Genomic DNA, 57,671 nt, shown 5'->3' with positions numbered 1-57,671 from the left:
AGCGCCGCCGACACCGCCGAGTACCGCATCGCCCATCTGCGGGACCGGCTGGCGAGCGAGGACATCGCGGAGCTCGGCATTCGGATCGAGCAGCGCGGAACGAGCGTCATGCTGTACGGCACCGTGTCGAGCTCGTCGTGCCGGGAGGAGATCCTGCGCATCGCCAAGGAGGAGCTGGCCGGGCTGCCGCTGCGGGAAGACCTGGTCGTGGTCTGCGCGGACGCCCCCGACCACCCGGAGGAGCTGTCGTGATCCGAGTAGCAGCGGTAGGCGACATCCATCTGGGGCCGACGAGCGCCGGGGCGCTCCGGCCCGCCTTCGAGACCCTCGGCGAGCGCGCGGACGTGCTGCTGCTCGCCGGTGACCTGACCCGGCACGGGACGGTCGAGGAGGCCGAGGTGGTGGCCGGGGAGGTGGCGGGGCTGGGCGTGCCCGTGGTCGCCGTCCTGGGCAACCACGACTACCAGAGCGACCAGGAGGAGGAGGTCGCGGCGGCACTCGACCGGGTGGGCGTGACCGTCCTGGAGAGCGAGGGCACGGTGCTGGACATCGGTGGCGTGCGGGTCGGTGTCGCGGGGACGAAGGGGTTCTGCGGCGGGTTCGCCGGGCGCAGCGGCGGTGAGTTCGGGGAGCCGGAGATGAAGGAGTTCATCCGCTACACCCGGCGCTGCGCGGACGGGCTGCGGTCGTCCCTGGCCATGCTGCGGGAGGCCCACTGCGCGGTGCGGATCGCGCTGACGCACTACGCGCCCGTGCCGGACACGCTCGCGGGCGAGCCGCTGGAAATTTATCCCTTCCTGGGGAGCTATCTGCTCGCCGAGGCGGTGGACGAGGGGGGCGCCGACCTGGCGATCCACGGCCACGCCCACATGGGCACCGAGCACGGCATGACGAGTGAGGGCGTACGGGTCCGCAATGTCGCCCAGCCGGTGCTGGGCCGGGCCTACGCCGTCTACCACCTGCCCGTGCACGCCGGGGCCCCGGCTGCCGGTGACGGCGGGGTGAAGACCGGCGCGGACGCGGAGGGCGAACGTACGGCGGCGTTCCGTTAGGCCGCCCCCATGAGTGACCCCTCACGTGAGGCCCCCTCGCGTGAGGGCCCCTCCCCTGAGGAGCCCTCGCGTGAGGCCCCCTCCCGTGAGAATCCCTTCCGTGACGACCCGGTCGGTTAGGCACGCCCGAACGGCGGGTAACGGAGGATACTGCGACGTATCAGGACGCAGTCAGACAAAAGCAGCAGAGGAGCCGAGGATCGTGACGGACGTTTCGAGCCAGGGTCCCGCACCCGGCGACGACCGGAAGGTACTCACCAACCGGCAGGGCCACCCTGTCTACGACAACCAGAACCAGCGCACCGTCGGCGCCCGTGGCCCGGCGACGCTGGAGAACTACCAGTTCCTGGAGAAGATCAGCCACTTCGACCGGGAGCGCATCCCCGAGCGTGTGGTGCACGCCCGCGGAGTCACCGCCTACGGCTACTTCGAGGCGTACGGCGCCTGGGGTGACGAGCCGATCAGCCGCTACACCCGCGCCAAGCTGTTCCAGGAGCGGGGCAAGCGCACCGACCTGGCCGTGCGGTTCTCGACCGTGATCGGCGGCCGCGACTCCTCCGAGGCGGCCCGTGACCCGCGCGGCTTCGCCGTGAAGTTCTACACCGAGGACGGCAACTGGGACCTCGTGGGCAACAACCTCGGTGTCTTCTTCATCCGGGACGCGATCAAGTTCCCGGACGTGATCCACGCGCTCAAGCCCGACCCGGTCACCTTCGAGCAGCAGCCGCGCCGGATCTTCGACTTCATGTCGCAGACCCCGGAGAGCATGCACATGCTGGTGAACCTCTTCAGCCCGCGCGGCATCCCCTCGGACTACCGCCATATGCAGGGGTTCGGCGTCAACACGTACAAGTGGGTCAACGCCGAGGGCAACACGGTCCTGGTCAAGTACCACTGGATGCCCAAGCAGGGCGTGCGCAGCATGACCGAGGAGGACGCCGCCAACGTCCAGGCCCAGGGTCTGGGCCACGCCACCAAGGACCTGTACGAGGCGGTGGGGCGCGGCGACTACCCGGAGTGGGAGCTGCTGGTCCAGATGATGGAGGACCACGAGCACCCGGAGCTGGACTTCGATCCGCTGGACGACACCAAGACCTGGCCCGAGCAGGACTTCCCGCCGAAGCCGGTCGGCAAGATGGTGCTCAACCGGATGCCGGAGAACTTCTTCGCCGAGAACGAGCAGATCTCCTTCGGTACGGGTGTCCTCGTGGACGGCCTGGACTTCTCCGACGACAAGATGCTGGTCGGCCGGACCTTCTCGTACAGCGACACCCAGCGCTACCGGGTCGGCCCGAACTACCTGCAACTGCCGGTCAACCAGGCGAAGAACGCCGACGTGCGCACCAACCAGCGCGACGGGTTCATGACGTACCACCAGGACGGCCACGGCGAGAACCCCATCGTCAACTACGAGCCGTCGATCCTCGGCGGGCTGCGTGAGGGCCAGTACCCGACGCACGACGAGCAGGGTCCGGAGATCCGGGGCAGGCTCACCCGCAAGCGCATCCCCCGGACGAACGACTACATGCAGGCCGGCCAGCGCTATCTGCTGATGGAGCAGTGGGAACGCGACGACCTGGTGCACAACTTCATCGACCTGCTGAAGCAGTGCGACCGGCCGGTGCAGGAGCGGATGGTCTGGCACTTCCTGCTCGTCGAGAACGACCTCGGCCTGCGGGTCGGCGAGGGTCTCGGGATCAGCCCGCAGGACGTCGCTCACCTGGAACCGCTGGCGAGCCAGGACCTCACCGATGAGGACCGCAAGCGGCTGGCCAATCTCGGGGAGAACCCGCCTCGGGACGTCGAGGGACTGACGATGACGCACTGCGTCCCCAACGAGCGGTACGTGGTGACCCGCTGAGACCCACCTGACGGCTGAAACGGGCCCCGACGAGCCCGGAGGAAAGGGCCCCGCCGACATACGGCGGGGCCCTTTCCGCGCCCGCTCGGACCTCCCGGAGCCCGCCCTGAGCCCGCCCGGAAGCCCGATCAGAGCCCATCCTGAGCCCGCCTTGAGGCCCGACCAGAGCCCGCCGTGAGCCCGCCCTGAGCCCCGATCAGAGCCCGGAGGCCCGATCAGAGCCATCAGAGCCGCAGAGCCCTCGGAGCCCGCTCAGACGCGGCGCCAGTCGTCGCCCTTCAGGTGCGAGCCGGCCTGCGGGCCCATCCGCAGCATGCCGCCGTCCACGACCCACGAGGCTCCGGTGACGTACGAGGACTCCTCACCGGCCAGGAACGCGATGACCGCCGCGACTTCGCGCGCGTCGCCCGGCCGGCCCAGCGGCACGCCCGGCCGGGACTTCTCCGTCACGTCCTCGTCCTCCTGGCCCGTCATGGGCGTGGCGATCTCGCCGGGCGCGACGGCGTTCACGGTGATGCCGTGTTCGGCGAGTTCCAGCGCCATGACTTGCGTGAGCAGTCCCAGTCCGCCCTTGGCGGCGCAGTAGGGCGCGGCGCCGACGCGTGGCTGGTGTTCGTGCACGGACGTCACATTGACGATGCGTCCGCCCCGGCCCTGCTCGATCATGCGGCGTGCGGCCACCTGCCCGCACAGGAACGGCCCGATCAGGTCCACGTCGAGGACGTCCCGCACCGTCTCGTACGGCATGTCGAGGAACGGCGTGGCGGTGCCGGTGCCGGCGTTGTTCACCAGGACGTCCACGCGGCCGAGTTCGCGGGCCAGCCGCTCGACGGCGTCGGCGGCATCGGGCAGCTTGGTGAGGTCCATGTGCGTGACGGCGGCCCGCCGGCCCTGTGCCCGTACCTCTTCGGCGGTCCGCCGCGCGCCCTCCTCGTCGGCGTGCCAGGTGATGCCGATGTCCATGCCGTCGCGGGCGAGGCGGACGGCGGTGGCGCGGCCGATGCCCGAGTCGGAACCGGTGACGACGGCGACCGGGGTTCCCCGGTTCGCGGGCAGGTTCATCGTGCCTCCTCGGCAAGGGGTCGGGGACTTTGGCGGTACCACGTGACGCGGACCGCAAACGCGGGCGTATGGGCGGTTCGTGAGGCGCAAGTGTGCTGAGTTGCTCATGATCGGGCAGGGGAAAGGGATGCCCGACGTATCAGCACCCGTGATCAAACTGGTGCGGCGGACCACGGAGCCCGTCGCGGCGCAGACACTGCGTTCCACCGCCGCCGCCGTCATCTCCTATGTCGTCGCCCTGATGGTCCTGCCGGACCAGCCCGCTCCCCTGACCGCTCCCCTGACCGCGCTGCTGGTGGTGCAGGTCACCCTGTACGCGACCCTCACCACCGGTATCCGGCGCGTGAACTCGGTCGTCGTGGGTGTCCTCATCGCCATCGGTTTCACCGCGCTGGTCCCGCTGACCTGGTGGAGTCTCGGGCTGACCATCTTCACCTCGCTGATCATCGGCCGCTATGTGCGGGTGAGCGAGTTCGTGCCCGAGGTGGCGATCAGCGCCATGCTGGTCCTGGGCGTGTCCCAGGCGGCGTCGGCGGCCTGGCACCGCGTACTGGAAACCCTCATCGGCGCCGGTGTGGGCCTGCTGTTCAACCTGCTGTTCGCGCCTCCGGTGTGGGTGCAGTCGGCCGGGGCGTCCATCGACGGGCTGGCGCGCGGGATGGGCCGCATGTTCCGCACCATGGGCGACGAGGTGGGCGAGGGGCACATCCCGTTCGCGCACGCGGCGGCCCGGCTGCACGAGGCGCGGCGGCTGGACCACGACATCGTGGAGGTGGACGCCTCGCTGCGGCAGGCGGAGGAGAGCCTGATGCTCAATCCGCGCGTACGGGAGGGGCTGCTGTCCCGGATCGTGCTGCGGACGGGGCTGGACACCCTGGAGATCTGCGCGGTGGTGCTGCGGGTGCTGACCCGCACCCTGACGGACCTCGCGAAGTTCCGTACGGAGGAGTCCCTCTTCCCGCCGGACGTGGCGGCGGCGCTCAAGGAGCTGTTCGAGCAGATGGCCACGGCCATCGAGAGCTTCGCGCGGCTGATCACCACTCAGGTGGCGGCCAGCGCGGAGGACGCCGAGGAACGGCTGACCGCGGCCCTGGCCGCCAGCCGGGCGACCCGTGACCTGGTCGCCGACCTGCTGCTGGAGGACGTGCGGGAACACCCCCGCCAGTGGCAGTTGCACGGGGCGCTGCTCGCCGAGATCGACCGCATCCTCGACGAGCTGGACATCGACAAGCGGACCGAGCGCCTCACCCAGGAACTGGACCGGCACTCGGCCGAGCTGCGGGAGCGTCACCCCCGGCTGGCCGCCCTGCGGCGCCGGCTGAGCGGCAACGGCGGCGAACGTCGGCCGGCCGTCGAGGCGTGAAGGAATCGGGCGCCCGTGGCGTGGAACACGTGCGGGAGCAGAGCCAGTGCTGACGACGCCCCAAGGAGGCCCCCGTGCCGCAAACCCCGGACGCCCAGCAAACCCCGGATGGCCCGGGGACCCCGGATGGCCCGGGGACCCCGGACGCCCCGCGGACCCCGGACGCCCTGGACGCGATTCACGCCCGGATCAGGAAGGAGATCGCCGCTCGCGCCGACCGGTTGTGGGAGGTGAGCCTCGCGCTGCACCGCGCTCCCGAGCAGGCGTACGAGGAACACCAGGCGGCGCGGCTGCTGGCCGGCGAGCTGGAACGGGAGGGTTTCCTGGTCGAGCGCGGGACGGCCGGCCTGCCGACGGCTTTCGTGGGGCGCACCGGCACGGGTGACGGGCCGTGTGTGGCGCTGCTGATGGAGTACGACGCGCTGCCGTCGCTGGGGCACGCGTGCGGGCACAACCTGATCGCGGCGGCCGGTCTCGGCGCGGCGCTCGCGGTGCGCGGCGCGCTCGGGGAGGTGGCGGGGTCGGTGCTGGCGGTGGGTACGCCGGCGGAGGAGCGCGGCGGCGGCAAGGTCACGCTGGTGGAGGCGGGGCTGTTCGACGGGGTGGACGCGGCGCTGATGTTCCACCCGGGCGTCCACAGCTGGTCGTGGGCACCGCTGACGGCGAGCGCGCAGATCCGGGTGGGTTTCCACGGGCGGGCCGCGCATCCGACCGGCAACCCCACGGAGGGCATCGACGCGCTGGGCGCGCTGATCCAGCTGTTCAACACCCTTGGCGTGCTGGGCAGGCGGTTGCCGTCCGGCTCGCACGTCCAGGGCATCGTGACGGACGGCGGCCGGGCGACGAACATCGTCCCGGAGTACGCCGAGGGGCTGTTCGGGCTGCGCGGTGCGACCACGGCGGCGCTGGAGGAGCTGGTGGACGAGGTGCGCTCGTGCGCGGAGGGCGTCGCCCTCGCCACGGGCACGCGGGCGGAGGTCACCCGGGTCGGCGGGCGCTACGAGCACTTCCGCGACAACGACGTGCTCTCCGGGCTGTTCGCCGAGCACCTGGACCGCGCGGGCATCCGCCTCTCGCAGCCGGTTCCCGGCGTGTACCTGGGGTCGTCCGACATCGGCAACGTGAGTACGAGGGTGCCCGCGATCCACCCGTTCGTCGCCATCATGGACCCGGACGGAGCGGACCACACACCGCAGTTCGCCGCCGCGGCGGCCGGCCCGTGCGGGCGGCGGGTGATGCTCGCGGCGGCCGAGGCGCTGGCTTGCACGGCGGCCGATGTCCTGCTGCGCACGGAGGTGCCCGAACGGGCGTGGTCGTGTCTGCGCGCCAAGGCCGCCGCCGGGCTGTAGGGCCGCTGGTGTCGTGACGCGGGGTCAGTCCTCGATGGCCACGCGGACCGTCCTGACCTCCGTGTCGGCGGCGTCGGGGACGACCATGCCGGCGTCGACGCCGCTGCGCAGGTAGTGCAGGACGTCGGCGTTGAGCCTCTCGCCGGGCAGCGCGGCCGGGATGCCGGGCGGGTACGGGGTGAGCATCTCCGCGGTGACGCGGCCGATGGCCTTCTCCCACGGCACCTGCTCGACGCGGCCGAAGAACGCGTCCCGGGGCAGCAGGACCTGCTCCAGCCGCAGTTCGGCCGGGTCGGGGACCCGCACCTCGGTCGCGGGGCGCAGTTCGTCCGCGTGGGCGGCCACGTCGCGCAGGGCGGCCAGCAGGGCGTCGGCGCTGCGTTCGTCGTCGGCGTGGGTGAGCTGGGCGCTGGTGCGGCGGTGGTCGGACAGGTGGAGGTTGACGCGGTGGTGGTCGCGGATCCAGTCGGCGATCCGGTAGCCGGTCGTGCCCAGGCCGGTGATGTCGACGATGACCTGGAGCGGGTCCAGGTCGAAGGCGCGGCCGGGGCCGCAGAAGTCGTCGCGCCCGTGGACGTGCATGCCGTCGATCTCGGCGATCTGCGCCCGTACGGTCTTGGCGAGGGCGAGGGCGTCGTCGTAGAGGGCGTGGCCGTGCTGGACCATCTGGCGGCGCCAGCCGTCCAGGGCCGCGTAGACCAGGACGGAGGGGCTGGTGGTGCCGAGGAGGTCCTCGCGGCTTTCGAGGACCTCCGGCTGGATCAGGTCGCCCTGGAGGTGGAAGACGGAGCCCTGTTCGAGGCCGGAGCCCATCTTGTGGACGGAGGTGACGCAGACGTCGGCTCCGGCGTCCATGGCCCAGGTCGGCAGCTGCGGGTGGAACGGCAGGTGGGCGCCCCACGCCTCGTCGACGATGAGCGGCACGCCGTGGTCGTGGCAGGCCTCGGCGATGCCGGCCAGGTCGGAGCACGTGCCGTACGGCGTGGGCGTCGTCACCAGGGCGCCCCGGGCGTCGGGGTGCTCGGCGAACGCGGCGCGGAAGGCGTCGGCGGACGGCGGGTGGGCCAGATGGCGGTCGGCGTCCCACTGGGGGTCGACCCAGACGGGGACGATCCCGGCGAGCACCAGGCCGGACACCACGGACTTGTGGGCGTCACGGCCCACCAGCAGCTTCTCGTGCGGCCCCGCGACGGACAGCATGGCGGCCTTGATGGACAGGGAGCTGCCGCACGTCGAGAAGAAGGTGTGCTCGGCCCCGACGGCGTCGGCCATCAGCTCCTGGGCCTTGGCGATGACGCCGTGTGAGGAGGTTCGGTCGTCCAGGCCGCTGGTGGCGAGCACGTCCGACCGGAAGACCGCGTCCCCGAGGACCTCTCGGACGCGCGGGTCGGCGCCGCGGCCCTGTTTGTGGCCGGGCGGGGTGAAGGGGGTCTGGTTGTCGGCGTGGTACGCGGCCAGCGCGTCGAGCACGGGTGCCTGTGAATGGTCCATAGCACCCAAGTGCCCCGCGTACCAGGACAAAAACGGAAGTGATCACGGACGGGGGTTCGTACGCTGCCACGGTGGCCGTGCGTCAGGGCCCCGGCGGCCCGCGACGGACGCGCAGCGCGGGCAGACGCGCTGGACGCGGTCGGCGGCGCCGCCGGATTCGGGGAGGATGTCCTGCCAGACGACGTGGGAGAAGCGCCCGAGCCGTGACCGGCTGAGGGAGAGTCCGCAGATGGTCTGGTTCGTGCCGGGCTCCCACGCGTGGACCTCACCGGCGGGCAGCCGCCGGCGGCCGTCCTCCTCGTCCGTCCACTGGCCGGAGGCGGCGACCGCGTAACGGCGGCGGGGTGGCATGGGCGGTCAGCCGGCGGCGTTGTCGACGCGCATCCGTACCTGGCTCTCCAGACGCTCCAGGCTCCGGTCGAGGGCGTCGCCGACGGCCTGCTCGCCGGGGTCGTGGCTCTCGTCGAAGAACGACAGGTGCACGGTCACCTCGCTGGCCCCGCTGCCGATGCCGGCGACCTGGAGCCATCCGGTGTAACTGCCCTGGTCCCTGGTGCCCCACTCCAGGCGCATCTGGTCCTTCTGGGCGCGCAGCAGCGCGGAGGTGTCCTCGTCGGTGCGGTCCTCGTGCACGGTGACGGCGGGCAGGTCATCGGGCCGCACGTGCAGGGCCTCGGGGAGCCAGGTGTCGAGCTGGTCGACGTTGGCGGCCTGGTCGAAGACGTGCTCGGGCTGGGCGGGCATCGTGCGTGAACGCTCGTACTCGGTCATCGCTCCACCGTTCCTCGTTCGTCGGCTGGAGATCTTCCGACGAACGGGTGCCCGGCCTGCGGCGCCTGAAGCGGGTGGGAAAGGGAAAGCCCCGGCTGGACGGGGGAACCAGCCGGGGCAGCGTGTGGTGGTGGTGGAGAGTCCTTCACCACCAGCTTGATGAACGATAAACCATCTCCCGCTGTGCGAGCCAATCGCTGTGTCACAGCGCCGGCGGCGGGGCCGTGCGCGAGACCGGGGCGGGGCTCGCGGCGGCGGCCGCGGCCGTCGCCGCCTGCGCCGCCTGCGCGGACAGCGGGGTCGCGATGTCCTCCAGCGACTTCTGCTCGGCGGCGACGGCGAAGAACAGCGCCACCAGACCGCCCGCCACCATCAGCGCGGCGCCGATGCAGAAGGCGAGGGCGGTGTCCGCGACGACGCCGCTCTCCGTGAGGCCGGCGAAGATCAGCGGACCGGAGATACCGCCGGCGGCCGTGCCGATGGCGTAGAAGAACGCGATGGCCATCGCGCGGGTCTCCATGGGGAAGATCTCGCTGACGGTGAGGTACGCGGAGCTGGCGCCGGCGGACGCGAAGAACAGGACCACGCACCAGCTGATCGTCATGGTGGTGGCGGTGAGCCAGCCGTTGGCGAACATCCAGGCCGTGACGAACAGCAGGGCGCCGGACAGCAGGTACGTCCCGGCGATCATCGGCCGGCGGCCCCAGGTGTCGAACAGGCGGCCGAGCAGCAGCGGGCCCATGAAGTTGCCGAACGCGATGACGGCGAAGAAGTAGCCGGTCGAGCCGCTGGGGACGTCGAAGAACTTCACCAGGATCGACCCGAAGCCGAAGGTGATGGCGTTGTAGAGGAACGCCTGGCCGATGAAGAGCGCCATGCCCAGCACCGCCCGCCGGGGGTAGACGCGGAAGAGCGTACGGGCGATCTGTACGAAGCCGACGCTGTGCCGCTGCTTGATGGTGATCGCCCCGGCCGGCTCGGGCAGCGGCTTGCCGGTCTCCTGCCGTACCTGCCGCTCGACGTCCGCCACGAGCTGTTCGGCCCCTTCCTCACGGCCGTGGATGAACATCCAGCGGGGGCTTTCGGGCACATGGCGGCGTACGAGGAGGATGACCAGGCCGAGGACGACGCCGAGGCCGAAGGAGATCCGCCAGCCGAGGTCCTTGGGGAGGATGTCGGTGTCGAGGGCGAGGACGGACAGCAGGGCGCCGCCCATGGCGCCGAGCCAGAAGCTGCCGTTGATGATCAGGTCGACCCGGCCGCGGTACTTGCTGGGGATCAGTTCGTCGATGGCCGAGTTGATGGCGGCGTACTCGCCTCCGATGCCGAAGCCGGTCAGGAAGCGGAAGAGGAAGAACCACCACGAGGAGAAGGACAGCGCGGTCAGTGCCGTCGCCCCGAGATAGACCGCGAGGGTGATGAGGAAGAGCTTCTTGCGGCCGAAGCGGTCGGTGAGCCAGCCGAAGAACAGGGCGCCGGAGCAGGCGCCCGCGACGTACAGCGCGGCGGCGACGCCGGTGACCTGGGCGCTGCTGATGGCGAGCCCGCTGCCCTCCTCGGAGAGCCGGCTGGCCATGCTTCCCACGATGGTCACTTCGAGCCCGTCGAGGATCCAGACGGTGCCCAGACCGATGACGATCATCCAGTGCCACCGTGACCACGGCAGCCGGTCCAGCCGGGCCGGCACTTTCGTGGTCACGGTTCCATTCGACGCTTGGCCCAGCTCCAGCTCACTCATGGGGGTCACCTCCGAGGCGGCGAAAAGACGGCGGGCGGGTACCCCATGATCAATCCGGTGAAACGGTGCCGCCACAGGGGTACCCGGTCGGGATGAACGCCGTGAGACCACTGGCGGTGGTGACCGGTGCCTCCAGCGGCATCGGCCTCGCACTCGCCAGGCAGTTCGCCGACAAGGGATTCGACCTGGTCGTCTGCGCGGAGGACCGGGGACTGGCGGCCGCCGCGCAGGAGCTGCGCGGCCACGGCGCGGACGTCGTCGCCGTACGGGCCGACCTCGCCACCTACGACGGTGTCGAGCAGCTGTACGCCGCCGTCCTCTCCGCCCGCCGGCCGGTCGCCGCCGCCGCGCTGAACGCGGGCGTGGGGCGGGGCGGGGCGTTCCTCGGCGTGGACCTCGCCGACCACGCCCGGATCATCGACCTCAACATCAACGCGACGGTGCACCTCACGCACCGGCTGCTGCGCGGCATGGTCGAGGAGGACGACGGCCGGCTGCTGATCACCTCGTCGGTCGCGGCGATGGCGCCGGGCCCGTACCAGACCGTGTACAGCGCCTCGAAGTCGTTCCTCCAGTCCTTCGCCCAGGGACTCCAGGGCGAGCTGAGGGACACCGGGGTGAGCGTCACGTCGCTGATGCCGGGCGCCACGGAGACGGCCTTCTTCCACCGCGCCGGCATGGACGACACACGCCTCGGGCGCATGGACAAGGACGATCCGGCCCGGGTCGCCGAGGACGCGTTCGAGGCCCTGATGCGCGGCCGGGACAAGGTGGTCGCCGGGTCGGTGCGGACCAAGGTCCTGGGCGCGGCCGCCAAGGTGCTGCCCGACCGCCTGAAGGCCGCCGGCCAGCGGTACGTGTCCCGGCCGCGCCCCCGGCGTCAGTGACCGGGCACCTGCGGGTTGGCGCAGTGGGCCAGGGGTTCACCGCGCAGGAAGCGGGCCGCCTCGCCCGCCACGATCCGGGCCGCCTTGTGGGCCACTTCCTGGCTGGCGCCCGCGATGTGCGGGGTCAGGACGACGCCCGGGGTCGACAGCAGACGGGCACCGGCCGGTACCGGCTCGACGGGGAACACATCGAAGCCGGCGCCCGCGAGCCGCCCCGAGTCAAGGGCGTCGCACACCGCCTCGTAGTCCACCAGCGCGCCGCGCGCGCAGTTGACGAGGACCGAACCCCGGGGCATGGCCGCGATCTGGGCGGGGCCGATCATGCCCGTGGTCTCCTCCGTCACGCGCGCGTGGAGGGAGACGATCCGGGAGCGGCTCAGCAGGTCGTCCAGCGGGACGAGTGCGGCGATGCCCTCCACCGCCTCGGGCTTCACATACGGGTCGTGCACCAGGACCGTGGCGCCCATCGCGACCAGGACCCGCGCCACGCGCGAGCCGATCGCGCCGAAGCCGACCAGGCCGACGACCGAGCCGTCGATCTCGAAGCCGCAGTTGGCGTAGTCGTAGTAGTCGCCGCGCCAGACGGCGTGCTGGAGGTCGGTGTGGACCTCGCCGATGCGGCGGGCGGCGGCGAGGATGAGGGCGAGGGTGTGCTCGGCGGTGGCGACGGCGTTGCGGCCGGGGGCGTAGCAGACGGCGACGCCGTGGCGGGTCGCGGCCTGGAGGTTGGCGTTGACGGGGCCGCCCCGGCTGACGCAGAACAGTTCCAGGTCCGGGCAGGCGGCGAGGATCCGCTCGGTGAGCGGGGCCATCTGGGTGACGCAGATCCGTACGCCGCGCAGTGCCTCGATCAGCTCCTCCTCGGTGCCGGAGGCCTCGTCGACCTCGGCCACCCGGCCGAAAGGGGTGTGCGGCCAGGGCAGTTGGATCTCCCGTACGTCCAGGTCGGCGTCGGGTGCGGCGGCGCGCAGCTCCTCGGTGAGCAGGCGCGGCAGGACGAAGTGGTCGCCGGCGGCGAGGACGGTGGTGGTCACGGTGGTGCTCCCATGGGTCAGTGGGTGATGAGGGCGGGTGCGTTGAGCCGCAGCAGGGACGCCCGTCCCCCGGGCAGCAGCCGCAGTTCGGTGAGGGCGCCGTTCTCCAGGGCGGGGAAGACGCGGCGGTAGTCGGCGAGCGGGATGCCGAGCAGCTTGCACAGCACCAGGCGTACGAGGGTGGAGTGGGCGACGACGAGGACGCGCCCCTCGGGCAGTTCGCGCGCCACCTCCTGAAGGCAGTCGATGGCGCGGTCCGCCGCCGCCGCGGGGTCCTCGCCGCCCGGCAGGTGGTGGGTCACGGGGTCGTCGAGGAAGGCGGCCAGCTCGTCGGGGAACTCCTCGGCCATCTCCCCGCGCGTCAGCCCGTCGCCGCGCCCGAAGTCCACCTCGTACAGCCGTTCGTCCACCCGGGGGGTGAGGCCGAGCGCGGTCGCGGCGGGTTCGGCGGTCAGGCGGGCGCGGGACAGCGGCGAGCACAGCACGGCGTCGAGGCGCTGCCCGGCGGCCCAGGCGCCGAGCGTCGCGGCCTGCTTGTGGCCGAGTTCGGTGAGCGGCACGTCGGTGCGGCCGGCATAGCGGTTGTCCGCGTGCCAGGCGGTCTCGCCATGGCGTACGAGGATGAAGTCGGTCACTGCTCGGCCTTTCTGCGCGCGTGCGCCGCCACGGACCGGTCGAGCCAGCCGCGTCGGGTCAGTTCGTCGACGAAGTCGAGGTATACGGGGAGCAGCCGGGCCGTGCGCGCGGGGTCGGGGGCCCGTTCCTCCCGCAGGCGCACCATGGCGGCCGCGGCCTCCTCCAGCGTGGCGCCGGAGGCGGTCGCGGCGAGCACCGCCATGCCGGTGGCGCTCTCGGCGTGTTCGGGCAGGGTGACGTCTCGGCCCAGGACGTCGGCGCGCAGCTGCGACCAGTAGGAATTGCGGGCGCCGCCGCCGGTGAGGGTCAGCGGGCCGTCGACGGGGGCGCCGATGTGGTCGAGGTAGTCGAAGCAGAGGCGTTCGACGCAGGCCACGCCGAGCAGCAGGGCATGGAACTCCTCGGCGTCACCGGACACGTCCCCCAGCACGAAGGGCGTGGCGTCGGGGGCGCGGAAGGGGAAGCGTTCGCCGCCCGCGCCCGCGAGGGGGTAGGCGACGGCGGTGGAGCCGGTGGCGGCGGCCCCGGCGGTGAGGGCGGCGAGGTCGGCGCCGGGGAAGCGCCGGGCGATGGCTCCGGCGCCGCTGCTGGACGCGCCGCCGGGCAGCCAGGTGCCGCCGGGGCCGCGGTGGCAGTAGACCACTCCCCCGGGGTCGCGTACGAGGTGCGGGCTCACGCCCTTGAAGACGAGGGTGGTGCCGAGCACGGAGTTCCAGGCGCCGGGCGTGAGCGCTCCGGCACCGATCTGGGCCGCGCAGCCGTCGGTCATGCCGGCGACGATCGGGGTGCCGGGCGGGATGCCGGTGGCCGTGGCGGCGGTGCCGCAGACGGTGCCGATGACGGTGCCGGGCCGTACGACGTCGGGCAGCAGGAAGGGCGGGATGCCCAGCGCGGCCAGTTCCCGCTCCGGCCAGCGCTCCTCGATCAGGTGGTAGCCGGTCTTCAGGGCGTGGCTGGCGTCGGTGGCGGTCGGCCTCCCGGCGAGCCGCCAGGTGATCAGGTCGGCCTGGTGCAGCAGCCGGGCGTCGGGGAAGTCGGTGTTGTCCAGCAGCCACAGGAGTTTGGGCAGCGCCCAGGACGGCTGCATGGTGCGGTAGCCGAGCTCCTGCCACACCTTCGCGCCCGCCGTGTTGACGCGGGAGGTGTACGCGCGGGCGCGCCCGTCGTCGTACATGAGTCCGGGTGTCAGGGGGGTGCCCCGCTCGTCGGCCAGCAGGACGGTGCCGGAGGTGGCGTCCACGGCGAGGCCCCGGACGCGCGCCGGGTCGATGCCGGTGAGGGCTTCCCGGGCGGCGCCGGCGAGGGCGGACCACCACTGCTCGGGGTCCTGTTCGTGGCGCGGTCCGTCGCGGTGGCCGGTCAGGGGGCGGGACGCGGCGGCGAGCAGCCGGCCGGTGCCGTCCACGGCGACGGCGCGGGCGCTCTGGGTGCCGAGGTCGAGGCCGAGGTGGACGGCGTCGGCCGTCAGGGCGTCAGACATGCGGGGCTTCCTGTGCGTGCGGTACGTGGGCGGGGGCGGGCGACCAGCCGAGCGAGCGGGCGGCGTCGCGCCAGGTGAGGAAGGACGCGTAGCGCTCGTCGTACAGCGCGCGGCGCCCGGGGTCGGGCTCCCAGCCGGAGCGCATCCGGACGTACTTGGCGGCGGCGGCCCGCATGCTGCTCTCCGCGCCGCTGAGGACGAGGCCGGTCAGGAACGCGCCCTTGGCACCCAGTTCGGTGTCGGCGCTGCGGGCGGTGGGCACGCCGGTGACGTCGGCGATGAGGCGGCACCACTGGTCGCTGGCGGCGCCGCCGCCGCACAGGCGCAGCTCGTGGACCTCGGTGCCGGCCGCCCGGAGGCAGTCGCGGACGACGAGGGAGAGGCCCTCGAAGACGGCGCGGGCGATGTCGGCGCGCGAGTGGTCGAGGGACAGGCCCCAGAGGGAGCCGCGCGCGTGCGGGTCGAGGAAGGGGGCGCGTTCCCCGGCGGGTGAGAGGTAGGGCAGGAACGCCGGGCCGTTGGCGGCCGGTTCCGTGCTGAACGCCAGCTCGCCGAGGGCGGCGGGGCCGTCGACGCCGAGGGTGCGGGACGCCCAGTCGAGGACCTCGGTGCCGGAGAGGGTGGGGAAGGCGCGCAGGATGCGGCTGCGGCCCCGGTAGGCGATGTTGATGCCGCACGGCTCGCCGGAGGTGTCGACCTGGCGGGTGACGATCTCGGTGCACAGGGTCGTGCCGAGGATGGAGCAGGCCTGGCCGGGGCTGACGACGCCCGCGCCCCGGGCGGTGGCGGCGATGTCGTAGGGGGCCATGACGACGGGCAGGCCGGCGGGCAGGCCGAGTTCGCCGGCGGTGTGGTGGGTGATCTCGGCGATCCGCTCGTTCTCGCCGAGCACCTTCGGCAGCAGCCGGCCGGCCCAGCGGAGCCCGAAGAGGTCGATGATCGCCGGGTCGTAGTCGCCGGTGGTGTGGTCGAGGAAGGGCGCGGAGGCGTCGGACTCGTCGATGGCGGCCACCCCCGTGAGCTTCAGGAACAGCCAGCCGGCCGCCGTCAGCGCCGTACGGGAGCGTTCCAGCCGCTCCGGGTCGTGGGCGGCGAGCCAGCTGAGCACCGCGTTGGGCATGCCGCCGCAGGTGAGGGAGCCGTTGCGGCGGTAGGCCTGCTCCAGGACGCCGTCGGCGGCCCAGCGGGTGAGCAGGTCTGCCGCGCGGCCGTCCGACCAGAGGATGGCGGGGCCGGTGGGGCGGCCCTTGTCGTCGACGAGCCAGCAGCCGTCGCCCTGTGCCGTGAAGCTCACCAGCCAGACCGGGTCGTGGCCGGGGCCGAGCTGGGACAGGGCACTGCGCACGGTGAAGACCACGCCGTTCCATACGGCGTCCATGTCCTGCTCCGCCCAGCCGGGCTGGGGGCGCAGCACCTCGGTCCCGATACGGGCGAGCGCTATTTCCCGCCCCTGGTCGTCGAACACGACGGATTTGATGACCGACGTACCGACGTCGATGGTGAGAACCGACATGGAATACCTGCCCCTTCGAACGTGCGGACGTCAGGGAAACGTGTCGCCGGGCGGGGCGTCAATCGGTCCCGGAATTATCCCGTGACCGTCCGCGGCCCGGATGTGAGGTCGCGGCCGTACGCCGGAGGGCCGGGCGACGGCACGCTATCCGCTGTGTTAACTTCACGTGAGGTTCGCATGACTTCGCATGACTCGCATGACACGTTCCCGCCCTGTCACGCGCCTGTCCCCCCCCCCCCCCCCCGCCGGTGGAGTGAACCGGAAAGGACCCCCGCGCCATGACCCGGATGGACGCCCAGGAAGAACGGCGGCGCAAGTTGCGCGATCTGGTGACCGACAAGGGGTTCGCTCGCACCTCGGACCTGGCCGAGGAGTTCGGTGTGAGTGTGATGACCATCCACCGGGATCTGGACGCGCTCCAGTCTCAGGGATGGCTGCGGAAGGTGCGGGGCGGGGCGAGCTGCCTGCCGTCGACGCAGTTCCACGGCAGCGTCAGCGAACGTATGACGACGATGGCGCGGACCAAGCACCGGCTGGCGCGGGCCGCCGCCGAACTGCTGGCGCCCGGGCAGATCGTGATGCTGGACGACTCCACCACATGCCTGAGCCTGGCCCGGCAGATGGCCGACCACACCCCGCTCACGGTCATCACCAACTCGCTGCCCGCCATCTCGGCGCTCGCCAAGGAGCCGGGTGTCTCACTGATCGCCCTCGGCGGCACGTACTTCCCGGCGTACGACGCCTTCATGGGGCTGCACACGGCGCACAGTGTGGAGTCGTTCCGCGCCGATGTGCTCTTCATGTCGACAACGGCGGTGACCGGGGGCCGCTGCTACCACATGTCCCCCGAGACGGTGCAGGTCAAGCGGGCGATGATGGCGTCCGCCGGGCGCCGGGTGCTGCTGGTGGACCACACGAAGTTCGCCAACCAGGGGCTGTACGCGCTGGCACCGCTGACCGACTTCGACCTGGTGCTCGTGGACGAGGCGGCGCCGGCCGCGGAGGTGCGGCGGCTGCGGGACATAGGCGTCGACGTACGCACGGTCGACACCTCGCGCTGAACGCCACGTGAACGTCACACCGACTTAACCCGCCCTTCGCCACCCCGCGATGGTGGAGCCGCGCCTGTGACCTGGCCTGACGACGCTCGCGCGGTGGCCGCTCACGACGCCTGTCCGTCGATTTCACGCCAGGGCCTGGCCGAGTCACGGGGTTTTTCTCCCGGTCATTGACCCGTGTCACACGGCCGTTTCATCGTGACGCCTCAGCGCACCGCTCACGCCGCTTCCCCGGCGCTTCCCGCGCTCTCCCGGCGCTCCTCCCGCGCCCTCCCCGAATTTCCGAAAAAGGTGGTTCTCGTGGCCGTCGTTGTGGACCCGTCCTCTTCCGCCGAAGAGACACCCGAGAGGCATTGGCTCGACAGGATCGGTATTCCCCGAGCGCTCGCCTGGGGCTTTCTGGGCCTCCTCATCTTCATGATCGGGGACGGCGTCGAGTCCGGTTATCTCTCGCCGTATCTGCGGGACGAGGGCATGTCCGGGGAGCGGGTGGCGCTGCTGTTCAGCGTCTACGGCGCCACCGCCAGCGTCGCCGCCTGGTTCTCCGGCGCGCTGTCGGACCTGTGGGGGCCTCGCCGGGTGATGCTGCTCGGCCTCGGCATCTGGGTGGCGTTCCAGGTGGTGTTCCTGGTCTTCGCCGTGCCGACGGTGAACTTCTGGCTGCTGATGCTCAGCTACGGGCTGCGCGGGTTCGGCTATCCGCTCTTCGCGTACGGCTTCCTCATCTGGGTCACGGCGGTGACGCCGAAGCGCCGGCTCGGCTCGGCGGTGGGCTGGTTCTGGTTCGCGTTCACCGGCGGGCTGCCGACGCTGGGCTCGCTGGTCGCCAGCTTCGCGGTGCCGTGGATCGGCGCGTACGCCACGCTGTGGCTCTCGCTCGCCCTGGTGACGGCGGGCGGCCTGATCGCCCTGCTCCTGGTGCGCGAGCCCACCGGCAGAAACCGGCTCGCCCCCGCCGGTGAGCGCCCGGTCGCCACCCTGATCGGCTCGCTCTCCATCATCTGGCGCAACCCGAAAATCGGTACCGGGGCGGTCGTGCGGGCCATCAACACGGCGCCGCAGTTCGGCTTCCTGGTCTTCCTGCCGGTCTTCTTCACCGACACGCTGGGCTTCTCGCTCAGTGAGTGGCTCCAGCTGCTCTCCGCGATGTTCGCCACGAACATCTTCTTCAACCTGATCTTCGGGGTCGTCGGCGACCGCGTCGGCTGGCAGCGCACCGTCGCGTGGTTCGGCGGCGTGGGCTGCGCGGTGACCACGCTGCTGCTCTACTACGGCACGGTGGCGGCGGGTGACCACTACGCGCTCGCGATGGTCCTGGTCAGCCTGTTCGGCGCGACGCTCGCCGGGTACGTGCCGCTCTCCGCGCTCATGCCGTCGCTGGACCCGGCGCACAAGGGCCAGGCGATGTCGGCCCTGAACCTGGGCGCCGGGGCGAGCACCTTCATCGGTCCGGCCCTGGTGGGCCTCTTCCTGGGGCCGCTGGGCGTCCAGGGCATGATGTGGATCTTCGCCATGCTGTATCTGGCGAGCGCCGTGATGGCGCTGTTCCTGAAGCTGCCGGACCCGGTAGCACCGGGCGCGGCGGGGTACCCGTCCGGCCCCGGCCCGGTAGCGCGGGCCGGGGCGCGAAACGAGACGGACGATTCGCCGGAGGCGTAGCCATGAGTGATCCGTGGGGCTACCCGACACCCTCGCAGGCGGAGGGCGAACGGGAGCCGGACGTCGACGAACACCCCGACGTGGCCCGTTCGACCCCGTCCCAGGCGGAGGGCGAGCGCGCCGCCGAGGAGGAGACGGTCGACACCGACACCGAGTCCGGCGGCGAGAGCAGGAAAGGGACATAAGTGGCGGACGAGGCGGAGAGCGAGCGTCAGGCCCCCCGGGTAAGGCTGCCGGGACTGCGCTGCCACTGGCTGAACCAGTGCTTCGTCCACTGGCCTTACCCTCCCGATGACGTCCAGGGTCTGCTGCCGGAAGGGCTGACCGTGGACACATACGAAGGGGCCGCGTGGGTGAGCCTCACCCCGTTCGTGATGGCGGACGTGCGGCCCCACCCCCTGCCCGTGCTGCCCGGGACACCCGACTTCCCGGAGACGAACCTGCGGACGTACGTGCGGGGGCCGGACGGCCGGGACGGACTGTGGTTCCTCTCCCTCGACGTCACCAATCCGCTGATGCTGGGCGCCCTCGCCGTGGGGGCGCCGTATCGGCTGGCCCGGCTGCGGGTGGAGAAGGAGGACGAAAGGCTGGTGTACACCGGTTCGCGGTACGGCTCCGGCGTCTCGTACCGCCTGGTGATCCGGCCGGGCGAGAGGCTGACGCCGCCGTCCGAGCAGGCCGACTGGCTGACCTCACGGTGGCGGGCGTACACCCGCCGCCTGGGCGTGGTGTGGGAGGTCCCGGTCGAGCACGAGCCGTGGCGGCCGGCCGCCGCCGAGATCGAGTCGCTGGAGGAGAACCTGCGCGAGGCGGCGGGCCTCCCGCCCTGCGGCGAGCCGCCCGTGGCGCACTTCTCGCCGGGCGTGCGCGACGTACGGATCGGGATCGCGCGGCCGGTCGGCACAGGTGGCGGGGAGGCCCGTGACGCGTAGCCGTGGATTGTTCCGCGATCAACGGGGAACCCGCCGGTACGGAGCGGGCGGCCGAGCACCGCCGACATCAACGGCGGGCGGGGCCCGCTCCCCGTCTTGGAGGAGTTGTGGTGACTGATTCACACGGGATTGAGGAGGACACGGAGGTCCCGGATGTGACCGGGGCCGGTACGGCACAGGCGGGGGGTGCCGTATGTGTGGCCTGAGCGGTGAGATCCGCTTCGACGACCGGCGGCCCGACGTGGCCGCGGTGGAGCGCATGACCGACCGGCTGGCGGCCCGCGGGCCGGACGGCCGGGGCATCTGGTCGCAGGGCGCGGTGGCGCTCGGCCACCGCAGACTCAAGATCATCGACCTGTCGGAGCGCGGCGCCCAGCCGATGACCGACACCGAGACCCGGCTGACCGGCGTGTTCAACGGGTGCGTGTACAACTACCAGGAGCTGCGCGCCGAGCTGCGCGCCCTGGGGCACCGGTTCTTCTCCACCTCGGACACCGAGGTGATTCTCAAGGCCTACCAGCAGTGGGGCACCGACTGCGTCGACCACTTCATCGGCATGTTCGTGTTCGCCATCGTCGAGAACGACACCGGCCGGGTCGTGCTGGCGAGGGACCGGCTGGGCATCAAGCCGCTGTACCTGGCGCACGGGCCCGGGCACCTGCGGTTCGCCTCCACGCTGCCCGCCCTGCTCGCGGGCGGTGGCGTCGACACGTCGCTCGACCCGGTGGCCCTGCACCAGTACCTGAGCTGGCACGCCACGGTGGCGGCGCCGCGCACCGTGCTGGCCGGGGTGCGCAAGCTGCCGCCCGCGACGGTGCGGGTGATCGAACCGGACGGTACGTACCGTGACCGGTGCTACTGGCAGCCGTCGTACACCCGGCGCGCGGAGCACGCGGGCATGGACGCCGGTGACTGGCGGGACGCGGTGCTGGACGCGCTGCGGACGGCGGTGCGGCGCCGGATGGTCGCCGACGTGCCGGTGGGCGTGCTGCTCTCGGGCGGGCTCGACTCGTCGCTGATCGTGGCGCTGCTCGCGGAGGAGGGCCAGAAGGACCTGGCGACCTTCAGTGTCGGGTTCGAGTCGGAGGGCGGCGAGGAGGGCGACGAGTTCGCGTACTCCGACCTGATCGCCCGGCGCTACGGCACCGACCACCACCAGCTGATGGTGCCCTCCGACCGGGTGTCGACCGCCCTGGACGCGGCGGTGGCGGCCATGAGCGAGCCGATGATCAGCCATGACGTGGTCGCCTTCCACCTGCTGTCGGAGCAGGTCTCCAAGGAGGTGAGCGTCGTCCAGAGCGGCCAGGGCGCCGACGAGGTGTTCGCCGGCTACCGCTGGTACCCCGAGATGGCCGCCGTCGAGCGGGAGCGGGAGCCGGAGACGTACGCGGAGGTGTACTTCGACCGCCCGCACGCCGACTTCGCGCGCATCCTCCAGCCGGACATGCTGCCCGACCACGACGCCTCCAGCCGGTTCGTGCACGAGCACATGGCGGCCCCCGGCGCGCAGACCGCGCTGGACGCGGCGCTGCGGCTGGACACGCACGTGATGCTGGTGGACGACCCGGTCAAGCGGGTGGACAACATGACCATGGACTGGGGGCTGGAGGCGCGGGTGCCGTTCCTCGACCACCAGCTCGTGGAGCTGGCCGCCGCCTGCCCGCCGGAGCTGAAGCTGGCGCAGGGCGGCAAGGGCGTCCTGAAGGACGCGGGGCGCGCGCTGCTGCCGCGCGAGGTCGTGGACCGGCCCAAGGGCTACTTCCCGGTGCCGGCGATCCGGCACATGGCGGGGCCCGTGCTGGAGCGGGTCCGTGAGGCGCTGGCCGCGCCCGCGGCCAAGTCCCGCGGGGTCTTCCGGGACGAGTACGTCGCCGAACTCCTCGCCGCCCCCGACGTCCACCGTACGAAGCGCGGGGCCAACGCCCTGTGGCACGTAGCGTTGCTGGAGATATGGCTGCAGACGCACAACATCAACTGACCGGAGCCACGTCGGCGGCACCTCTCCTGGTGCCGCTCGCCGACGCGGCGGGCCTGCGCGACACTCCCCAGCCGCTGGTCTCCCACGGCTGCTGGTACCCGTCCGCCGACCCCACGGGCGAGCGGGTGGCGTTCATCTGCGACCGGACGGGGGTGCCGCAGCTGTGGACCGGGCCGGTCGACGGCGGTGACATCCACCTGCTCGACTCCGACCCCGATCCCGTCACCGAGGTGGCCTGGTCGCCCGATGGACGCTGGATCGCGTACACGGTCGCCCCGGGAGGCGGCGAGCACACCCGCGTGCTGTGCGTACGCCCGGACGGCACCGGCCGCCGGATCGTGGCGGGCGCGGACTGGACCAGTTCGGCGTACCTGGGCTGCTGGGCGCGGGACGGCTCCGCGGTGGCGGTCACGGTGGCCGAACCCCCGCCGCCGGTGGCGGAGCCGGCTGTCCCCGGTGACCTGCCGGCGGGCTGGGCGGAGCGGGACGGCCACGCCACTCTGCTGGGCGGCGAGCACTACGGGGAGGTGGGGGCGGCGCCCCGTGGGGGCGGGGGTGCGCGGGACCGGCTCAGTGCCTATCTGGTCGACCCGGACGGGGTCGGCTCGCCCGCTTTGGTGGCGGCCGAGTCGGGTGCGGCCACGCTGCGGGTGTGCGACATCAGCCCGGACGGACGGCTCGCGCTGGTGCGGCGCGGGCCGCGCGGGCGGCGGGAGGCCGTGGTGGTGCGCATGGCCGACCTGGGCACGGGGTCGGTGCTGCGGGTGGCGGACGGTGACCCGTGGATCGGCCGGTTCTCGCCGGACGGCCGCACGCTGTGGCTGCGCAGCGACCACGAGCGGGAGTTCGCCGCCCTGCTGGCGGCGGAACTGGACGCCGAGGGCCGCCGGTCGGGCCTGTCCGTGGTGGCCGAGCGGGCCGGCAGCGACCTGGAACTGCTGGCGTTCCCCGAGGACGGCCGCACCGCCGCCCTCGCCTGGAACGTCCGGGGCGCGAGCGCATTGCAGACGCTGAGCCTGCCGACGGGCACGCCGGGCGGGCCGGGAGGTGCGGGTGCTCCCGGTGGTTCTGATGGTTCTGGTGATCTCCGTGGTCCCGGTGTTTCCGGTGGCCCCGGTTCTCCTGGTGCTCCCGGTGGTTCTGGTGGTGCTGGTGATCTCGGTCGTCCCGATGGTTCCGGTGATCTGGGTGATTCCGGTGGTCCCGGTAGTTCGGGAGGTCCCGGTGGTCCGGCGGTCACCCGGGACGTGGGGTTGCCGCACGAGGTGGTGACGCGGATCGCGCGGGGCGGGCCGGGCGGGATGGTGGTGGCCCTGTCGGGGTCGCAGCGCAAGCCCGGTGTGTGGTCGGTGCCCGGGACGGCGCCGCCCGCGCGGACGCCCTGGTCGTCGCGGGACGAGGACGCCGTACCGCCGGGGCGCCCGCCCGTGTGCCCGGTGCCGCTGCGCCCGGTGGCCCGTGACGGGCTGGAGCTGGGCGGCTGGTACTACCGGGCGCCCGGCCGGGGCGGCGGCGACCCGGCGCCCTGCGTGATCCACCTGCACGGCGGGCCGGAGGAGCAGGAGCGGCCCGTGTTCGACCCGCTGTACCACGAGTTGCTGGGGCGCGGCCTCGACGTCTTCGCTCCCGACGTGCGCGGGTCCTCCGGGCGGGGGCGGTCGTTCGTGGACGCCGACCTCGGTACGGGACGGTTCGCGGCGATCGACGACGTCGCGGACTGCGCCGCGCACGCGGTCCTGACCGGGCGCGCGGACCCCACACGGCTGGCCGTGATGGGGCATTCCTACGGCGGCTACCTGACGCTCGCGTCGCTCGTGTGGCACCCGGCGCTCTTCCGTACGGGTGTCGCGGTCTGCGGCATGTCCGACTTCGCGACGTTCTTCGCCGGGACCGAGCCGTGGATCGCGGAGTCGGCGGCCCACAAGTACGGCCACCCGGAACGCGACCGGGAGTTGCTGCACGCCCTGTCCCCCATGAGCCGTATCGACGAACTGCGCGTACCGCTGCTGGCCGTGCACGGCGAGCACGACACGAACGTGCCGCCGGGCGAGTCCGAGCAGATCGTCCGCGCCGCCCGCGAACGCGGCCACCCCGCCGAGCTGCTGATGCTCCGCGAGGAGGGCCATGAGTTCCGGCGGGCGGACAACCGGCGGCTGTTCCGCCGTACCGCCGCGGACTGGCTGGAGCGGTACCTGACCGGCTGAGCCGGTGCGGGTCCCCACAGATGAGCATAAAGTGACCGGACATGGGCATTCCGTACGTCGCTCTGGACACCGACCGGAAACCGACCCAGGAACTGGAGGCGCAGACGCATGATCCCCCCGCTCGCCTCGTACGCCGTGGTCGTCCCCACCATCGGACGGCCCTGCCTCGCCGACTGCCTCGCCGCGCTCGCCTCCGCCGAGGGGCCGGAGCCGAGCCGGATCGTGCTGGTGGACGACCGGCCGGACCCGCCGGGCGAGGCCCTGCCGCTGGAGGCGCTCGGCCCGCTCGCGGACCGCGCCGTGGTGCTGCGCAGCGGCGGGCGCGGCCCGGCGGCGGCCCGTAACACCGGACTGCGCGCCGTGGACGAGCCCTGGGCGGTCCTCCTCGACGACGACGTACGGGTCAGCGCCTACTGGCGTGAGCAGCTCGCCCGGGACCTGGCCGAGGCGTCCCCCGACACGGGCGGCGTGCAGGGCGTGCTCCAGGTGCCGCTGCCCGCGGACCGCCGCCCCACCGACTGGGAGCGCAACACCGCGGGCCTGCAGAGCGCCCTGTGGGCGACCGCCGACATGGCGTACCGCACGGAGGTGCTCAAGGCGGTCGGCGGTTTCGACGAGCGGTTCCCGCGCGCCTTCCGCGAGGACGCGGATCTCGCGCTGCGGGTCATCGAGGCGGGCTGGCGGATCGTGCGCGGTGAGCGGCGCACCGAGCATCCGGTGCGGCCCGCCGACCGGTGGGTGTCGGTGCGGCTGCAGAAGGGCAACGCGGACGACGCGCTGATGGTGCGGTTGCACGGCCCGGACTGGTGGGAGCGGGCGGCGGCGGCGCGCGGACGGATCCGGCGGCACGCGGCGGTCAGCGCGGCGGGCGTCGGGGCCGTGCTGCTGGCGGCCGCCGGGCGGCGGCGGGCGGCGGTGCTCGCGGCGGCGGGATGGCTGCTGGGGACGGCGGAATTCGCGCGGGCGCGCATCGCGCCGGGTCCGCGCACCGTGGACGAGATCGTGACGATGACCCTGACCAGTGCCGTCATCCCGGCCGCCGCCACATGGCACCGGCTGGCCGGGGAGCTGCGCCACCGGTCGGCGGGGAGCTGGGACGGCGCCCTGTGACGGGCCCCGCGGCCGTACGCGCCGTGCTGTTCGACCGGGACGACACGCTCATCGAGGACGTCCCGTACAACGGCGACCCGGAGAAGGTCCGGCCCATGCCGGGGGCCCGGGAGGCGCTGCGGCTGCTGCGCGGGCACGGGATACGTACCGGTGTGGTGTCCAACCAGTCGGGTGTCGGGCGGGGCCTGCTGACCGAGGAGGACGTACGCCGGGTCAACGCGCGCGTGGACGCGCTCCTCGGGCCGTTCGAGGTGTGGGCGCACTGTCCGCACGTACCGGAGGACGGCTGCGGCTGCCGCAAACCGGCGCCGGGACTGATCGTGGAGGCCGCGCGGCGCCTGGGGGTCCCTCCGGAGGCGTGCGTGGTGATCGGTGACATCGGCTCGGACATGGGCGCGGCGCGCGCGGCGGGAGCGCGCGGGGTGCTGGTACCGACGGCGCGGACGCTGCCCGGGGAGGTGGCGGCCGCGCCGTACGTCTGCCCGGACCTGCTCGGTGCGGTACGGCACGTGCTGGGGGACGGCTCCGGGAGGCGGTCATGAGGGCGCTGGTCGTGCGCCTCGACAGCTTCGGCGACGTCCTGCTCGCGGGCCCCGCCGTGCGGGCGGTCGCGCACCGGGCGGAACGCGTGACGCTACTGTGCGGGCCGCGCGGGGCGCCGGCCGCGAGGCTGCTGCCGGGCGTGGCCGAGGTGCTGGTCTGGGAGGCGCCGTGGGTGGGCTTCACGCCGCCGCCGGTCGACCGGGCCGACATCGACCGGATCGTCAACCGTCTGGCCGCCGCGCGCCCGGACGCGGCGCTGATCCTCACCTCGTTCCACCAGAGCCCGCTGCCCGCCGCGCTGCTGCTGCGCATGGCGGGCGTGCCGCACATCGCGGCCGACAGCGTGGACGCGCCCGGTTCGCTGCTGGACGTGCGCCACCAGCGGGCGCCGCACGCCCATGAGGCCCAGGCCGCGCTGGACCTCGCCGAGGCGGCGGGCTTCCCGCGTCCCCCCGGCGACGGCGGGCTGCTGCGGGTCCGGCACGCGCCGGCCGCGCAGGAGCTGACGGGCCCGGGGCCGTACGTGGTCGTCCACCCCGGCGCGAGTGTCGCGGCCCGGCGGTGGAGCCCCGAGCGGTGCGCCCACGCCGTACGCCTGCTGGCCGGTGCGGGGCACCGGGTCGTCGTCACGGGCGGACCGGACGAGCGGGAGCTGACCGCGCTGGTCGCGGGGCGTGACGGGCTGGACCTGGGCGGCCGGACTGAGCCTCCGCAGCTGGCGGCCGTGCTGGCGGCGGCCGGTGCGGTGGTGACGGGCAACACCGGCCCGGCGCACCTGGCGGCGGCCGTGGGCACGCCGATCGTCTCGCTGTTCTCACCGGTCGTGCCCGCCGAGCGCTGGGGCCCCTACGGCGTTCCGCATGTGCTGCTGGGCGACCAGCAGGCGCCCTGCGTGGGCACCCGCGCCCGGGAGTGCCCGGTGCCCGGCCATCCGTGCCTGGACGAGGTGACGGCGGAGGACGTGCTGGCCGCGGTGGAGAAGCTGCTGGAGGGCGGGGAATGACCCCGCGCGCCGTGGCGGCCACCGCCGGTGGGTGGGGGGCGTGGCCCCTCCGGGCTCGTCTCCTTGAGGCCGGCGGCCTTGAGTGCGTCGCACCGGGGGCCCGTCCCGCGCGGGCGCGGTGCGGGTCGTCTGCTGCCGGTGGGTGGGGGGCGTGGCCCCTCCGGGCTCGTCTCCTCGAGGCCGGCGGCCTTGGGTACGTCGCATCGGGAGCCCTTCCCTTGCCGCCAACCTCTGCGGGGACGACCCTGCACGGCCCCACCCCGGCCGTCGCCCGGCTGCGGGTCGGTTGTGGGGTCGGCTCCCGCAGTCCGGTTGTGGGCAGTCGTTCCGCAGGGCGGAACGGGTGGGCACAACCGGACCACGGTCCGCAGACGGACGCGAGTCCGGGGCGGGGCCCCGGCAGGTCGCGGGTGCTTGTGCTGCGGGCGCTGGGCCTGGGTGACCTGCTGGCCGGGGTGCCCGCGCTGCGGGCGCTGCGGCGGGCCTTTCCGGAGTACGAGATCGTCCTCGCCGCACCGGAGCAGCTGGCCGCGCCCGCGGCAGCGTCCGGGGCGGTGGACCGGGTGTTGGGGGCGTCGGCGCCCGGCAGGGCCGTACCGGTGCGGCTGGACTGGGAGGGGCCGCCGCCGGACGTGGCGGTGGACCTGCACGGCAACGGGCCGTCCAGTCACCGGTTGCTGCAACGTGTGCGCCCGGGGCGGCTGCTGGCGTTCGCGCACCCCGGGACACCGGAGATCGCGGGGCCCGAGTGGCGGGCGGACGAGCACGAGCGCGCCCGCTGGTGCCGGCTGCTGGAGTGGTACGGCATCCCCGCGGACCCCGGCGATCTGCGGCTGCCGGTGCCGGACGCGGCGTCCCCCGCGCCCGGCGCGGTCGTCGTGCACCCGGGCGCCGACTCGGGGGCGCGGCGCTGGCCGGCGGAGCGGTACGCGGCGGTGGTGCGGGGGCTGCGGCGGCGCGGGCACCGGGTGGTGCTGACCGGCGGGCCGGGCGAGGACGAGCTGCTGGACCAGGTGCGTGAGGGCGCGGACGTGGAGGTGTTCGCGGGTGGGCTGCCGTTCGAGCGGCTTGGCGCGCTGTTCGCGGGGGCGGCGGCCGTCGTCAGCGGCGACACCGGGATCGCCCACCTCGCGGTCGCCTACGGCACCCCTTCCGTGACCCTGTTCGGTCCGGTATCGCCCCGTCTGTGGGGGCCACCGCCGGGTACGCGCCACGTCGCCCTGTGGCACCCGGGCCCTCCCGGTGACCCGCACGGCCGCGAACCCGACCCGCAGCTGCTGCGCATCCAGCCGGACGACGTCCTGAAGGCCCTGTTCGACCACCCGGAGGTGCCCCGCCCGTGACCGCCGACAGCCGCACGACCGTCGTCGTGATCACCCACAACCGCCGCGATCAGCTGCTGGGCACGCTGGACCGCCTCGCCGCGCTTCCCGAACGGCCCCCGGTGATCGTCGTCGACAACGCGTCGACCGATGGCACCCCGCAGGCCGTCGCCGACCGCCATCCCGGGGTCTCGGTGCTCACCCCGGGCCGCAATCTCGGGGCGCCGGGCCGCAATCTCGGCGTACGCCATGCCCGGACGCCCTATGTGGCCTTCAGCGACGACGACTCGTGGTGGGAACCGGGGGCGCTGGCGCGCGCGGCGGACCTGTTCGACCGGCACCAGCGGCTCGGGCTGCTCGCGGCCGGTATCCACGTGGGCGCCGAGGGCAGGCCCGACCCGCTGAACAGCATCCTCGCCGCGTCCCCGCTCGGCCACGCCGCCGATCTGCCCGGCCCGCAGGTGCTGGGCTTCCTGGCCTGCGCCGCCGTCGCCCGCCGGGAGGCGTACCTGGAGGCGGGCGGCTACCACCCGGTGCTGTTCCTGGGCGGCGAGGAGACCCTGCTCGCCTACGACCTGGCGGCGCGCGGCTGGGGCGTGTGCCACTGCCCCGAGGTGGTGGCGGTGCACAGCCCCATCGGCGGGGTGCGGCCCGGGCGGCCCGCGGTGATGCGCCGCAACGCCGCGCTGACCGCGTGGCTGCGCCGTCCCCTGGGCGTGGCGCTGCGGCACACGCGCGGGCTCGCCGCCGAGGCGCGGCGGGATCCGGAGGCCCGTACGGCGCTGCGCGAGATGGTCGAGCGGCTCCCGGTGGCGCTGCGGCTGCGCCGGCCGCTCCCGGCGGCCGTGGAGGCGGCGGCCCGGCGCCTGGACCTGGAAGGAGCGGCGAGATGACCGACCCCCGTACCACCGTCGTCGTGATCACTCACAACCGGCGCGAGGAGCTGCTGCGTACGCTCGGCAAACTCGCCGCGCTGCCGGAGCGCCCGCCGGTCGTCGTCACCGACAACGGCTCCACGGACGGCACCGCCGAGGCCGTCGCCCGGCTCCATCCCGAGGTCACGCTGCTGACGCCGGGCCGGAACCTGGGCGCGGTGGGCCGCAATCTCGCGGTACGCCAGGTCGTCCGTACGCCCTACATCGCCTTCTGCGACGACGACTCGTGGTGGGAGCCGGGCTCGCTCTCCTACGCCGCGGACTTGCTGGACCGGCATGAGCAGTTGGCGGCCGTCACCGCCCGTATCCTTGTCGAGCCGGACGGCCGGGAGGATCCGATCGTGGCCGAGCTGCGGGACTCGCCGGTCGAGGGACCGGACTGGCTGCCCGGCCCGGCGCTGGGCTCGTTCCTGGCGGCGGCGACGGTGCTGCGTACCGACGCGTTCCGGGCGGCGGGCGGGTTCAGCGAGCGGCTGTGGCTGGGCGGCGAGGAGGAACTGCTCGCCACGGACCTGGCGAGCCAGGGCTGGTGGCTGGCGTACGTGGCGGAGATGACCGTCCACCACGCGCCCTCGGTGGCCCGCGACCCCACGCTGCGGCGGGTGCACGGGCTGCGCAACACGCTGTGGTTCTGCTGGCTGCGCCGGCCGCTGGTGCCCGCGCTGCGGCGGACGCTTGAGCTGGCGCGTACGGTCCCGCGCGACCGGGCGTCGCTGCGGGCGTTCGGTCTGGCGCTCGGGGGGCTGCCGTGGGTGCTGCGGGAGCGGCGGGTCGTACCGCCGGCGGTGGAGGCGCGGCTGCGTGCGCTGGCGGAGGCGCAGCGCACATCGACGGCGCGGCGCTATGTGGGCTGACGCCCGCCCGAGGCCGGTGGCGGTCCGCGCTCTTCGCTCCCCGGTTCATCCCATCGTTCGAGGGGTACCCGGATCGACATGATCACCATTGGGGTCGAGGAAGAGTACCTGCTGCTCGATCCGGTCACGTGCCTGCCGGTGCCGCTCGCCGACCAGGTGCGGGCCGCGGCCGGCCTGGAGCCGATCGTCGAGGACGCCGAGGTCCAGTCCGAGCTGCTGCAGGCACAGGTGGAGGTCGCCACGCCCGTGTGCACCGACCTGGAGGAGGTCGGCGGCCACCTGCTGCGGCTGCGCCACGCGCTGGGCACGGCGGCGGAGAAGAACGGCTGCCGGATCGCGGCCTGCGCGACCGCCCCGTACCGGGAGCCGGCGCCCGTGCCGGTGACCGAGAAGGCCCGCTACCTCGCGATGCGTACCCAGGCGCCGCAGCTGGTGGCCGAACAGCTGGTGAACGGGATGCATGTGCACGCCGCCGTGCCGGACCGCGAGACGGGTGTCGCCGTCCTGAGCAGGATACGGGTGTGGCTGCCCGTCCTGGTGGCCATGTCGGCCAACTCCCCCGTGTGGGACGGCAAGGACACCGGTTTCGCGAGCTGGCGCACGGTGATCTTCGGGCGCTGGCCGGTCAGCGGCCCGCCGCCCTGCTTCACCTCGCTCGCCGACCACGAGAGACGGGTCCAGTCGCTGCTGGACACCGGGATCATCACCGACACCGGCCAGCTGTACTGGCAGGCCCGGCTGTCCGACAAGTACCCGACCGTCGAGGTGCGCTGCGCGGACGTGCAGTTGCGCGCCGACGCGGCGGTCATGTTCGCCGGGCTCGTCCGCGCCCTGATCGCCACCGCGATCCGTGAGGAGAAGGCGGGGCTGCCGCTTCCGCAGTGCCCGCCGGAGCTGCTCCAGGCGTCCAACTGGCATGCCGCCCGGCACGGGCTCAGCGGCCTGCTGGTCGATCCCGCCGGGAAGGCCCGCAGGGCGGGTGACGTGCTGTGCATGCTGCTCGACCACATCACGCCCGCCCTGGACGAGGCCGGTGACACCCGCGAGGTGTCCTCGCTGATCCACCGGCTGCTCCAGCAGGGCACACCGGCGGACCAGCAGCGGCGGGCGCTGGTCGAGGGCGGCCTCCCGGCCCTCGCCGAGCTGATCATCAGCGAGACCGTGTCCCCCTGACCCGGCCCCTGCCCTACGCCTGACCCGGCCCCCGGCGGTCCGCCTTTCGGCGCCCCGAGGCGGCCGGGGCCTGTCTTCCCGGTGTTCGCCCCTCTGAGCTGCCCAAACGCCCTCCAGAGGCGTCGCCCTCACCTTCCGTGACCACTCGAACGGCGCATACCACCGCGCCCCGTGCCCTCCTTCGGCCGAGCCTGGACGCAGGTGCAGAGGGCACTGGAGCGTCGTCGGCGTTCCGCACATGTACGGAGGACACCGAATGGACACCGCTTTCGCAGGCAGCTGGGAGCACGCCGTCGTCACCGGCGGCGCCGGCTTCGTCGGGTCGCACCTGTGCACCGCGCTGCTGGACTCGGGCACCGCCGTCACATGTGTGGACGACTTCAGCACCGGGCGGCGGGAGAACATATCCGGGCTCCTCGGCCGCCCCGGCTTCACGCTGGTGGAGGCGAACGTCTCGGAGCCCTTCGACGTCGACGGGACACCGGACCTGGTGCTGCACTTCGCGTCCCCGGCGTCGCCCGCCGACTACCTGCGCCTCCCGCTGCACACCCTGGAGACCGGCAGCCTCGGCACCCGCCACGCCCTGGCGCTCGCGCACCGCGCCGGGGCCCGCTTCCTGCTCGCCTCCACCTCCGAGGTGTACGGCGACCCGCAGCAGCACCCGCAGAACGAGCGGTACTGGGGCAATGTGAACCCGGTCGGCCCGCGCAGTGTGTACGACGAGGCGAAGCGGTTCGGCGAGGCGCTGACCACCGCCGAGGCCGAGGTCCACGGCACGGACGCCGGCATCGTACGGCTGTTCAACACCTACGGTCCGCGGATGCGCGGCCACGACGGCAGGGCCGTCCCCACCTTCGTACGCCAGGCGCTCGAAGGGGAGCCCCTCACCGTCACCGGCGACGGGCGGCAGACGCGGTCGCTGTGCTACATCGACGACACCGTGCGCGGCATCCTCGCCGCGGCGGCCCATGGGCTGCGCGGCCCGGTGAACATCGGCAACCCGACCGAGATCACCATGCTGGAGCTGGCGCGGCTGGTCATCGAACTCACCGGCTCCCACTCGCAGATCCGCTTCATCGAACGGCCCACGGACGACCCGGCCGTGCGCTGCCCCGACATCACCCTGGCCCGGGACAAGCTCCAGTGGGAGCCGCGCGTGAGCCCCGAGGAGGGCCTGCGGCGCACCATCGCCTGGTTCCGTGACCAGGCGCGCGGCGATCGCACGCCCAGCGGCTCCTGAACCACCCACACCCACCGCCGTCCGTCTTCCCGACTCCCCCGACTCGCCGAAAGGCCAGGGACCCCATGCGCATTCTCGGAATCAACGCTCTGTTCCACGATCCCGCCGCCGCGCTGGTCATCGACGGCCGTACCGTCGCCGCCGCGGAGGAGGAGCGGTTCTCCCGCCGCAAGCACGGGAAGCGGCCGGTGCCGTTCTCGGCCTGGGAACTGCCCGAGAAGGCCGCCGCCTGGTGCCTGAAACGGGCGGGTCTGCGCCCCCAGGACCTGGACGCGGTGGCCTACTCCTTCGACCCCCAACTCGCCCGGCCCGCCGAGGAGATGGGCCTGGACGACCCGTGGGACCACCTGCGGCTCACCTACGCCCGTGAGGCCCCCGGCTTCCTCAAGACGGCGCTGCCTGGCCTGGACCCGGGCCTCGTCCGCTTCGTACCGCACCACATGGCGCACGCCGCCTCCGGCGCCTTCGCCGCGCCCGGTGCCGGGGACTGCTCCGTGCTGGTCCTCGACGGCCGGGGCGAGCGGGCCTCCCACCTGGCGGCGCGGCGCGTCCACGACCGCCTGGAGTCGCTGTACTCGCAGGAGCTGCCGCACTCGCTGGGCCTGGTGTACGAGGAGCTCACCGACCACCTCGGATTCCTGCGCTCCTCCGACGAGTTCAAGGTGATGGCACTCGCCTCCCACGGCAGGCCCCGGATGCTGCCCGAACTGCGCCGGTATGTGTATCCCACCGGTGACGGCGGGTTCCACGCGACCGGGGTGCCGTGGGCCGAACTGTGCCCGCGCCGCCGGCCGGACGAGGCGTGGACACAGGATCACGCGGACATCGCCGCCAGCGCGCAGGCCGTGCTGGAGGAGACGCTGCTGGACCTGGTGCGCTGGCTGCATGGCCAGACGCACGACCGTGTGCTCACGCTCGCCGGTGGCGTCGCCCTCAACTGCGTGGCCAATTCGCGGATCGCCCGCGAGGGCCCGTTCGACCGGGTGTGGGTGCAGCCGGCGGCCGGTGACGCGGGCACGGCGCTGGGCGGCGCGCTGCTGCTCGCGGCGGGCGGCGGCGACGAGCCGGAGCCGATGCACGGCGCCGACCTGGGGCGGGACTGGTCGGACGCGGAGCTGGGCGCCTGGCTGAAGACGGCGGCCGTGCCGTTCGACCGGCCGGCCGACATCGCGGCGACGGTGGCCGGGGCGCTGGCGGACAACCAGATCGTGGCGTGGTTCCAGGGGCGTTCGGAGTACGGGCCGAGGGCGCTGGGTCACCGCTCGCTGCTGGCGCACCCGGGGCACGCGGGCAATCTGGAGCGGCTCAACGACGTCAAGGGGCGTGAGCAGTTCCGGCCGGTGGCGCCGATGGTGCTTCAGGAGCGGGCGGCGGAGATCTTCGACGGCGTACTGCCCAGCCCCTACATGCTGTTCGTGCACGAGGTGGCGCCCCAGTGGCGGGAGCGCATCCCGGCGGTGGTGCACGTCGACGGCACGGCCCGCATCCAGACGGTGGACCGGCAGGCCGAGCCGCTGGTCGCGCGGATGCTGGGCGAGTTCGAGCGGCTCACGGGCCTGCCGGTGGTGGTCAACACCAGCCTGAACACGGCGGGCCGGCCCATGGTGGACGACCCGCGCGACGCCCTGGAGTGCTTCGGCTCCTCCCCCGTGGACCTGCTGGCCATCGGCCCGTACGCGGTCAGGCGCGGTGACTTCTTCCGCTCCGACGACACCGACGACGCGGCGCGGTGACGGACGGGGTGACGAACGCGGTGACGCACTCGGTGACGCACTCGGTGGCGGAAGGAGCCCGCTGATGAACATCCTGCTGTGGCACGTGCACGGGTCGTGGACGACGGCGTTCGTCCAGGGACCCCACACCTACCTGGTGCCGGTCACCCCCGACCGCGGTCCCGACGGGCTGGGCCGGGCCCGCACCTTCACCTGGCCCGACTCCGTACGGGAAGTGCCGCCCGAGCGGCTGCGCGATACGCCGGTGGACCTGGTGGTCCTCCAGCGGCCGCACGAGTTCGAGCTGGCCGAGCGCTGGCTGGGCGGGCGCCGTCCCGGCCGGGACGTGCCGGCCGTGTACCTGGAGCACAACGCGCCGGACGGGAACGTCCCCGACACCCGCCATCCCTGCGCGGACCGCGACGATCTGACGCTGGTCCACGTCACCCACTTCAACCGGCTGTTCTGGGACAACGGCTCGACCCGGACCGAGGTGATCGAACACGGCATCGTCGACCCGGGCCACCTCTACACCGGCCGCCTCCCCCGCGCGGCCGTGGTGGTCAACGAGCCGGTCCGGCGCGGCCGTTACACCGGTACGGACCTGCTGCCGGCCCTGTCCCAGGCGGCGCCGCTGGATGTGTTCGGGATGCGTACGGAGGGCCTGGCGGCCCACCTGGGCGTACCCGAGGAGCGGTGCCGGGGCGCCGACCTGCCGCAGCGGGAGCTGCACGCGGCGATGGCGGAGCGCCGGCTGTATCTGCATCCGGTGCGCTGGACATCGCTGGGCCTGTCGCTGCTGGAGGCCATGCACCTGGGCATGCCGGTCGTGGCGCTGGCCACGACGGAGGCGATCGAGGCGGTGCCGCCCGGCGCCGGGACGGTGTCGACGCGGCCCGAGGTGCTGGCGCGGGCCGCCCGGCGCTATCTGCACGAGCCGCAGGCGGCGGCCGAGGACGGCGCGCGCGCCCGGCAGGCGGCCCTCGAACGGTACGGGCTCAAACGCTTCCTGGACGACTGGGAGCGTGTGATGACGGAGGTGCGCTCATGACATCCCTCGATCCCACGGACGCGGATCCGGCCACGACCGATGCCACTGGCCGCGCGGAGGTCGGCGCCATGGACGTGGACTCCATGAACGTGGATTCCACGGACGTCGGCGTCCTGGACGCGCGGGAGGCGGCCGCCCGGGGCGACGGCAACGGTGTGCGCGGGCTGTCCATCGCACTCGTCTCCGAGCACGCGAGCCCGCTCGCCGTCCTGGGCGGCGTCGACGCGGGCGGCCAGAACGTGCACGTCGCACGCCTCGCCGGCGCCCTCGCCGACCGCGGGCACCACGTCACCGTCTTCACCCGCCGCGACGCGCGGGACCTGCCCGACCGGGTGCCGCTGCGCCCGGGCGTCGAGGTCCACCACGTGCCCGCCGGACCGCCCGAACCGATCCCGAAGGACGAACTCCTGCCGTACATGGCGGCGTTCGGCCGCTGGATGGCCCGCGAGTGGCGGGTCCGGCCGCCCGACCTGGTGCACTCGCACTTCTGGATGTCCGGCGTGGCGTCGCTGCGGGCGACCCGGGAGTCGCGGCTGCCGTTCCTGCACACGTACCACGCGCTGGGCACGGTGAAGCGGCGGCACCAGGGGCAGGCCGACACCAGCCCGCCCGAGCGCATCGACCGCGAGCGGCAGGTGGGCCTGGGCTGCGACCGGGTGATCGCGACCTGCCACGACGAGGTCTTCGAGCTGAGCCGGATGCGCATCCCGCCGGGCAAGGTCGGTGTGGTGCCCTGCGGTGTCGACACCGAGCAGTTCTGCCCGGACGGCCCGGCCGCCCCGCGCGACGGCGGTCAGCGCTACCGGCTGCTCCAGCTGGGCCGCCTGGTCCCCCGGAAGGGCGCCGCGGTGTCCATCACGGCGCTGACCCGGCTGCCCGACGCCGAGCTCCTCGTCGTCGGTGGCCCCCCGGCGGACCGGCTCGACGCCGACCCCGAGGTGCGCCGGCTGCGCGAGGTGGCCCGGCTGGCCGGGGTCGCGGACCGCGTCCGGTTCACCGGCGGTGTGCCGCCCGAAGAGGTGGCGCCGCTGCTGCGCAGCGCCGATGTGGTGCTGTGCCCCGGGGACTACGAGCCGTTCGGCATCGTGCCGCTGGAGGCGATGGCGTGCGGCAGGCCCGTGGTCGCCAGTGCGGTGGGCGGGCAGCTCGACACCGTCGCCGACCCGGCCACCGGGCGGCTGGTGCCGCCGCGCGACCCCGACGCGCTGGCCCGCGCGGTCGGGGAACTGCTCGCCGACCCCGCGCGGCGGGCGGCGTGCGGGGCGGCCGGCCGGCGCCGGGTCCTGAGCCGGTACGGCTGGGCCAGGGTCGCGGCGGCCACGGAGAAGGAGTACGCCGCCGTACTCGCCACCCGGCCCGCCGTGACGGGCGTGGCCTGATCACGTGGGCCGGTTCCGCCGGGTGGCGGCCGGGCGGCCCGGGTGCGGGTGTTCGCCGGATACCTGGTCGCCGCTCAGCCGGTCAGCCGGTCGTTTCCGGTTCGTCGAAGTCCGAAGGAGGTGCGGGTCCGGCCGTCGTCCCACGGGGCGCGGTACGCCCGAACGCCATGACAGATCCCCTTGCTTCTCACGCGCTGGAGGCGGCGCACGAGCACTGCCGGGCGCTACAGGACGCGCTCGGCAGGTTCCGGCGCCGGAACCTGGACCTGATCGCGGAGTGGGGCGGCCATCTGGCGGCCGTGCTCCCGGTGGGCGGCAGACTGCTGGCCGCCGGCAACGGTGGCAGCGCGGCGCAGGCGCAGCACCTGACCGCGGAGCTCGTCGGCCGGTACCAGCGGGAACGCCCCGCGTTCTCGGCCATCTCCCTGCACGCCGAGACCTCCAGCGTGACGGCCATCGGCAACGACTACGGCTTCGAGCAGGTGTACGCCCGGCAGGTCTCGGCCCACGGCCGGCCCGGTGACGTCCTCGTCCTGCTGTCCACCTCGGGCCGCAGCGCCAATCTGGTCTCCGCGGCCGTCACCGCGCGCCAGGCCGGGCTGCGGGTGTGGGCGCTGACCGGTCCCGGGCCCAATCCACTGGCCGAGGCGGCCGACGAGGCGCTGTGCGTCGAGGCCGAGTCGACGGCGACCGTCCAGGAGACCCACCTGGTGGCCGTGCACCTGCTGTGCGAGGCGTTCGACGCGTTGCTGGCGGCGGGGCGGCCCTCGCGGGCGGCGGGCGCGGCGGCGCCCGTCGCGGCCCATCGGAGGATGTCATGACCGCGTACAAGCCCTTGGTGGTCGTCGGCGACGTCCTGCTGGACGAGGACATCGAGGGCGTCTCCACCCGGCTGGCCCCGGACGCCCCCGCTCCGGTCGTCGACGTGACGGGCGACCAGCGCCGCCCGGGCGGTGCGGGGCTCGCCGCCGCGCTCGCGACGCGCGGCGGACGTGACGTGGTGCTGGTGACCGCACTGGGCGACGACCCGGCCAGCGAGGCGGTGCGCCGCACCCTGCGGGGCCGCGTCCGCGTCGTGGAGATCCCGCTGAACGGCACCCTGCCGGTGAAGACCCGGGTGCTGGCCGGCGGCCGCCCGCTGGTGCGGATCGACCGGGGCGGCGGTGACCCGGGCGAACCCGACGGGACAGTGCGCGACACACTCGCGCAGGCCCACGCCGTGCTGGTCGCGGACTACGGGCGGCACACCGCCGGCGCGGTACGGGAGCACCTGGCGGCCGTCGCGCCGAAGGTGCCGGTGGTGTGGGACCCGCACCTCAAGGGCGACGCGCCCGTGCCGGGCGCGCGGATCGTCACGCCGAACGCCGCCGAGACCTGCGCGCTGTGCCGCGGTGACGGCGATTCGCTGCGCGCCTTCGCGGAGCGGGGCTCCAGCCTGGCGGAGCGCTGGCGGGCGGCGGCGGTCGCCGTGACGCTCGGCGAGCGCGGCGTGCTGCTGACCCGGCCGGGCACCTCGACGCCCATGCTGGTGCCGGCCCCGTACCGGGCGGAGGGCGACGCGTGCGGTGCGGGTGACTGCTTCGCCGCCGCGACGGCCGCCGCGCTGGCGGACGGTGCCCTGCCGGAGGAGGCGGTGCAACGGGCGGTCGCCGAGGCGGCGGCGTTCGTGGCGGCGGGCGGCGCGGGCAACCCGTCGCTGTGGCGGACGCCGCCCCCGGCGCGCACCCGGGAGGCGCCGGAGACGGATCCCTTCGTGCTGGCCGAGCAGGTGCGCTCGCGCGGCGGGACGGTGGTCGCCACGGGCGGCTGCTTCGACCTGCTGCACGCGGGGCACGTGGGCCTCCTGGAGAGCGCCCGGCGGATCGGCGACTGCCTCATCGTGTGCGTCAACTCCGACGAGTCGGTCGGGCGCCTGAAGGGCCCGGGGCGCCCGCTCAACCCGCTCACCGACCGGGTGCGGGTGCTGGCCGGGCTGGGCAGCGTGGACGCGGTCGCCGTCTTCGACGGGGACACGCCCGCCGAGCTGCTGAGCCGGCTGCGGCCGGACGTGTGGGTGAAGGGCGGCGACTATTCCGCCGAGGATCTGCCCGAGGCGGAGGTGCTGCGCGCCTGGGGGGGCCAGGCGGTGGTCCTGCCGTACCTGGACGGCCGCTCCACCACGCTCCTCGCCCGCCGCGCGGCCGAGGCCGCCGCGCCGATCCGCCCCCCGGGGCGGTGACGGCCGCCACGGTGCGCCGGCGGGCCCGCCCCCATACCGGGGGCGGGCCCGCCGGGCGCGAGGCCGTGTCCGTCAGGCCGCCGTGCTCAGCGCCGGGCGTTCCGTGACCGTGGGGATGCCCGGTGCGCGGACCAGGACCGGCCGCGGGGCGCGGCGCTCACTCAGGAGGTACCCGGCGCCGATCGCGCCGGCGATGACCAGGCCGCCGGTGACCAGGGCGCCGCGCGCCCCGGCGGTCTCCATCAGCAGGCCGAGCGCCGGCGGTCCGGCCAGGCTCCAGACGGTGCGGACGCTGCCCCAGACGCCGAGGACGCGGCCCCGCAGGTGCGCGGGCGGGTCGGTCTGGAGGATGGTCGTAGCGGCGGTGTCGGAGACCGACTCCACGACGGCCATCGGCAGGACGAGGACGAGCAGCACGGCGAGCGACGGCGAGAGTCCCGCGACGGCCTGGAGCAGGGCGCCCGCGGCGGCCAGCGTGCCCACGAGGCGTACGGAGGGCTTGCGCAGCCGGGCGCCGAGGACGGCGCCGGCGATGCCGCCGGCGGCGAGGACGGTGGCGACCGTGCCGAAGGCGCCCGCGCCGCCCGCGAGCGGGCCGGTGACGAGTACGGCGAGGGTGAGCCCGTAGTTGCGGCCGAAGATCGCGGTGATGCCGCTGATGCCGGCGAGGGCGACCAGCCGGGGGCGGCGGGCGAAGAAGGCAAGCCCCTCCCGGACGCTCATGTCGTCGGCCTCGGCCCGCGGCGCCGACTCGTCGCGGACCGGATCGACCGGGTCGACCGGGTTCACCGGGTTCACCGGCCGGAGGCGGAGGAACGGGATGACGGCGGCGACGAACAGGAAGGACAGCCCGTTCGCGGCGTACGCGGCCGACGTGCCGAGGAAGGCGACGGTGATGCCCGCCAGCGCGGCGCCGGCCAACCGCCCCGCGCTGTGGACCAGGGACCCGACGCCGATCGCGGACGGCACGTCCTCGGGGCGTACCAGGTCGTTGCCGAGCAGCGCGCAGGCGGGCGCGTCGACGGTGGCGATGAGGCCGGTGACGGCGGCCAGCGCCATCAGGACGCCCACGTCGAGCCGGTCGAACGCGACGAGCAGGGCAGTCGTGAACGCGACGGCGCCGAGCAGCGCCTGGCTGACGGCGGCGGTGAGCTTGCGGGGCCAGCGGTCGACGGCGGCGCCGCCCACGAGCCCCATCAGGAGCCCGGGCGCGGCCTGCACCGACAGCGAGAGACCGGCGGCCGCGGCGGAGCCGGTGATCTGCAGCACCAGCAGGTTCTGCACGGTGAGCTGCATCCACGTACCGGCGTTGGACACGAAGTTCGCGACCGACCACCAGCGCATGCCGCGGTATCTCAGGGAACGCCACGGTGAGTGGCCGTGGGCGGGGGCGGGCGCGGGAGCGCCGGAAGATGGAGGCACGGTGGGTTACGGGGTGACGAGTCCGGTGAACGGTGACACGGGACTCGGATGGCGGAATTCGGCGGAAACTCGGGACAACGGCTGCACTGCACGGCCGAACCCACCGGATCTGACTGCTGCCGCGCCCCTGGTCAGAGGGCGTCGGCGGCGTCGACCATGGTGGCAGACGGTTCGTCGCCCCGATGGCCGGGCGACTGTCCCCGGGACGGCCGCAGTGCGCGTACCCCTTGCGCCACCTGGAGTTCTGTCCCCCTGGTGTGCTTGCTCACAGTGACCGCCCGGCATGCCGAACGTCGTGGCGCGCGCCACAGTGGGGGTGAGTCCACCACCACGGAAGGCGGAGGTGCGAAGGCATGGACAGCGGAGTGCGGGTCGACCTTCGGGGCAGGCAGGCGCTGGTCACCGGCGGGGCGCGCGGACTGGGCGCGTCGATCACCCGGAGGCTGGCCGGGGCGGGTGCGTCCGTCCTGGTCGCGGACGTACGCAAGGAGCAGGCGCGGGAGCTGTGCGAGGAGCTGGCCCAGGACGGGCGGGACGCCCGCTTCGTGGAACTGGACGTCACGGACGCGGACGCGGTCGCCGAGGTGTTCCGGGAGCTGGACCGGGACGGCCAGTCGGTGGACGTCCTGGTGAACAACGCGGCCGTCGACGTCTCCAAGCCCATCGAGCACCTGACGGCGCAGGAGGTGACGCGGGTCGTCACCACCAATCTGCTGGGGCCGATGTACCTGTGCCTGGAGACCTACCGCCGGATGGTGGCCCGTGGCGGCGGCCACATCGTCAACATCCTCTCCACCGCCTCGAACCGTACGTGGACCGAGGCCGGGCCCTACTCGGCCGGCAAGTCGGGGCTGCGCGCCTTCACGCACACGCTGTTCAAGGAGGCGCAGCGCGACTGCCCGGGCATCGGCGTGACGGGGATCATCGCGGGCGGCATGGAGACGCCGTTCATCCTGGAGCGCTTCCCGGACGCGGACGTGTCGATGCTGCAGAGCCCGGACATCGTGGCGGACACGGTGCTGTACGCGCTGTCCGTGCCGGCCGGGAGCGCGGTGTCGGAGCTGGTGGTGGTGCCCCGCAAGGAGCCGTCCTGGCCGTGATCACACGGTACCGGCCGTGATCACACGGTGCCGGCCGTAATCACACGGTGCCGGCCGTGATCACACGGTGTCGGGCGCGTGGCCGGTGCGCAGCATCCGCAGGACGGCCCGCTCGGTGAGGCCCTGGGTGGCGGGGATGCCGTACGGGGTCTCGTCGCCGAGGTGGGGCAGGGCGGCGGCGACGGTGACGCCCTCCTCGTACAGCTCGATCACGCGCGGGTTGATGTAGGAGGCGCGGCAGACCGCGGGGGTGTTGCCGAGGTACTCGGCGACCTCGCGGGCCGCCCGGGAGATGGCGCGGCGCCGCGCGGTCTCGCTGTGCGCGACGGACTGGGAGACGGCGAGGGCGACGGCGGCCATGACGGTGGCGTGCCAGGTGCGGAAGTCCTTGGCGGTGATCTCCAAGCCGGCGAGTTCCCTCAGGTAGGCGTTGACGTCGGCGCCGGTCACGTCGCGCCACAGGGGGCGCTCCCAGTAGGCGAAGAGCCGCTCGCCGCCGCCGCGCCGGCGCATCAGCGCGGTGAGGCTGCGGCAGGTGGCGGGGTCGGCGACGGTCTGGGCGATCTCCCGGCCGTGCTTGCCGGTGTACGTGAAGAGGACGGCGCCGGCCTGGCAGCGGGAGTGTTCCCGCAGCAGGGTGGTCAGGCCGTAGCTGTTGTTCTGTTCGGTGTAGCGGTCGCTGCCGATGCGGAAGAAGCCGAGGTCGAGCAGGCGTACGGCGGTGGCGAGGACCCGCTGCCGGGTCAGGCCCCGGTCGCCGAGGTGACCCTCGACGGCCTCGCGTACGGCGGGCAGGGCCTCGGCGACGTCGAGGACGTGGTCGTGCTTGGTCTGCTCCTGCTCGGCGCGGAACTGCGGGTGGTAGAGGTACTGGCGGCGCCCGGCGGCGTCGGTGCCGACGGCCTGGAGGTGGCCGTTGGCGCGGGCGCAGATCCACACGTCCCGCCAGGCGGGCGGGATGACGAGGGCCTTGATACGGGCCAGTGCCGCCGGGTCGCGCAGCGGTGCGCCGTGGACGTCGAGGTAGCGGAAACCGCGCCCGTGGCGGACGCGGGTGTAGCCGGGGTCGGTGGGGCGGCTGTGGTACAGACGCAACGGATCCTCCTCGGACGGCCGCTGGAGGATCCGCGCGGGCGCCCACGGCGGCGGGCGGGACCTACACGGGTTTCAGCGGGTCGTGGCCGATGTCCATCAGGCCGTGGCGCCATCCGGTCCCGCCGGCCTGGGGTTCCATGTCCGGGCCGCGCTGCGACCGGACGATCTCGCAGACGCGCTGCATGACCTTGACGTCGTCCTCGGTGAGGTCCGTGCGTCGCTTGCCCAGGATCTCCAGGACCCGGCGGCCCGTGGCCTTTCCGGACTGGTCGGGCAGCTGCTCGGTCTCCTCGCCGGCCGACTCGACGTTCAGCCACTCCTGCAGCTCGCGCGAGGTCATGTTGACGACGGTGTGGAACTCGTTCCAGAGCGTGTCGCTGATCTGTTCGGACACTGCCATGACATGCCTCCCATGCGTGCCTGTCGTGGACCACCCCCCGGGTTTCCGGCCCCGTACCGAGGCAAACGTCACGGTGGGACCGGCTCACGGGGGGATCGGCTCACGGGGGATCGGCTGTTCGGCCCAGATGGTCTTGCCGGTGGGGGTGTAGCGCGTGCCCCACTGCTGGGTCATCTGCGCGATGAGGAACAGCCCGCGGCCGCCTTCGTCCTCGCTGCTCGCGCGCCGCAGGTGGGGTGAGGTGTGGCCGGTGTCGGAGACCTCGCAGATGAGGGTGCGGTCGCGGATCAGGCGCAGCTGGATGGGGCCGGAGGCGTAGCGGATGGCGTTGGTGACCAGTTCGCTGACCACGAGTTCGGTGGTGAAGGCGAGGTCGCCGTTCAGGCCCCACGCGCCGACCTGCCCGGTGGCCAGGGCACGGGCGCGGCCGACCGCTTCGGGGTCGTCGGCCAGGTCCCAGGCGGCCACCTCGTGGCGGTCCAGGGTGCGGGTGCGTACGAGGAGCAGCGCGGCGTCGTCGTCCACGGGGCCGGGCGGCAGCGTGGCGACGATCCGGTCGCACAGGTCGTCCAGCGGGCGCCTGTGCTCGGCCAGGACGGCGTGCAGCGCGTCCAGCTCGGCGTCGCGGTCGCGGCCGCGGCCCTGGACGAGGCCGTCGGTGAACAGGGCGATGAGGCTGCCCTCGGGGAGGGTGAACTCGGCGCTCTCGAACGGCAGGCCGCCGAGGCCGAGGGGCGGTCCGGCGGGCAGGTCGGGGTGGGTGACGGTACCGGTGACGGGGTCCACGACGGAGGGCAGGGGGTGACCCGCGCGGGCCATGCTGCACCGCCCGGTCACCGGGTCGTACACGGCGTACAGGCAGGTCACGCCGAGCGCCGCGTCGTCGGTCTCCGCCGGGACCGCCGCCTGTTCGTGGGCGTCCTGGGTGATCAGTTCGTCGAGTCGGGTGAGGAGTTCGTCGGGCGCGAGGTCGAGGCGGGCGAGCGCTCGTACGCTCGTGCGGATCCGGCCCATGGTGGCGGCGGCGCGCACGCCGTGGCCGACCACGTCGCCGACGACGAGCCCGACGCGGGTGCCGGACAGGGCGATCACGTCGTACCAGTCGCCGCCGACTCCGGCGCCGCTGTCCGCGGGCAGGTAGCGGTGGGCCACGTCGACGCCGGTCAGCCGCGGCAGGTGGCGGGGCAGCAGGCTGCGCTGGAGGGTGAGGGCCGCGGCGTGCTCGCGGGTGTAGCGGCGGGCGTTGTCGATGCAGACGGCGGCGCGTGCCACGAGTTCGTCGGCGACGGGCAGGTCCTCGGCGCCGAACGGGTCGGGGTGGCTGTCCCGGCAGAAGGTGACCACGCCCAGCGAGGTGCCGTCGGTGCGCAGCGGCACCGCGAGCCGGGAGCCCGACCCCTCCCCGGGTGCCGGGCTTTCGAGTACGGGCCGGCCACCGGCCAGGCAGCGGGCCTGGGGCGAGTCGGCCGGGTAGTCGACCGGTCGGCGCCGGGCGGGCCCGCCGTCCGCCGCCGAACCGGGCGGGCCGGCCCACACCCGTACGACCCGTCGGGCGGTCGCCGTTCCGGGGGTGGGCTGGTCGCCCTCCAGGACGGCGTCGATGAGGTCGACGGTGACGCTGTCGGCGAACTGCGGGACGGTGACGGCGGAGAGCTCCCGCGCCGTACGGGCCATGTCGAGGGACGTGCCGACCCGGCCGCCGGCCCGTACGAGGAGATCCAGTCGCTGCTGGGCGAGGTAGCGGTCGGTGATGTCGACCGTCTCCTCGCACACGCCCAGCGGGGCGCCGTCCGCGTCCTGGAGCCGGTAGTACGAGCAGGACCAGACGTGGTCGTGGTGGGGATCCACGGGCGGGCGGCCCCGGTAGTGGAGGTCGATGACCGGCTCGCCGGTGGCGAGCACCTTGCGCATGGTCTGCTCCAGCGTGGGCGGGTATCCCTCGGAGAGGATCTCGCCGTGGCTGACCATCTCGTCGGGGCCGAGTCCGGCGTACTGGGTCGTGCCCATCTCCCGGTAGAGGGCGTGGTTGGTCCATACGACGCGCAGGTCGCTGTCGTAGATGGCGAGGCCGACGGGTGACTGGGTGACCAGGCCGCGCAGCATCGACTGGAGGGCCTCCCACCGCTCCGTCTCGTCCGCGTCGGCCACCGCCAGCAGCCGGGCCGGGCCGGTACCGGTGTGGGACAGCGGGAGCGTCGCGGTCGCCACCCGGACGATGTGGCCGTCCCGGTGGCGCATGTGGAGCACCTGGCGCCGGGCCTGCGCGGCACCGGGCAGGCGCGCGGCGAGCCGGTAGTGGCCGGGGCGGTCCACCACGAAGCTGCCGATGGGGCGGCCCAGCGCTTCCTGCGGCGGGTAGCCCAGCAGCGCGTGGGCAGCGGGGCCCCACCCGACGACCATGTCGTCGGGGTCCAGTACGGCCGTCGCCGCTTTCGTGACGTCGAGGGGGCCCCGGAAGTCGGCACCCTCGGCCGCGTACACCGCGCTCATGGCACCTGCCTTCCTCACGTCTCCTCATGGTCGGTCGGCGGCCTTGTCGGCACAACCGCGCTCGGCCGGCCCCGCGCTCACCCGGGCGGCGAGGAGCAGCGCGATGTCGTCGGGCCGGTCCGTGGCGGCCCTGGCCTCACGGATGAGCAGGTCCGCCGTGTCGGCGAGGGAGCCGCCGCGCACGCCGGCGAGCGTGCCGCGCAGCCGCTCGATACCGAGGTCGATGTCGGTGCCCGGCTGTTCCACCAGCCCGTCGGTGAACAGGGCGAGGACGTCACCGGGCGCGAGCCGCAGTTCGGTGACCGGGTACGTCGCCTCGGGGTCGACCCCGAGGACCACGCCGCCGGGCAGGTCCAGGACCTCCGTTCGGCCGTCCGGGTGACGCAGCAGGGGCTGCGGGTGCCCGGCGCGCACGGCCCGCGCGACGCCGGTCGCCGGGTCGAGGACGACGTAGCAGCAGCTGGCGAACTGGCCTGCGTCGAGGTCGATGAGCAGCCGGTTGGTCCCGCTCATCACCTCGTGCGGGTCGTGCCCGCTGAGCGCGAACGCGCGCAGGGCGCTGCGCAGCTGGCCCATGGTGGCGGCGGCCGAGACACCGTGCCCCTGTACGTCGCCGATGACCAGGGCCAGCCCGCCGCCCCGTCCGGTCTCCACGACGTCGTACCAGTCGCCCCCGACCTCCATGCCCTGGGTGCCCGGCAGATAGCGGCCGACGGTCTCGACGTCCGGGAGGCGGGGCAGCCGGTGCGGCAGCAGGGCGTCCTGGAGGCCGCGGGCGAGGGCGAACTCGGAGTCGTAACGCCGGGCCCTGTGGAGGGCCTGGGCGATCAGGCCGGCGAGGGCGGTGAGGACCGTGCGCTCCTCGGGGCTGAAGCCGCGTGGCTGGTCGAAGCCGAGGATGCAGGAGCCCACGGGCCGGCCGGAGGCGATCAGCGGGAGGAAGGCGCGGGCGCCGACGTGGGCGTCCAGGGGGATGCCGGGGTAGGCGGCGGCCAGGCGCTGCATGGACTCGAAGAACAGGGGGCGGCCGGAGGTGAGCGTCTCGACGCCGGGCAGCCGGGCGTCGAGCCCGACGCCGTCGAAACGGTCGAGGAAGCCCTTGGGGAAGCCGGTCTCCCAGGCGAGGTGGAGCTGCCGCTCGTTGAGGAGGTAGATGGCCAGCTGGCGGCCGCCGAAGGCCGGGAGCAGTTCCTCGGTGACGACGGCGGACACCTGGCGGGCGGTGACGGCCTCGGTGAGCGCGATGGCGAGGGCGACGGGGCGGTACAGGACGGACGCCCGGTCCGCCGGGGAGCCGAGCCCCGCCCCGGGCGAGACGACGGATCCGGGCGCGTACGCGGGCTGCTCGGCGCCGGCGAGGGTGACGGTCAGGCCCTCGTGGCCGGGGTAGAGGGAGACGGACAGCCACTTCTGCGGGGCGCGGTGGGCCAGGAAGTGCACGGGTTCGTCGGAGATCAGGGCGGCGCGGAAGTGGTCCTCGTAGGCGGGGTGCGCGAACCAGGGCAGGGCTTCCCACAGGTCGTGTCCGAGGAGTTCGGGCCGGGGGCGGCCGAGGAGCGTCTCGGCGCTGCGGCTGACGAACGTGATCCGTCCGAGCCGGTCGATCGAGAAGATCCCGCGCGGCAGCCGGTCCGCCGCGGCGGCGACGACCGGCCCGGTCCCGACGTCCACCACGGCCCCGACGACCCGGCCCGCCACCGCGCCGTGCGGCGCCCCGCCCGGGGACGGGTCGCGGCCCGTGCCGGAGAGCTCCAGGAGGCAGGGGCGGCCGTCATCGCCGCGCAGCCAGATGCGGCGGGTCGTGGGCCGCTCGGCGGCGGCCACACGGCGAGCGACGGTCCACAGCCCGTACGTGTCCTCCGGCGCGAGCCGCGCGGCGAGCGCCTCGAACGTCGTGCCGAGCGAGCCGTCCGACTCGGCCGCGCCGGACTCCGGCCGAGCCGCGCCGGACTCCGGCCGAGCCGTGCCGGACGAGCCGGACGAACCGGCCTCCGGTCGGGACCGGCCCCACGAGCCGGACATGCCGGACTCCTGCCGGGATGATCCGCGCGAGCCGGACACACCGGACTCCGGTCGAGCCGGACCAGGCGGTCCGGACACGTCGGGCCTGCCGGAGTCCGGCCGAGAGGAACCCGGTGAGCTGGACGATCCGGGTGGGCCGGGCGCACCGAGCGCACCGGAGTCCGGCCGCGACGGACCAGGCGGCCCGGACGCGTCGGGCGTGCCGGACTCCGGCCGAGAGGAGCGGGGCGAGCCGGGTGAGCCGGACTCCGGCCGGGGCGGGCCGGGCGAGCCGTGCGCGCCGGAGTGCGACCCGGACGGGCCGGCCTCCGAGCCCGGCTCCCGGTCCCGCTCCCGGCCCGGCTCCCGGTCCCGCTCCGAGCCCGACTCCCGGTCCCGCTCCGAGCCCGACTCCCGGTCCCGCTCCGAGCCCGACTCCCGGTCCCGCTCCGGGTCCGGCTCCCGGTCCCGCTCCGGGGCCGCGCCGAGGATCGTGCGGAGTGCCTCGTCCGTCGTGACGGTCCCCGTGCCGGGGTCCCAGGCGAGGTGGCCGATCCGCACCGGCGCGGTGGTGCCGGCGGGGAGCTGGACGTTGACCGGCGCGTCGTCCCAGCTGACGGGCGCGCCATCGGCGGCCAGGTCCGCGAGCGCCGAGCCGAGCCGCTGCGCCGCGTGGTGCATCCGGCGCCGGTCGCCGAGGTCGACCGGGCGGCCCGGGGTGGCCGCGCGCAGCACCACCAGCACGCCGAACCGGTCGCCGCCCCCGGTCACCGGCGCGTACAGGGAGCCGAACGGGAACGGCAGGCCCGCCATGAGCTGGGGGAAGCGGCGCATCGCGTCCTCGGCGTCCGCGAGGTGGATGCCGTCGCCGGAGCGGTAGGCCTCGGCCACCGGGTAGGGGCGGTTGATGTGCATGCGCCACCAGGGGTGGAACAGCCGGGCCGGCAGCCCGGCGAGCACGGCGAGCCGCAGCAGCCCCGGGGTGCCGGAGCGCAGGTAGACGCCGCCAGCGAATCCGCCGGTGGATTCGATGGCGCCCAGTGTGGCCTCGGCCAGCTCCAGGGCCGGGCCGTCCGGCAGGGGGCCGTCGTGGTGCGCTTTCCCTGGCATGTCCGAGCCTCACTCAGGGGAGGTTGCCCGGGCGTCGCCGGGCGCGGCGCCGTCCGTGGGCACACAGCCAGGATGCTCCCGGGCGGCCCCGTCGCGCACATCGGTGGACGTGGCAAGGTCATTCCGGGACCCGGGAGTGGCCGGATCCGGTGAGCTATGTTGAGCACGAGTGGGACGAGAAGGAGGCACGCCGGTGCCATCAGGGCAGCAGGCACGCGCGCAGGCGGCTGCGATCACGCCGGGAAAACCGTCCCCTGACGAGGCGGAGGAGTCCGCCCAGTCCCCCACCGTCCCCCTCGACCGGGTCATGGCGCTCTTCGGCGGCCACCGGCTCTCCCCCGCGCAGCGGCGCATCGCCCAGTACATGATCGACCACCTCACCGAGGCCGCGTTCCTGTCGATCACGGATCTGGCGGAGCGTGTGGGGGTGAGCCAGCCGTCGGTGACGCGGTTCGCGACGTCCCTGGGGTACAGCGGGTTCCCCGCGCTGCGGGAGGCGTTGCAGCCCATCGCGTTGAGCGCGGTGGCCGGTACGCCGGACACCCGCGAGGAGATCCGCCGCAATGAGTTGCAGGCGGCCATCGACGCCGAGATCGAGAACCTGGAGCATCTGCGCCGCCTGGTGGCCGATCCGGGCCAGATCCTCGACGTGGGCCGCGAGTTGGCCACGTCGGTGCCGCTGACCGTCCTGGGTCTGCGCATCTCGGTGTCGCTGGCGGAGTATTTCGCGTACGCGGCGCGGCGCATCCACCCCGACGTACGCCTGGTGACGCGGGGCGGCAGCGTCGCCTATGACGCGCTGTTGCAGTCGCGCGAGGCGGGCGGGACGTGGGTGCTGGCGTTCGCGATGCCCCGGCACGCGCACGAGACGCTGTCCGCGATGCGGGCGGCGCGCAGGACGGGGCTGCGCGTGGCGCTGATCACCGATCTGACGCTGGGGCCGCTGGTGGACGAGGCGGATGTGACGCTGACCGCCGGGACGGGGTCGCGGCTGGTCTTCGACTCGTACGCGGCGCCGGGGGTGCTGGCGGCCTCCGTGCTCCAGGCGATGGCGGACGCCAACCCGGAGCGGACGCAGCTGCGGCTGGAGGGGTACGAACAGGCGGCGGAGCAGCACAACTTCTTTCTGGACGACTGAGCACGGAACAAGCCCCCACGCAAGGGCATTTCCGGCCATACCCACGGTCAAGCAGGCATGAATTTTTTCATGCGCTTGCCTACTGGACGGTAAATATATTTACTTCCTCCATACCCGGTGGAAACGCGCCGGGCACACCCCCGTCGAGCCCCCCTTCCGGGGAACGAGCAGAACACTCCGTGGCGGCGCTCCCTCCTCGCGCCGCCCGTGGTGTTCCGGCCGGGCGCTCCGCTGCTCGCGGACACCCGTGGCGGCCCCGGTCAACCCCTGGGCCGGGGCCGCCGAAATCCCTTGGTGTCAGGTGCCGTTGACGGTCGCCGCGGCAGTCACCGCGGGCGAGCACGAGGGCGTGGACGTGGTCGTGGCGGCGGACGCGGCGGCCAGCCTCGCGCGTGCGGCGGCCAGCGCTTGGTCCAGGTGCCGCGTTCCGGTGGTCACGCAGAGCGTGTACGTGACATCGTCGAGCCGTCGTTTCAGGTCGGGCGCGAGGGCCAGCTCCTGGGAGGCGGTGCACAGGGATTCGTAACGGGCTACGAGCTCACGAAGCACTGCGGGATGCGCCAACAGCATGAACGTACCTGCCTTTCCCACGCCACGAAGCAAGGAGAGAGGGACGCCGATGCCCGCTGAAGGCCGGCCTCCCCGAGGCCGGGCGGTGCACCGGCCCCCGAACCGGGTCGCCCTCCCGCACATGGATGTGCCCGCGCTTTCCGGTCCTCACACGACATTGTGATGCAACTGTGACGGATTCGCGCTGCGTGGGGACACAAGCTGACTTTGCTCCATTGTCGTGACATGGACTGTGGCCCCGGTACCGGTTCCGGCGGCGCGGGTACCCATCGCGCATGGCTGTGAACCCCATCGAAATGCAGAAGGCCCTCGGAGGCGTGAACTACCCCGCTTCGAAGGAGGAGATCGTCCAACAGGCGTCGAAGCACAAGGCCGGCGAGGAGATCATGAAGGCCCTCGACGCCCTCCCCAACAAGCAGTACGACTCGCCGGCCGCCGTCAACAAGGAGGTCGGCAAGGAGTCCTGAACAAGGAGTCCTGAACAAGGAGTCCTGAACCTCGCCGACGCCACGCCACTCCGCCCCGTTCCCGACCCCGGTGACGGGGCGGACGCATGCCCGCCGTTCACCCGAGTGGACGGCGTGGGGCTGTGGAGCGCCCGCCACCGCGCTCCACTGGAACCGACGCGCCACGCGCAGCCGGCGCGTCAAGCGCAGCCGCGCCCGAGCCCGTTGCCTCGTGCAGGCAACCCCGGTGGCCCCATGGCCATCCTCCCTATGCGGCGGCCCCGTCCGTCCGGCCCCCGCCCCGCACACCAGTGCATGGAGTGAACAGCCCATGGTCCATATGTCGGTCGTCGTCCCGTGCTACGACGAGAGCGAGGTGATCGACGCCTTTCACGCCGCTCTGATCGCCGCCCTCGAACCGGCCGGGGTGACGTTCGAGGTCTGCTACGTCGACGACGGCAGCGGTGACCGGACCCTGGACCGGCTGCGGGCGCTCGCGGCGGCCGACCGGCGCGTGCGGTACACCTCCTTCAGCCGGAACTTCGGCAAGGAGTCCGCCCTGCTCGCCGGGATGCGCATGTCCCGGGGCTCGGTGGTCGCCCTCATGGACGCCGACCTCCAGCATCCGCCCGGGCTCCTCCCCCGCATGCTTGAGCTGCACCGGCACGGCTACGACCAGGTGGTCGCCCAGCGGGACCGTACGGGCGAGGGGGCCGTACGGACCGCGCTCAGCCGCGTCTACTACCGCCTGGTACGCCGCTTCATGGACGTCGAGATCATCGACGGGGCGGGCGACTTCCGGCTCCTGTCGCGCCGCGCGGTCGACTCCCTGCTGTCCCTGCCGGAGAGCAATCGTTTCTCCAAGGGGCTGTTCTCCTGGATCGGGTTCGACACCGTCAGCTTCCGTTACGAGAACGTCGAGCGGGCCGCCGGGCGGTCGAAGTGGGGCGGCCGGCGGCTGCTCAACTACGGCATCGACGGGCTGCTGTCGTTCAACAGCCGCCCCCTGCGCCTGGCGATCCACACCGGCCTGTGGCTGTTCCTGTCCGCGCTCGTCTACGCGCTGTGGATCATCGCCAACGCCCTCCTGGACGGCGTCGACACCCCGGGTTACGCCACCCTCATCACGGCCATCGTGGGCCTCAGCGGCATCCAGCTCGCCACCCTCGGCGTCATCGGGGAGTACGTGGGCCGCATCTACCACGAGGCGAAACGCCGCCCGCACTACGTGGTGCGGGAGACCGAGCGGTCCGCGGCCGTCCGCCGACCCCCGGACGGCGACGCCCCCCTGGAGGCCGCGGGACGGACGCGGCCGAAGCCGTGAGAGCCGCCGTCCTGCGCCAGTTCGTCCTGTTCTGCCTCATCGGGCTGGCCAACACCGCCGTCTACTTCGGCGTGTACGCCACGCTGAACATCTGGCTGCCGTACCTGGCCGCCCACGTCGTGGGGTACGCGGTCAGTGTCGTCGGATCGTTCCTGCTCAACTCGTACGTCACCGTCCGCACCAGGCCCACATGGCGGGCCTTCGCCCGCTATCCGCTGTCGGGGGCCGCCAATGTCGTCGGCAGCGGCATCCTGCTCCACCTCGCCGTCAGCCGGCTGGGCATGGACGAGAACCTCGCGGCCATCGCCGCCGGTCTGCTCGTCACGCCCCTGTCGTTCCTGCTGGCCCGCTGGGCCATCACCTCCGGGGCGGCCGCCACACGTCGCCGTTCCGCGTCGCGGCGGCCGCCCGAGGACCGGGTCAGGGAAGGCGCGTCCCGCGAGTGACCTTGTCCAGGTGGTAGTAGGCGGCGACGCACTTGGCGGGCCAGGGCCGGGTGCCGTTGGCGCTGAACGGCTCCAGCATCCCGCGCACCGACACCGGGGTGTACGGCAGCACCTTCGCCCCCTCGGCCGCCCGCTCCCGCAGCCACCGGTCCTGGCGGTCCCACTTCTGCGCCCGTACGCGCATGTCGTGGCCCAGGTCGTACAGCGGGGGCACCAGGCTGAGGACGGTCACCGCGCACACCGCGCCCGCGAGCGCGGCCGGCAGCCCGGTGCGCACCCCGCGCATCCGCAGGGCGCGCCCCGCGAAGGCACCGGCGCCCACCAGCAGCAGCACGTACAGCAGCAGGTAGTCGTTCCACGTCCGGCCCGCGCTCACCACGCGGGGGCCGAAGACCGGGTAGGTGATGACGGTGCACAGGTAGCCGGAGACCAGGAAGGCCAGCGCGCCGACGCCGGTCAGCAGCAGGGGCCGGCACGGCAGCAGGACCGGGTGCCTGGCCGCCCTGCCGTGGGCCAGCAGGCCCAGGACGAGTCCGGCGGCGACGGCGCCCGCGTACTGCCAGGTCGTCAGGATCGTCTCCAGGATGCGCAGGTAGCCGCGCAGGGAGGCGATCAGGGACTCGGGGGCGAACATGGACGCGGTCTCGGCGCCGAACCGCTCGCGCCGGTTGCGCGAACCGGGTGACGTCATCAGCAGGATCGTGCCGATGCCGACACCGGCCATGCCGGTCAGCGACCAGCCGCGGGCGAAGGCCCGGACGCGTTCGGTGAAGACCCACGGGGTGACCAGGACGATGGCCGACAGGACCACCAGGGCGACGACGGACGCCTCTTCGGAGAGCGTCCCCATGAAGACACCCATGACGAAGACGACGGCGAGCGCCGCGATCCTGCCCCGCCGGCCGTGGCCCCGCAGCAGTGGGATCGCCGCCGCGCAGGCCAGCACCGGGGCGAGGGTGTGCGAGACGGACGCGGCGGGCCAGAAGAACGTCTTGTACGTGTTGGTCGTGGCGAACAGGAACACGGCCGTGATCATGGACGCCACCAGCAGCGGGACCCCGCGCGGCACGCCCTGGCCCGCTCTGCGCAGCAGCAGCGCGGTGAGCGCCCACAGCAGTCCGAGCATGAGGACGCCGCTGATCGGGGCGTACCACTGGTGGCCGGCGACGGGGAACTTGGCGTACAGCCCGACGAGCAGGCCGTTGCCGAGCCGCCCGTTGTCGGTGGCGTAGAACTTGCCGACCAGGCCCCAGATGCCCTGGTCGCGGACGACGGGCAGGAAGCACCACTCGTCGGCGCTGGGGCGGACGTAGCGGCCGAGGTAGGACGCCGCCGCGAGCAGGCAGAGCGGCAGCAGGCAGAGCGCGAGCGGCCAGGCGGTCCGCCATGACCCGCGCGGGTCACCGCCGCCCTTCTCGCGCCCCGGCCCGGAGCCCGGCTCCGGGTCCGGCGGGACGGTGACACGCGATGCGCCGACGGCCATGTCGTCTTCACTGCCTCTCGGGAAAGCCACTGGTACGACACCGAAGAGGTGAATCCGGGCGGTGCCGTTGTCCGGCCACCGGACCGGATTCGCCGGATCGCGGACTCGGCTTCCACGAGACCGGCAGTGACGGGCCCTCGCAACCGGTCGTCGCCCAAGTGGCGCAAGCGCCACGCGGCCGGGGTCAGTTCCGCAGGGCCGTCACCAGACGGCAGCGGGGTGACCCGTCGGGCCGCCGGCCGAGCGCCTCCAGGGCGGTCAGCTCCACGGTGAAGCCGGTACGGGAGAGGTCCTGGACCACGTCGGGGAGCCGGAACGTGCGGTAGTACATGATGAACCGCGGCCGCCACAGCAGGTTGCGCAGCCGCATCGCCGCGTCGAACGCCCACAGCTGCCAGTACGCCGGGGAGCCGACCCGCGGTGGCGCCACGACGGGGAAGACGAACCGGCCGCCGGGCCGCAGCGCCTGGTACACCTCGGCGAACAGGCGGGGCCGCTCCTGAGGCAGGAAGTGCCCGAACGCGCCGAAGCTGACGGCCAGGTCGAAGGCGGAGCGGAACGGCAGGGCGCGGGCGTCGGCCCGTACCCAGTGGAGCTCCGGCCCGCCCGGCGCCCCGGCGTGCGCGGTGCGGGCCTCGGCGAGCATGCCGGCGCTGAAGTCGACGCCGGTCACCCGCTCATGGCACACCTCCCGCAGCACCCGCGCCCCGGCTCCGGTGCCGCAGCACACGTCGAGGCCCGAGCGGAACGGCCCGAGCGGGCGCAGCGCGTCGGTGACGGCGTCCAGCAGGCGGTCGGAGGTGCGGTAGGGGGTGAGGTCGAATGTCGGGGCGAGCAGGTCGTATCCGCGCTCGGTGGAGGAGAGCGCCTGGACGGCGAGTTCGCGCAGGGTGGGGCCGTTGGGGGTGAACATGGCCGCTGAGCGTATCGGCCCGGCCGGCGTGCCGGGCGTGGTCACAGGAGCTCCTCGTCGAAGACGTCGAAGGGCAGGGTGCCGGCGCCGCCCGCCGCCGGCGAACCGGCGCCGGGAAGGGGGAGTTCGGCCCAGATGACCTTGCCCTGGGCGGTGTACCGGGTGCCCCAGCGTTCGGCCAGCTGGGCGACGAGGAACAGGCCGCGGCCGCCCTCGTCCGTGGTCGCGGCGTACCGCAGGTGGGGCGAGGTGCTGCTGTGGTCGGCGACCTCGCAGGTCACGCCGCGGTCGTACAGCAGGCGGACGCGCACGGGGGCGGCGCCGTAGCGGATGGCGTTGGTGATCAGCTCGCTGAGGATCAGTTCGGCGGCGAACGACAGGTCGTCCAGGCCCCACTGCTCCAGTTGGCGTACGGCGGCGGAGCGTATGCCCGCGACGGCTTCGGGGTGGAAGGGGACCTCCCAGTCGGCGACGCGGTCGTCGTCGAGGGCGCGGGTGCGGGCCACGAGGAGTGCCACGTCGTCCGTGGGGTGGGCGGGCAGCAGCGCTTCGAGGACGGTGCGGCAGCTCTCCTCGGGGCTCTGGTCCGGGTGGGCCAGCGCGTCGCGCAGCAGTTCGAGGCCGACGTCGATGTCCCGGGTGCGGTCCTCGACCAGCCCGTCGGTGTAGAACACGAGCCGGCTTCCCTCGGCGAGTTCCAGTTCGGCGCTCTCGAAGGGTATGCCGCCCAGTCCGAGCGGCGGTCCGGCCGGCAGGTCGGGGAACTCCACCTTGCCGTCGGGGTGGACGAGTGCGGGCAGCGGGTGGCCGGCCCGGGCCAGGGCGCAGCGGCGGGACACCGGGTCGTACACCGCGTACAGGCAGGTGGCGCCGGTCATTCCGGCGATCGTGTCGGAGTCGTCCTCGTCCTGGTCGATGCGGCCGACGAGGTCGTCGAGGCGGCCGAGGAGTTCGTCGGGGGGCAGGTCGAGGGTGGAGAAGTTGTGCACGGCGGTACGCAGCCGGCCCATCGCGGCGGCGGCGTGCAGCCCGTGGCCGACGACGTCGCCGACGACGAGCGCGACCCGGCTGCCCGGCAGGGGGATGACGTCGAACCAGTCGCCGCCGACTCCCGACTGGGCGGGCAGGTAGCGGTGGGCCACCTCCAGGGCGCTCTGTTCGGGCAGGGCGCGCGGCAGCAGGCTGCGCTGGAGGGTGACGGCCATGGCGTGTTCGCGGGTGTAGCGGCGGGCGTTGTCGATGCAGACGGCGGCGCGGGCGACCAGCTCCTCGGCGAGCGCGAGGTCCTCCTCCTCGAACGGCTCGGGCTTCTGCGAGCGCCAGAAGTTGGCGACGCCGAGGACGACGCCCCTGGCCTTGAGGGGCACGGCGATCAGCGAGTGGATGCCGTACTCCACGATCCGGGCGGCCCGCTCGGGGTCCTGGGCCGACCAGCCGGGTGCGCGGGACAGGTCGGGGACGAGCTCGGCGCGGCCGGTGCCGAAGCCGCGCGCCTGGGGCGTGGAGGGTACGAAGCCGATCATCCTGCCGCGCGGGTAGAGCGGGTGGTCGTCGCGAATGCCGCTGACGGCGGTACGGCGCATGTCCGCCGACGTCCCCGAGGGTTCCTCGCCGCTCAGGACGGGGTCGGCGAGGTCGACGGTGACGAAGTCGGCGAAGCGCTGGACGGTGACCTCGGCCAGTTCCTCGGCGGTGCGGACGACGTCGAGGGTGGTGCCGATGCCGACGCCCGCGTCGTACAGCAGGTTGAGCCGTCTGCGGGCGCCCTCCGCCCGGCCGGTGAGGGAGCGGAGCTCGGTGGTGTCGCGGATGGTGGCGACGGTTCCGGGCGGGCCGCCGTGCCGGTCGGTGTGGCGCTGGTTGACGGCGAGCAGCCGGTCGCCGGCGGGGACGACCTCGTCGGTGGCCACGCGGCCGGAGCACAGCAGCTCGGCCATGCCGGGGTCGAGCCCGGGCAGGTCCTTGACGCTGCGGCCCTCGGCGTCCGGTGGCAGTTGCAGGAGCCGTTTGGCCTCGTCGTTGGCGAGCAGGAGCCTGCCGTCGCCGCCGACGATGACGACGCCCTCGCGCACGGCGTGCAGGACGGCGTCGTGGTGTTCGTACACCCGGGTCATCTCGGTGGGGCCCAGTCCGTGGGTCTGGCGTCGCAGCCGCCGGGCGACCAGGGCGGTGCCCGCGGTGGCCACGGCGAGGCCCGCCGCGCTGGTGGCGAGGATGACGGGCAGTTGCCGGTTGACGACGCCGGTCACGTTCTTGACCTTCAGGCCGGCCGAGACCAGGGCCATGACCTTCCCGTCGGCGCTCCTGACCGGGACCACGGCCTGGACCTCCTCGCCGAGGGGACCGTCGACGCTCTCGGTGTGGACGCGGCCCGCCAGGCTCGGCTCGATGGTGCCGACGAAGCGCCCTCCGATCCGCTCCGGCTGGGGGTGCGTGTAGCGGATGCCGTGGGTGTTCATCACCACGATGAAGTCGACACCGGCCCTCACGCGGGCCGTCTCGGTGAGCGGCTGGAGCACCTTGGAGGGATCGGGTGACGTCAGCGCCTGCGCCATGCCCGGGGAGTTCGCGAAGGACTCCGCCACCGCGATGGAGCGGTTGCGCGCTTCCCGGTCGCCGTCGCTGCGTGACTGGAGGACCAGTGCCAGGACCGCTCCCAGCACCAGCAACACCACGAGCGCCACCTGCAGGACGAAGACCTGTCCCGCGACGCTCCGTGGACGCCGGTCGGCCAGTGACCGAACCGAGGCACCACGGAATCGGTCGAAGAAGTGGACCACGTTCCCCTTTCTAACACCGTACGCACCACGGCGACCATGAGTGACCGCCCGTCACCGGACGAGCACGCGCCGCTTCCGGCGAGGCCGTACGGGGCGGGGAACCCACGGTTCGCCCAAAGGTGGGCCAACAGCGATCAAATTCGAACAGTACGGCGGGCATCCGAGCGTACGTTTCGCGGTGTGACCTCGCATCCCGATGACCTGAGCGCGGACCGTCCCCGGTCCCGTACCGCGACCGCCCCCACCCCCCGTGGCCGCCGCGCACTGCTGCGCGCGGCGCTCGGGGGCACCGCCGCCGTCGGCGCCGGACTGGCCCTCGGCCCCGCGGCCGCCGCCACCGCCCGC

The 57,671-nt window shown here is 73.5% G+C and carries 49 protein-coding genes (2 of these 49 only partly in view); 31 read left to right on the top strand and 18 right to left on the bottom strand.

What is annotated here, in order from left to right; translation table 11 throughout:
• Position 1: a 1-nt sliver of a nucleotidyltransferase family protein gene (locus tag QWM81_RS18855; protein WP_353938317.1), read on the top strand. It extends 818 nt beyond the left edge of the window; a 1-nt sliver of its 819-nt coding sequence is all that appears in the window; the start codon falls outside the window, past its left edge; only part of the stop codon is in view: it crosses the left edge, with 1 base visible at position 1.
• On the top strand, positions 1–252 hold the 3' portion of the coding sequence (locus QWM81_RS18850) for a hypothetical protein (protein WP_290113260.1). 3 nt of this gene lie to the left of the window's left edge; only the last 252 of its 255 coding nucleotides appear in the window; its start codon lies beyond the left edge, outside the window; it ends in the stop codon at positions 250–252. Before QWM81_RS18855 ends, QWM81_RS18850 begins: the two co-directional genes overlap by 4 nt.
• Positions 249–1,052, top strand: a complete 804-nt coding sequence (locus QWM81_RS18845) for a metallophosphoesterase family protein (protein ID WP_290113259.1) — start codon at positions 249–251, stop codon at positions 1,050–1,052. Before QWM81_RS18850 ends, QWM81_RS18845 begins: the two co-directional genes overlap by 4 nt.
• A gap of 202 nt (positions 1,053–1,254) precedes the next feature.
• Complete coding sequence (locus tag QWM81_RS18840; RefSeq protein ID WP_290113258.1) at positions 1,255–2,913, top strand: catalase; 1,659 nt, start codon at positions 1,255–1,257, stop codon at positions 2,911–2,913.
• Positions 2,914–3,165: 252 nt separating this feature from the next.
• Here QWM81_RS18840 and QWM81_RS18835 read toward each other — a convergent pair whose 3' ends face one another.
• Positions 3,166–3,975 carry an SDR family oxidoreductase gene (locus QWM81_RS18835; RefSeq protein ID WP_290113256.1) on the bottom strand — a complete coding sequence of 270 codons (810 nt, stop codon included), beginning with the start codon at positions 3,973–3,975 and terminating at the stop codon, positions 3,166–3,168.
• A 127-nt stretch (positions 3,976–4,102) separates the two neighbouring features.
• On the opposite strand from QWM81_RS18835, the gene QWM81_RS18830 reads away from it, so the two are divergent.
• A complete protein-coding gene (locus tag QWM81_RS18830) occupies positions 4,103–5,338 on the top strand; it encodes an FUSC family protein (RefSeq protein WP_290113254.1) in 1,236 nt (411 codons plus the stop codon).
• 167 nt (positions 5,339–5,505) lie between these two features.
• Positions 5,506–6,687 (top strand): amidohydrolase, encoded by a 1,182-nt coding sequence (locus QWM81_RS18825; protein ID WP_290113297.1) that lies wholly within the window; start codon positions 5,506–5,508, stop codon positions 6,685–6,687.
• A 24-nt stretch (positions 6,688–6,711) separates the two neighbouring features.
• On the opposite strand, the gene QWM81_RS18820 is transcribed toward QWM81_RS18825, so the two are convergent.
• The 4 genes from QWM81_RS18820 to QWM81_RS18805 all read right to left on the bottom strand — a co-directional run bounded on the left by QWM81_RS18820 (position 6,712) and on the right by QWM81_RS18805 (position 10,687).
• Positions 6,712–8,178 carry an aminotransferase class I/II-fold pyridoxal phosphate-dependent enzyme gene (locus tag QWM81_RS18820; RefSeq protein ID WP_290113252.1) on the bottom strand — a complete coding sequence of 489 codons (1,467 nt, stop codon included), beginning with the start codon at positions 8,176–8,178 and terminating at the stop codon, positions 6,712–6,714.
• Between the two features lie 42 nt (positions 8,179–8,220).
• The gene (locus QWM81_RS18815) at positions 8,221–8,529 is read right to left on the bottom strand and encodes a hypothetical protein (protein ID WP_290113251.1); all 309 of its coding nucleotides are present in this window, start codon (positions 8,527–8,529) and stop codon (positions 8,221–8,223) included.
• A 6-nt stretch (positions 8,530–8,535) separates the two neighbouring features.
• Positions 8,536–8,949 (bottom strand): SRPBCC family protein, encoded by a 414-nt coding sequence (locus QWM81_RS18810; RefSeq protein WP_290113249.1) that lies wholly within the window; start codon positions 8,947–8,949, stop codon positions 8,536–8,538.
• 202 nt (positions 8,950–9,151) lie between these two features.
• Positions 9,152–10,687 (bottom strand): MFS transporter, encoded by a 1,536-nt coding sequence (locus QWM81_RS18805; protein WP_290113247.1) that lies wholly within the window; start codon positions 10,685–10,687, stop codon positions 9,152–9,154.
• A gap of 92 nt (positions 10,688–10,779) precedes the next feature.
• Here QWM81_RS18805 and QWM81_RS18800 point away from each other — a divergent pair, with 92 nt between their 5' ends.
• Positions 10,780–11,574: an SDR family NAD(P)-dependent oxidoreductase gene (locus QWM81_RS18800; RefSeq protein WP_290113245.1), complete on the top strand. Its 795-nt coding sequence runs from the start codon at positions 10,780–10,782 to the stop codon at positions 11,572–11,574.
• On the opposite strand, the gene QWM81_RS18795 is transcribed toward QWM81_RS18800, so the two are convergent.
• From QWM81_RS18795 to QWM81_RS18780, 4 genes are read right to left on the bottom strand one after another with little or no spacing between them, the layout of a single operon-like run.
• Positions 11,568–12,608, bottom strand: a complete 1,041-nt coding sequence (locus tag QWM81_RS18795) for a 2-hydroxyacid dehydrogenase (RefSeq protein ID WP_290113244.1) — start codon at positions 12,606–12,608, stop codon at positions 11,568–11,570. The genes QWM81_RS18800 and QWM81_RS18795 overlap by 7 nt on opposite strands.
• A gap of 17 nt (positions 12,609–12,625) precedes the next feature.
• The gene (locus tag QWM81_RS18790; RefSeq protein ID WP_290113243.1) at positions 12,626–13,243 is read right to left on the bottom strand and encodes a histidine phosphatase family protein; all 618 of its coding nucleotides are present in this window, start codon (positions 13,241–13,243) and stop codon (positions 12,626–12,628) included.
• Complete coding sequence (locus tag QWM81_RS18785) at positions 13,240–14,724, bottom strand: FGGY-family carbohydrate kinase (protein ID WP_290113242.1); 1,485 nt, start codon at positions 14,722–14,724, stop codon at positions 13,240–13,242. Before QWM81_RS18785 ends, QWM81_RS18790 begins: the two co-directional genes overlap by 4 nt.
• Positions 14,717–16,237, bottom strand: a complete 1,521-nt coding sequence (locus tag QWM81_RS18780; protein ID WP_290113241.1) for an FGGY-family carbohydrate kinase — start codon at positions 16,235–16,237, stop codon at positions 14,717–14,719. Before QWM81_RS18780 ends, QWM81_RS18785 begins: the two co-directional genes overlap by 8 nt.
• Positions 16,238–16,515: 278 nt before the next feature.
• Here QWM81_RS18780 and QWM81_RS18775 point away from each other — a divergent pair, with 278 nt between their 5' ends.
• The 19 genes from QWM81_RS18775 to rfaE2 all read left to right on the top strand — a co-directional run bounded on the left by QWM81_RS18775 (position 16,516) and on the right by rfaE2 (position 38,608).
• Positions 16,516–17,298: a DeoR/GlpR family DNA-binding transcription regulator gene (locus QWM81_RS18775; protein ID WP_290113239.1), complete on the top strand. Its 783-nt coding sequence runs from the start codon at positions 16,516–16,518 to the stop codon at positions 17,296–17,298.
• A 297-nt stretch (positions 17,299–17,595) separates the two neighbouring features.
• Positions 17,596–18,954 (top strand): MFS transporter, encoded by a 1,359-nt coding sequence (locus QWM81_RS18770; protein WP_290113237.1) that lies wholly within the window; start codon positions 17,596–17,598, stop codon positions 18,952–18,954.
• 2 nt (positions 18,955–18,956) lie between these two features.
• Positions 18,957–19,139 (top strand): hypothetical protein, encoded by a 183-nt coding sequence (locus QWM81_RS18765; protein WP_290113234.1) that lies wholly within the window; start codon positions 18,957–18,959, stop codon positions 19,137–19,139.
• Complete coding sequence (locus tag QWM81_RS18760; RefSeq protein WP_290113232.1) at positions 19,140–19,886, top strand: YqjF family protein; 747 nt, start codon at positions 19,140–19,142, stop codon at positions 19,884–19,886.
• A gap of 193 nt (positions 19,887–20,079) precedes the next feature.
• On the top strand, positions 20,080–21,864 hold the full coding sequence (locus QWM81_RS18755; RefSeq protein WP_290113231.1) for an N-acetylglutaminylglutamine amidotransferase: 1,785 nt from the start codon (positions 20,080–20,082) through the stop codon (positions 21,862–21,864).
• Entirely contained in the window at positions 21,837–24,068 is a 2,232-nt protein-coding gene (locus QWM81_RS18750) for a S9 family peptidase (protein ID WP_290113230.1), read from the top strand. Before QWM81_RS18755 ends, QWM81_RS18750 begins: the two co-directional genes overlap by 28 nt.
• A 108-nt stretch (positions 24,069–24,176) precedes the next feature.
• Positions 24,177–25,178, top strand: coding sequence for a glycosyltransferase family 2 protein (locus QWM81_RS18745; RefSeq protein WP_290113229.1), 1,002 nt, complete (start codon positions 24,177–24,179; stop codon positions 25,176–25,178).
• Positions 25,175–25,720: a D-glycero-alpha-D-manno-heptose-1,7-bisphosphate 7-phosphatase gene (locus QWM81_RS18740; RefSeq protein ID WP_353938316.1), complete on the top strand. Its 546-nt coding sequence runs from the start codon at positions 25,175–25,177 to the stop codon at positions 25,718–25,720. The genes QWM81_RS18745 and QWM81_RS18740 overlap by 4 nt, the downstream gene beginning before the upstream one ends.
• On the top strand, positions 25,717–26,724 hold the full coding sequence (locus QWM81_RS18735) for a glycosyltransferase family 9 protein (protein ID WP_290113228.1): 1,008 nt from the start codon (positions 25,717–25,719) through the stop codon (positions 26,722–26,724). Before QWM81_RS18740 ends, QWM81_RS18735 begins: the two co-directional genes overlap by 4 nt.
• A 410-nt stretch (positions 26,725–27,134) precedes the next feature.
• Positions 27,135–28,067, top strand: coding sequence for a glycosyltransferase family 9 protein (locus QWM81_RS18730; RefSeq protein WP_290113227.1), 933 nt, complete (start codon positions 27,135–27,137; stop codon positions 28,065–28,067).
• Positions 28,064–28,939, top strand: coding sequence for a glycosyltransferase family 2 protein (locus QWM81_RS18725; protein ID WP_290113226.1), 876 nt, complete (start codon positions 28,064–28,066; stop codon positions 28,937–28,939). Before QWM81_RS18730 ends, QWM81_RS18725 begins: the two co-directional genes overlap by 4 nt.
• Positions 28,936–29,835 (top strand): glycosyltransferase family 2 protein, encoded by a 900-nt coding sequence (locus tag QWM81_RS18720; RefSeq protein ID WP_290113225.1) that lies wholly within the window; start codon positions 28,936–28,938, stop codon positions 29,833–29,835. Before QWM81_RS18725 ends, QWM81_RS18720 begins: the two co-directional genes overlap by 4 nt.
• A 78-nt stretch (positions 29,836–29,913) precedes the next feature.
• Entirely contained in the window at positions 29,914–31,008 is a 1,095-nt protein-coding gene (locus tag QWM81_RS18715) for a carboxylate-amine ligase (protein ID WP_290113224.1), read from the top strand.
• Positions 31,009–31,264: 256 nt separating this feature from the next.
• Positions 31,265–32,248, top strand: a complete 984-nt coding sequence (locus QWM81_RS18710; RefSeq protein WP_290113223.1) for an NAD-dependent epimerase/dehydratase family protein — start codon at positions 31,265–31,267, stop codon at positions 32,246–32,248.
• Between the two features lie 65 nt (positions 32,249–32,313).
• Entirely contained in the window at positions 32,314–33,981 is a 1,668-nt protein-coding gene (locus QWM81_RS18705; RefSeq protein ID WP_290113221.1) for a carbamoyltransferase family protein, read from the top strand.
• A gap of 64 nt (positions 33,982–34,045) precedes the next feature.
• Positions 34,046–35,011 (top strand): glycosyltransferase, encoded by a 966-nt coding sequence (locus QWM81_RS18700; protein WP_290113220.1) that lies wholly within the window; start codon positions 34,046–34,048, stop codon positions 35,009–35,011.
• Complete coding sequence (locus QWM81_RS18695; RefSeq protein WP_290113219.1) at positions 35,008–36,390, top strand: glycosyltransferase; 1,383 nt, start codon at positions 35,008–35,010, stop codon at positions 36,388–36,390. Before QWM81_RS18700 ends, QWM81_RS18695 begins: the two co-directional genes overlap by 4 nt.
• A gap of 167 nt (positions 36,391–36,557) precedes the next feature.
• Entirely contained in the window at positions 36,558–37,211 is a 654-nt protein-coding gene (locus QWM81_RS18690) for a D-sedoheptulose-7-phosphate isomerase (protein ID WP_290113218.1), read from the top strand.
• On the top strand, positions 37,208–38,608 hold the full coding sequence (rfaE2, locus tag QWM81_RS18685; protein WP_290113217.1) for a D-glycero-beta-D-manno-heptose 1-phosphate adenylyltransferase: 1,401 nt from the start codon (positions 37,208–37,210) through the stop codon (positions 38,606–38,608). Before QWM81_RS18690 ends, rfaE2 begins: the two co-directional genes overlap by 4 nt.
• A 72-nt stretch (positions 38,609–38,680) precedes the next feature.
• Here the strand turns inward: rfaE2 and QWM81_RS18680 are convergent, their stop codons facing one another.
• Entirely contained in the window at positions 38,681–40,030 is a 1,350-nt protein-coding gene (locus QWM81_RS18680) for an MFS transporter (protein ID WP_290113216.1), read from the bottom strand.
• A 353-nt stretch (positions 40,031–40,383) separates the two neighbouring features.
• Between QWM81_RS18680 and QWM81_RS18675 the strand changes: the two genes are divergently transcribed.
• Entirely contained in the window at positions 40,384–41,130 is a 747-nt protein-coding gene (locus tag QWM81_RS18675; protein WP_290113215.1) for an SDR family oxidoreductase, read from the top strand.
• Between the two features lie 60 nt (positions 41,131–41,190).
• On the opposite strand, the gene QWM81_RS18670 is transcribed toward QWM81_RS18675, so the two are convergent.
• The 4 genes from QWM81_RS18670 to QWM81_RS18655 form a co-directional block, all read right to left on the bottom strand.
• The gene (locus QWM81_RS18670) at positions 41,191–42,225 is read right to left on the bottom strand and encodes a DNA topoisomerase IB (RefSeq protein WP_290113214.1); all 1,035 of its coding nucleotides are present in this window, start codon (positions 42,223–42,225) and stop codon (positions 41,191–41,193) included.
• Between the two features lie 61 nt (positions 42,226–42,286).
• Complete coding sequence (locus QWM81_RS18665; protein ID WP_290113213.1) at positions 42,287–42,625, bottom strand: DUF3140 domain-containing protein; 339 nt, start codon at positions 42,623–42,625, stop codon at positions 42,287–42,289.
• 84 nt (positions 42,626–42,709) lie between these two features.
• Entirely contained in the window at positions 42,710–45,115 is a 2,406-nt protein-coding gene (locus QWM81_RS18660; protein WP_290113212.1) for a SpoIIE family protein phosphatase, read from the bottom strand.
• A 24-nt stretch (positions 45,116–45,139) separates the two neighbouring features.
• Positions 45,140–48,226: a SpoIIE family protein phosphatase gene (locus QWM81_RS18655; protein ID WP_290113211.1), complete on the bottom strand. Its 3,087-nt coding sequence runs from the start codon at positions 48,224–48,226 to the stop codon at positions 45,140–45,142.
• Positions 48,227–48,419: 193 nt separating this feature from the next.
• Between QWM81_RS18655 and QWM81_RS18650 the strand changes: the two genes are divergently transcribed.
• Positions 48,420–49,364: a MurR/RpiR family transcriptional regulator gene (locus QWM81_RS18650; protein ID WP_290113210.1), complete on the top strand. Its 945-nt coding sequence runs from the start codon at positions 48,420–48,422 to the stop codon at positions 49,362–49,364.
• A gap of 297 nt (positions 49,365–49,661) precedes the next feature.
• Here QWM81_RS18650 and QWM81_RS18645 read toward each other — a convergent pair whose 3' ends face one another.
• Complete coding sequence (locus QWM81_RS18645) at positions 49,662–49,934, bottom strand: DUF5133 domain-containing protein (protein WP_290113209.1); 273 nt, start codon at positions 49,932–49,934, stop codon at positions 49,662–49,664.
• A gap of 275 nt (positions 49,935–50,209) precedes the next feature.
• On the opposite strand from QWM81_RS18645, the gene QWM81_RS18640 reads away from it, so the two are divergent.
• The 3 genes from QWM81_RS18640 to QWM81_RS18630 all read left to right on the top strand — a co-directional run bounded on the left by QWM81_RS18640 (position 50,210) and on the right by QWM81_RS18630 (position 52,150).
• A complete protein-coding gene (locus QWM81_RS18640) occupies positions 50,210–50,401 on the top strand; it encodes a DUF2795 domain-containing protein (protein ID WP_290113208.1) in 192 nt (63 codons plus the stop codon).
• Positions 50,402–50,711: 310 nt separating this feature from the next.
• Complete coding sequence (locus QWM81_RS18635) at positions 50,712–51,704, top strand: glycosyltransferase family 2 protein (protein ID WP_290113206.1); 993 nt, start codon at positions 50,712–50,714, stop codon at positions 51,702–51,704.
• Positions 51,701–52,150 carry a GtrA family protein gene (locus tag QWM81_RS18630; RefSeq protein WP_290113204.1) on the top strand — a complete coding sequence of 150 codons (450 nt, stop codon included), beginning with the start codon at positions 51,701–51,703 and terminating at the stop codon, positions 52,148–52,150. The genes QWM81_RS18635 and QWM81_RS18630 overlap by 4 nt, the downstream gene beginning before the upstream one ends.
• Here QWM81_RS18630 and QWM81_RS18625 read toward each other — a convergent pair.
• The 3 genes from QWM81_RS18625 to QWM81_RS18615 form a co-directional block, all read right to left on the bottom strand.
• Entirely contained in the window at positions 52,125–53,633 is a 1,509-nt protein-coding gene (locus QWM81_RS18625) for a DUF6056 family protein (protein ID WP_290113202.1), read from the bottom strand. The genes QWM81_RS18630 and QWM81_RS18625 overlap by 26 nt on opposite strands.
• A 184-nt stretch (positions 53,634–53,817) precedes the next feature.
• Positions 53,818–54,546, bottom strand: coding sequence for a class I SAM-dependent methyltransferase (locus QWM81_RS18620; protein WP_290113201.1), 729 nt, complete (start codon positions 54,544–54,546; stop codon positions 53,818–53,820).
• Positions 54,547–54,587: 41 nt separating this feature from the next.
• Positions 54,588–57,281, bottom strand: a complete 2,694-nt coding sequence (locus QWM81_RS18615; RefSeq protein WP_290113295.1) for a SpoIIE family protein phosphatase — start codon at positions 57,279–57,281, stop codon at positions 54,588–54,590.
• Positions 57,282–57,671: the final 390 nt, after the last annotated feature.

The sequence above is a fragment of the Streptomyces ficellus genome (genome assembly GCF_030406405.1).
GTDB classification, from domain to species: Bacteria; Actinomycetota; Actinomycetes; order Streptomycetales; family Streptomycetaceae; genus Streptomyces; species Streptomyces ficellus_B.
Note: the sequence above shows the minus strand (reverse complement) of the source record. Positions and strands in the feature narration are given on the sequence as shown.

Excerpts from the sequence above, each read along its gene's own strand:
- QWM81_RS18655 (WP_290113211.1), bottom strand. The coding sequence starts at position 48,226 with ATGCCAGGGAAAGCGCACCACGACGGCCCCCTGCCGGACGGCCCGGCC.
- QWM81_RS18635 (WP_290113206.1), top strand. The coding sequence starts at position 50,712 with ATGGTCCATATGTCGGTCGTCGTCCCGTGCTACGACGAGAGCGAGGTG.
- QWM81_RS18775 (WP_290113239.1), top strand. The coding sequence starts at position 16,516 with ATGACCCGGATGGACGCCCAGGAAGAACGGCGGCGCAAGTTGCGCGAT.
- QWM81_RS18815 (WP_290113251.1), bottom strand. The coding sequence starts at position 8,529 with ATGCCACCCCGCCGCCGTTACGCGGTCGCCGCCTCCGGCCAGTGGACG.
- QWM81_RS18625 (WP_290113202.1), bottom strand. The coding sequence starts at position 53,633 with ATGGCCGTCGGCGCATCGCGTGTCACCGTCCCGCCGGACCCGGAGCCG.
- QWM81_RS18835 (WP_290113256.1), bottom strand. The coding sequence starts at position 3,975 with ATGAACCTGCCCGCGAACCGGGGAACCCCGGTCGCCGTCGTCACCGGT.
- QWM81_RS18765 (WP_290113234.1), top strand. The coding sequence starts at position 18,957 with ATGAGTGATCCGTGGGGCTACCCGACACCCTCGCAGGCGGAGGGCGAA.
- QWM81_RS18675 (WP_290113215.1), top strand. The coding sequence starts at position 40,384 with ATGGACAGCGGAGTGCGGGTCGACCTTCGGGGCAGGCAGGCGCTGGTC.
- QWM81_RS18720 (WP_290113225.1), top strand. The coding sequence starts at position 28,936 with ATGACCGACCCCCGTACCACCGTCGTCGTGATCACTCACAACCGGCGC.
- QWM81_RS18645 (WP_290113209.1), bottom strand. The coding sequence starts at position 49,934 with ATGCTGTTGGCGCATCCCGCAGTGCTTCGTGAGCTCGTAGCCCGTTAC.
- QWM81_RS18780 (WP_290113241.1), bottom strand. The coding sequence starts at position 16,237 with ATGTCGGTTCTCACCATCGACGTCGGTACGTCGGTCATCAAATCCGTC.
- rfaE2 (WP_290113217.1), top strand. The coding sequence starts at position 37,208 with ATGACCGCGTACAAGCCCTTGGTGGTCGTCGGCGACGTCCTGCTGGAC.
- QWM81_RS18640 (WP_290113208.1), top strand. The coding sequence starts at position 50,210 with ATGGCTGTGAACCCCATCGAAATGCAGAAGGCCCTCGGAGGCGTGAAC.
- QWM81_RS18705 (WP_290113221.1), top strand. The coding sequence starts at position 32,314 with ATGCGCATTCTCGGAATCAACGCTCTGTTCCACGATCCCGCCGCCGCG.
- QWM81_RS18820 (WP_290113252.1), bottom strand. The coding sequence starts at position 8,178 with ATGGACCATTCACAGGCACCCGTGCTCGACGCGCTGGCCGCGTACCAC.
- QWM81_RS18750 (WP_290113230.1), top strand. The coding sequence starts at position 21,837 with ATGGCTGCAGACGCACAACATCAACTGACCGGAGCCACGTCGGCGGCA.
- QWM81_RS18735 (WP_290113228.1), top strand. The coding sequence starts at position 25,717 with ATGAGGGCGCTGGTCGTGCGCCTCGACAGCTTCGGCGACGTCCTGCTC.
- QWM81_RS18665 (WP_290113213.1), bottom strand. The coding sequence starts at position 42,625 with ATGGCAGTGTCCGAACAGATCAGCGACACGCTCTGGAACGAGTTCCAC.
- QWM81_RS18800 (WP_290113245.1), top strand. The coding sequence starts at position 10,780 with ATGAACGCCGTGAGACCACTGGCGGTGGTGACCGGTGCCTCCAGCGGC.
- QWM81_RS18690 (WP_290113218.1), top strand. The coding sequence starts at position 36,558 with ATGACAGATCCCCTTGCTTCTCACGCGCTGGAGGCGGCGCACGAGCAC.
- QWM81_RS18710 (WP_290113223.1), top strand. The coding sequence starts at position 31,265 with ATGGACACCGCTTTCGCAGGCAGCTGGGAGCACGCCGTCGTCACCGGC.
- QWM81_RS18830 (WP_290113254.1), top strand. The coding sequence starts at position 4,103 with ATGCCCGACGTATCAGCACCCGTGATCAAACTGGTGCGGCGGACCACG.
- QWM81_RS18660 (WP_290113212.1), bottom strand. The coding sequence starts at position 45,115 with ATGAGCGCGGTGTACGCGGCCGAGGGTGCCGACTTCCGGGGCCCCCTC.
- QWM81_RS18785 (WP_290113242.1), bottom strand. The coding sequence starts at position 14,724 with ATGTCTGACGCCCTGACGGCCGACGCCGTCCACCTCGGCCTCGACCTC.
- QWM81_RS18695 (WP_290113219.1), top strand. The coding sequence starts at position 35,008 with ATGACATCCCTCGATCCCACGGACGCGGATCCGGCCACGACCGATGCC.
- QWM81_RS18810 (WP_290113249.1), bottom strand. The coding sequence starts at position 8,949 with ATGACCGAGTACGAGCGTTCACGCACGATGCCCGCCCAGCCCGAGCAC.
- QWM81_RS18700 (WP_290113220.1), top strand. The coding sequence starts at position 34,046 with ATGAACATCCTGCTGTGGCACGTGCACGGGTCGTGGACGACGGCGTTC.
- QWM81_RS18745 (WP_290113229.1), top strand. The coding sequence starts at position 24,177 with ATGATCCCCCCGCTCGCCTCGTACGCCGTGGTCGTCCCCACCATCGGA.
- QWM81_RS18805 (WP_290113247.1), bottom strand. The coding sequence starts at position 10,687 with ATGAGTGAGCTGGAGCTGGGCCAAGCGTCGAATGGAACCGTGACCACG.
- QWM81_RS18755 (WP_290113231.1), top strand. The coding sequence starts at position 20,080 with ATGTGTGGCCTGAGCGGTGAGATCCGCTTCGACGACCGGCGGCCCGAC.
- QWM81_RS18620 (WP_290113201.1), bottom strand. The coding sequence starts at position 54,546 with ATGTTCACCCCCAACGGCCCCACCCTGCGCGAACTCGCCGTCCAGGCG.
- QWM81_RS18715 (WP_290113224.1), top strand. The coding sequence starts at position 29,914 with ATGATCACCATTGGGGTCGAGGAAGAGTACCTGCTGCTCGATCCGGTC.